Genomic DNA, 46546 nt, shown 5'->3' with positions numbered 1-46546 from the left:
CGTCGCCGAAGCCCGGGAGGTCCGGAGCCCAGACGGGGCCCAGCTCTTGCAAGGCCGGCGCCTGGAGGGTCCACATCCGATGGTCGACCCCCATCCCATGGACGAGAACGATTGCCGCCGAGGATGCCTTGAAACCATTGTGGATTGCCGCTGTGCTGCTCGCCATGGGCCTCGCGTCCGCCGCCCCCGCCGCCGGCACGGGTGCGCCAACTCCCGCAACGGGCGCGGTCCGGGTGGGAGATATGGCTCCCGACTTCGCCCTCGAGTTTCTCGACGGCCGCACCCTGCGTCTGTCGGAGCACCTGGGGAGCAAGCCGGTTCTGCTCGTCTTCTGGAGCTACTTCTGCTTCCCGTGCCAGAGGGAGCTTCCCGAGCTCGCCGAGCTCGAACGCGAGCTGGGACCCCTGGAGTTGACGGTCCTGGGGATCTCGCTGGACGGCCCCCAGTTCGACGAGAAGATCCGGCCCTTCCTCGCGGCGAAGGCTATCACATTCCCCAACGCCTACGACAGGGAGACCGAGACCTACTTCGAGGTGGCCGAACGCTACGGCGTGGTGGGGACGCCCACCACCTTCGTCCTCGACCCCCAGGGGCGGATCCGCTTCATCCACCTGGGGCGCCTGGAGGCGTCGGTCGCCGCGGGGATCGTGCGGGGCGTGCGGGATCCGAGCTTCTGCGCCGAAATCCTCAAGCCCGAGCGGGCTCCCTGAGGCGCCAAAGGTCTCTCCCGATCCCACTGCCCCAGGAGGCCGCCCGCCCGCGTTTCACGCCCGGGACCCGGGCTGCGGGGCGTCTTGACACCTCCCGGGCTGCTGCATTACGGTCCCGCCGATGGCCCGCATCGACACCCTCCTTCAAGCGCTGGTGGAACTGGGCGGTTCCGACCTCCACGTGAGCGCCGGGGCCCCGCCGATGTTCCGGGTCAACGGCACCCTCCAGCGCGCCCGGCACCCGGACCTCTCCGCCGATGAAGCCGAGGACCTGATTCTGGAAATCCTGCCGGAGGAGGACCTGGAGCGCCTCGAATCCCACCGGGATCTCGACTTCGGTTACGGGGTGGAGGGTCTGGCGCGGTTCCGGGGCAACGCCTACCGCCACCGCAAGGGCCTGGGGGCCACCTTTCGATGGATCCCCGCCTCCCCGCCGTCCTTGGACTCCCTGGGCCTCCCGGCCGTGGTGGGAAGGCTCGCCCTGGACAAGAGAGGGCTCGTGGTGGTCACCGGGCCCACGGGCAGCGGCAAGACCACGACGCTGGCGGCCATGCTCCACGCCCGCAACCTCCAGCGCGCGGACCACGTCATCACCCTGGAGGACCCCCTGGAGTTCCTCCACGAGGACGTGAAGTGCCTGATCCACCAGCGGGAGATGGGCCGCCACGCCCAGTCCTTCTCCAGCGGGCTCAAGGCGGCCCTGCGGGAGGACCCGGACGTGCTCCTGGTGGGCGAGATGCGCGACCTGGCCACCATCGGCCTGGCGCTCACGGCCGCGGAAACCGGCCTCCTGGTGCTCGCGACCCTCCACACCCAGAGCGCCGCCAAGACGGTGGACCGGATCGTGGACGCCTTTCCCGCGGACCAGCAACCCCAGGCCCGGGCCATGCTCGCCGAGAGCCTGCGCGGCGTCATCGCCCAGGTGCTCCTGCGGCGGGCCGACGGTCGCGGGCGGGTGGCCGGGATCGAGATCCTGCTGAACAACACCGCGGTCTCCCACCTCATCCGCGAGGCCAAGACCTTCCAGATCCCGTCCCTCATCCAGACCGGGCGCAAGGAGGGGATGCAACTCCTGGATCAGCACCTCCTGGAGCTGGTAAACACCCAGGCGGTGGCCCCGGAGGAGGCCCTGCGGTACGCCCACAACAAGCAGGTCTTCGAGCGGCTGTGCAAACCCGCGTGAAACCCTTGCGCAGACCCCGGGAGCGCCTGAGCGAGATCCTGCTGCGCTCGGGGGCGGTGGACGCGACGGCCCTGGACCGGGCACTGGACCGGCAGAGGGTCCAGCCGGGCCGCCTGGGCACCCAGCTCCTGAGCCTCGGGCTCGTCACGGAAGACACTCTGGCCCAGGCCCTGGGGCTCCTGCACCGGGTACCCCCTTTTCTGCCGTCCCGCATGCCGGTGGAGCCCCGGGCACTGGCCCGTGTCCCCCTGGAGCTCGCCCGCCGCCTGCGCGTGCTCCCGATCGGCTGGGACCCGGAGCGAGGCGTTCTGGATCTCGCCGCCGCCGACCCCGACAACGTGTCGGCCGTGGACGAGGCGCGGTTTGCCTCGGGGGCCCGCAAGGTCAACGTGCTGGCTGCTCCGGAGGCGGCCATCGCCCGCCTCATCGCCCGCCACTACGAAGGGGTCTTGGAGGAGCCTGCCTTTGCTCCGGAGATCGCCGCCCTCTCTTCCAAGGACGAGCAGGGGCCGCCCGGCCCACCCCGGGAGCGCGGGAGCGACCCGGGCCGGCACGGCGGCAAGGCAAGGGTGCTGGTGGCCGACCCGGAGCCCCGCCGGCGGCGCGCCATGGCGGCGCTCTTCGAGGCGGCGGGGTACGACGTGCGCAGGGCCGGCTCCGCCGCGGAGGCCCGGGATCTGCTCCGGTCCGGCGAGTGGGCGGCGGCCTGGGTGCAGGAGGAGTGGGCCCCCCACGTAACCCACCCCCGCGTGCGCAGCTTCGACGATCCTGCGGCGGCCCTGGAGGAGCACGCAGCCGCTGCGGGGCTCGCGGCCGAGGCCCAGGCCCTGGCCGAGGAGGCCTCTCGATTGGCGCTCGGGGACGGATTCCCCCGGGCCCGCCAGGCGGCGGCCCTGGTGCGGTTCCTGGCCGGCCGCCGGGGACTGGGGGCGGGGGCCCTGGACCGCCTGGAGCTCGCCGCCTGGCGCGCGGCGCTCGCCGGCTGGTCGCTCCCCTCCCGAAGCCGCCCCCTTTCGGGGGAAGAGGTGCTCCGGGCGGTGGCGTGTTACGAAGGGGCGCTCGGCACCGGTGCCACGCCCGCCGGGGCGGCCGACGCGGTGCGGGCCGACCCATGCCTGGACCCCGACGCCGTGACCGGACTTCTGCGGTGGGCCGACGGCGCCCACCTGCTGGAACAGGCGGGATCGTTCTCGGTGCTCGCCCTGTTTCCCGAGGCGGCCTTCCCCGAGGCCCTGCTCAGCCGCCTCGGCCAGGGGGGTTGGAAGGTGGAGCGCGCCGAGGCACCCCCCCCAGAGGGGCGATGGGATGCGGTGCTGGCGGCGGTGGGTCCGGGACTCTCCCTCCTGGAGGCCCTGGGAAGAGCGTCGCCCGAGGGGCGGCCCCCCGTGTTCCTCCTCTCTCCCACCGACTCGGGACCCGACACCATGTACGCCCTGCGCCTGGGCGCGGAAGACGTGTTCACCGCCGACACCCACCCCGAGGTGGTGGCGGCCAAGCTGGAGCGGGCTGCGGGTCGGGGGCGGCCGGACCGGGGCGTGGTGAGCGGCAACCTGCGCGACATGGGATTCGCCGACATCGTCCAGATCCTGGCCAACGGGCTCAAGACCGCAGTGCTGCGCCTGGAGGGCCCGGAGGGCGCCGCCGAGGTGGCGCTGCGCGACGGCGCCATCGTGGACGCACGCACCGGGCCCCTGGAGGGGGAAGACGCCCTCTATGCCATCATGGGCTGGGCCGACGGGGCGTTCCGGATCGAGCCCGACGCCCGAGCCCGCGCCCAGACGATCCAGGGCAACACCGAGGGGCTCCTCATGGAGGGCTTTCGGCGCCTGGACGAGCGCCACCGCAGAGGATCAGGCACCGTCCCAGAGCTCTGAGAAGGCGACCGCGCCTTCCGCCGCAGCCGCGGCAAGCTGGGTCCGCAGGGCGGCCTGCGCGCCCTCCCACAGGCGTTCGGCGGCGTCTTCGCCCCCCCCTTGGGCGCACAGGGCTTCCCGCTCCGCGGCCCCCACGGGCAGGACCTCGAAGAAGGCGCGACTCCCCGTCGTCCCCCTCCCACCGCACCCCTCGCAGCCGCTCCCCTCCTCCCAGACCTGCTCCGGAAGGGGCCTCTCCCCGACCAACCGCTCCCACTCGCCGCGGTCGGGCCGGCAGGCCACCCGGCACCGGGGACACAGGCGCGGGACGAGACGCTGGTGCACCAGGAGCCGAAGGGCGGAAAGCGGGGCGTCGGGCGCCCGCGCCGCGAGCTCGCGCAGACCCCCGCCCGGGACGACCCCCGGGGTTGCCGCCAGCACCCACCGCTTGCGCAGGGCCAGGGACAGGAGGGGGGGCAGCAGCGACGGGACCGCCCGGTCCACCACCACGCGGTCGAAGTCCAGGTGCTTGAGCTCCCGCAGCACCTCGGCCGTGCCGTCTGCCCCCAGGTGTGCGGCGTCGAGCTGGAGGAACTCGGCAGAGAGGTAGCCCACCTCCTCTTCCAGGGTCACGGTCCTCCCCGTGCCCGGAATCTCCCGCAGGAGCGCAAACAGCGTGCTCGCGAGCCCCTCCTCCCCCGCCGAGGTCACCCACAGGAGACCGGGCCTCCCGATCGCCTCCCGCACGGCCCCCACCTGCGCTTCGGTGAACCCCAGCTCGACCAGGGATCGCCGCCGGCTCTCGGGCCGCAAGAGCTTCACCTGGGCCTCGGCCCCCTCCAGCCCGGAGAGGATCGAGAGCCGAAAGAGGGATGGCGGTCCGGCCCCGGGAGCGAAGGACACCCGTCCGCGCTCCAGGAGCCCTCGGGCGGGCGCGGGGTCCAGCCCCGCGAGCCGGCGCAGGCGGTCGAGGAGGATGCCGTGCCACGCGTCCCCGCCGACAAAGAGGGGTCGCCCCACCAGATCCTCCACCCGGGTCTCCCCGGCCCGGGCCCTCAGGTGGAACCCCCCCTCCCCCCGGGCCGCGACCGGTTCCAGGAGGCCGCGCAGGAGAGCGTTCCCCGTGGGGTCCTCCAGGATCTCCGGCAGGCTCTCGGCCGGAAGCGCCGACGAGCGCAGGCCCACGTCCTCCCGGGGCGCCGGGCCGTGGATCGCGTCCAGAGCCGCTTCGACCTCCTCCCGCAGCGCGGCCACCACCCGTAGGCCTCGCCCCGTGCGGGCCGCCACGTCGTCCAGGGCGAGACGGTTGGCCGGGTCGGCCGCCGCCAGGGTGAGGAGTTTCGGGCCCCCCGGCTGCTCCTCGGAGAGGTAGAGGGGGAGCACGCCATAGCGCCGGCACACGGGTGCCGGGAGCAGGGCCAGGGCCTCCGGATCGAGGGCCGCCGGGTCGGGGTGTACCAGGGCGATGTCCATCTGCTCCGCCAGGGCCCACCGCAGGGCTTCCTCCCCGAGCAGACCCATCTCCACCAGGACCTCGCCCAGCCTGCGTCCGGAGCCGGCCTGCCGCGCCAGGGCCGCGCCCAGCGCCTCGGGGGATAGCAGCCCTCGCTCCACCAGGAGGGAGCCCAGGAGTCTTCCGCCGCTCATTTCGTCCTCGCCGGAGAAAATTCACTCCTTTGGGTGAAGAACCACACCGGGGGACATGCTAGCATTTCCCCTGTCGTCCCCGGATTCCATGGAGGGTGTCACATGCAACCGGCCTCCCGCCCCACCGTGCTCCTGATCGACGAGGACCCCGACATCCTCAAGCTCCTGGAATACGCCTTCGCCGACGAGGATCTGGACCTGATCTGCTGCCGAACCCCCGAGGCCGGGCTGGGCCATCTGGCCGGCCGGGAAGTGCGGTGCATCCTTCTCGACATGCACTTCGCCCGCACCCCCGAGTGTCTGGGTTTTCTCGGCGCCCTGCGCCGCCTATACGGCCAGGCAGCCCCGCCCACCCTCGTCACCTCTGCGACCACCGGCCACGAGATCGTGCGCCAGGTGCTCGACCTGGGCGCCCGGAAGTTCATCCCCAAACCCTTCTACCCCAGGGAAATCCTCGAAGAAATCCGAACCCTGGTGGCGTAGGGGGCAAGAGGCCCCGGGGGGTTGTTGGGGGGGTGGGCGTCGTGGACCCGGTGGACGGGGTGGACCCGTCACCCGTCACCCGTCGGGCCTCACCCTTCACGTCTCCCCCCGCCACCCGGAAACAGCGGCTCCCCGACCGGTTGCGCCTCCCCCAGCTCGGCGGCCTTCGCCAGCAGGGTCTCTACCGCGCGCTCGCCGCGCGGCCCCAGGTCTTCCGAGAACCCGTTCACGTACAGGCGGATGTGCTCTCGCATCACCGTTTCTTCGAGCTCCTGGGCATGCCGCCGCACGGTCTCCATGGGCTCCTCGGGGTGGGCCAGGGCATAGGCGACGCTGCGCCGCAGGGCCCGCTGCACGGCTTCCGGGTCCACGCCCGCCTCGCCGCGCCGGAGCAGGATTCCCCCCAGGGGAATCGGGAGCCCCGTTTCCCCCTCCCACCACGCCCCCAGGTCCTCCACCGCGGTAAGCCCGTGGCTCGCGTAGGTGAAGCGCCCCTCGTGGATGATGACACCCGCCTGCGCCTCGCCCCGGGCGACCGCGGGCAGGATCTCGTGGAAGACCCGGGGCACCCGCTCCACCCCGGGGCCGGCCCGAAGGCTCAGGAGCAGGCTCGCCGTCGTGTGGAGGCCCGGCACCAGGACCGGCGTGCCCACGAGCTCTTCCAGCGGCCGGGCGTCGCGAGCCACCACCAGGGGGCCGCAGCCCCACCCCAGGGCGCCGCCGGAGCGCAGGCACCAGTAGCGCCGACGAACCCTGCCCACGACCCCGTAGCTCGCCTTGGTCATGGGGAGCCGCCCTTCCAGCGCCCAGCGGTTCAAGGTCTCCACGTCCTCGAGCACCGGCTCGAAGCGGTACCCCTCCGTGTCCACGAGCCCGTGAATCAGCGCGTAGAAGAGAAAGGTGTCGTTGGGGCAGGGGGAGTAGCCCACCTGTAGGGTTGGCATGGTGTTGTCCGGTGTCCGTTGTCCGTTGCCCGTTGCGTGTTGAAGGTCCCGTCGGCGCCGGCTCACGTTCTCCGTGCCGGCCAGGAATGCAGGAAGCGCAGGGCCACTTCCTGCGCGGCGGCGGCGGCCTCCTGGATCTTCCAGGAGGCGCGGTCCCGGGGGCCGACGGGGTTGGACACCCCGCGGACCTCTCCGAAGGCGGCCCCGTAGGCGGCCGCCGCGTGGGCGAAGGCAGCGCCCTCCATGGTCTCGCACAGCGCTGCGTACCGGCGCCCGAGCTCCACAGCCCGCTCCCGGGTGCCGGTAACCGTGGAGAGAGTGACGAAGGGCCCGGTCCCGAGCCGGGCTGCTCCGACGCCGCAGCCGGCGAGGACGGCGCTCACGCCGGGGTCGGCCGGGAAGCGGTTGAAATACCGCGCCCGGCCGTCTTCCCAAAGGGAAAGGGACGTCTCCTCCATCCCCCGGAACCCATGGGGGGTTTCCACACCCTCGTCCCCGTAGATCTCCTCGGTCGCCACCGCCGCCTCGCCCACGGCGAGGCCCGACCCCGGGTAGGCGCCGGCCACGCCCACGGCGAGCACGAGGCGCGGGCGCGTCGACTCCAACACCGGGCCCAGTGCCAGGGTGGCGTTGGCCTTGCCCGCCCCGCACGCGAGCACGCCGACCCGCAGCTCCCCGACCCGGCCCCACCGCCAGGAGCGCACCCCGCCCCGCCCCGCCCGGGCCTTCCCCAGGCTCGCGTCCAGAAGCTGGAGCTCCCCAGGGGTGGCGGCCGCGCAGAGCACGTCGAGGGGTATCACCCTTGCGCTCCGGCGTTTCGTGGATGATAGGGACAGCGCGCCCTCTGCGCGGGCGACGGCGGGCACAGGGGCGCGATCAGGGGGTCCCGGCAGCCGTAGCGGTAGGGCTCCGGGCTCGCGAAGGCCGAGCGTACCACGTGGCGCACCTCTTCGTCGGCCAGGGGGGTGGGGTTGTTCCCGTTCCAGGCCCCGAGGCGCTCCCCCACGGCCTCCTCGTCCCACCCCGCTTCCCGCAGCCACGAGGCCAGCCGGATGGCCGTGTTGTTGCGTTGCCCCGGCGGGGCCGGGGCCGACAGGAGGGCTTGCCGCGCGGGGCACTCCAGGACCTCCCGGGTACCCCCGGCCGCCGTTGCCGAACTCGGGGGCCGCCCCCGGGGGACGGCGTCCCCCGACGGGGCGGCAACCTCTTCCAGGATGGCCCGCGCCCGGGGCACGAGGTCGAGGCAGGCTTCGAGGAGCAGTCCGGAGGGGTCCACTCCCGCCAGGGGGCGCGGGGCGCGGGCCGCCTCCCGGATGGCCTCGGGCCCCAGGGAGCCCAGCTCTTCCGCCGAGAGGGGAACCTTGAAGAGGCCGCTCTCCTCGTGGCGGGTGTTGGGCAGGCGCAAGAGCCGCACCCGGTCCCGCAGGGAGAGATCCAGCGGCCCCGACGGCGGGAAACCGAGCTCCCGGGCGAGGCGCCGGGTGAGCCGATGCAGGAGCTCCGGCGCGAGCCGCGAGGGAACCGGGGCAAGGAAGACCCGCGTGTCCACGGTCACGTGGAACCCCTTCTTCCCGCTGAAGTAGCGGCGCACCGCTTCCCGGGGCACCCCCCAGACGCGGCCCAGGCGCTCCACCACGGCCCGCGCGGCCGCCAGGGCCTCCCCCAGGTCGGGGGCGTCGATGTCCAGCGGCCACACCGGCGCGTACACCGGTCCGTCGTACCCCGCCACGGAAGGCTTGCCCGGCGCGCCAGCCCCCTGCGCGTGGACCCGAATGGCCTCGTCGTACAGGTAGAAGGTGGCGTAGCACCCATGGGCCCCGTAGCGCCGGACCAGCCCCGCCACCTCTTCCACGGGCACCAGCCGATTGCGAAACCCCGGCTGCCGGCGCGCCGCAAAGTCCACCAGCCGAAACGTGCGCAGGAGCTCGGCCCTCGCGGGCGGGTACGCAACGGGAATCGCCATGACCTCCGGCTCGCTGCGGCCCTGGGCCCTGGGGGGGTCCGTGGCCTCGTCCGGGTATATAGCACGCCCCGCCTCACCGTTCCAACGGGGGCGGCTCGCCGGCCCCCAAATCCACCACCTCTCTTCGGGGCGGGGTCCGGGAGCCCCGGAGCGCAGTCCCGTACCGCATCGACTGATCCGCCGCAGTCCCTGGAAACCCGTGAGGCCAGGCGCACCGGTTCCGCAAGGGACCCCTCCTCCAACTGCCGCGGATTGCGGGGCGGAGCGCAGGGGCTCCCGGACCCCGCTTACCACCCAGGCGGTGGATCGAGGGGGCCCAGGGCGCGTTGACCCGCCCGCCGGGCGGTTGCTATCATCCCGCCTCCCGAAACCCAAGGAGCGAGCCATGGCAGAGCACGTCCTCGATACCCTCCGAGAGCGCGGCTTCGTGGAGCAGTCCACCGACGAGGCGGCGCTGCGCGAAGCGCTGGGCCGTCCCGAGACGGCCCCCGTGACCTGTTACGTGGGCTTCGACCCCACGGCCTCAAGCCTCCACGTGGGGCATCTCCTGCCCGTCATGGGCCTCGCCCACATGCAGCGGGCCGGGCACCGCCCCATCGCGCTCCTGGGCGGGGGCACCGCCCTCATCGGCGACCCTTCGGGCAAGACCGAGCTGCGCAAGATGCTCAGCCGCGAGGACATCGAGGTCAACGCGGTGGGCATCCGCGCCCAGCTCGCCCGGCTCCTGGACTTCGAAACCGGCGCCATGCTCCTGAACAACGCCGAGTGGCTCGAGCGTCTCCACTACATCGCGTTCCTGCGGGACATCGGCATCCACTTCTCGGTCAACCGCATGCTGGCCGCCGAGTCCTACCGGCAGCGCCTCGAAACCGGGCTGAACTTCATCGAGTTCAACTACATGCTCCTCCAGGCCTACGATTTTCTGGTCCTCCGCCAGGGCCACGGGTGCTCGCTCCAGATGGGGGGCAACGACCAGTGGGGAAACATCCTGGCCGGGGTCGACCTGATCCGGCGGGTGGAGGGCACGGCGGCCCACGCCCTCACCTTCCCCCTCATCACGACCTCCTCGGGCGCCAAGATGGGCAAGACCGCCCAGGGCGCCGTGTGGCTCGCGGCGGACCGCACCACCCCCTACGACTTCTACCAGTACTGGATCAACACCGAGGACCCCGACGTGGGGCGGTTCCTGGGGCTCTTCACGTTCCTGCCCATGGACGAGGTGCGGCGCCTGGGGGCCCTGGAGGGCGCCGAGATCCGGGCCGCCAAGGAGGTGCTGGCCCACGAGGTCACGAAGATCATCCACGGGGAGGAGGAGGCCGACAAGGCCCGCGGCGCGAGCCAAGCGCTCTTTGCCGGGGCCGGAGACCTGGCCGAGGTGCCCTCCTTCGAGGTGCCTCGCACCGCCCTGGAGGCCGGCATCGAGGCTTTCGCCCTCTTCGCGGACGCGGGCCTCGCCAAGAGCCGCGGCGAGGCCCGCCGGCTCATCCAGCAGGGCGGCGCCTACGTGAACGGCGAAGCCGTGACCGCCTTCGACCGGCCCGTCACCGCCGCCGATCTCCGGGACGGCGCCGTGCTCCTGCGGGCCGGCAAGAAGAAGTACTGCGCGGTGCGACCGGTCTGAGGAGAAATCCGCTCCGGTTCCGCGCCCAGCGGACATCCCCCGGTGTCGCTCTTCGCCGCCCCCTCACCGGGGCTTACGCAGCCCCGGACCTCCCCCGGCCTCCCGCTCGCAGATCTTGCGGAAGTGGTGGCCGTAGATCGCCAGCGTGACGGCCAGGGGCAGCGAGCGGGGCCGCGTGCACAGCGTCCAGAGCAGCGTGCTCCAGTACTGGAACCGCTCCCTGCCCACGATGCCCAGGTGGTAGGCGGCCCGAAAGAAGGCCATCCGGTGCTGGAAGGGCAGCTTGGGGCGCAGGGGCGGCAGCCGGTGCTCCCGTAGAAACGTCCGCAGGCGCCGGTAGTACTGCCTGGGCGCGTAGAGGCTGCGCAGCACCTCCCGATACCCCGCCACCAGCCGTTCCAGCCCCATGGCCGGCACGATGTTGGTGGTGGCGGCCACGTTGTCGCCCCCGCTGTCCCCCGCCAGGCGCCCTTCCCGTCCCAGGCGCTCGTACAGGCGCGTGCCGGGAGGGGCCTGCAAGAGCCCCACCATGGCCGTCACGATCCCGCTTCGCTGGATGAAGTCGATCTGGCGCTGGAAGATCCCGGGCGGGTCGCTGTCGAAGCCCACGATGAAGCCCCCCTGGACCTCCAACCCGGCCCGCTGGAGGCGCTTCACGTCGGCCAGCAGATCGCGCCCCCGGTTCTGCTGTTTGCAGGTCTCCTCGAGGCTTCCCTCGTGGGGGGTCTCGATGCCCACGAAGACCGACTCGAACCCCGCTTCCACCATCATCGAGACGAGCTCCGGGTCGTCGGCCAGGTTGATGGAGGCCTCGGTGAAGAAGGGCAGGCGCCGCCTGCGCTGCCAGGCGATGAGCCGGGGGAGGAGCTCGGCCTTGAGGTGGCGCGCGTTGCCGATGAAGTTGTCGTCCACGAAAAACACGCTCGCCCGCCAGCCCCGGGCGTACAGGGCGTCGAGCTCCGCCAGGATCTGCTCCGGGCTCTTGACCCGGGGCCGATGGCCGAGCAGCGCGGTGACGTTGCAGAACTCGCAGTGGTACGGGCACCCTCGGGAGTACTGCACCGACATGGCCGCATACCGGTCGAGCTCCGCGAGCCCCCACAGGGGCACCGGCGTCGCGCGAATGTCGGCGAAGTCCTTGCTCGCATACACCCGCTTGGGGCTGCCCTGCGCCAGGTCCTCCAGGAACGGGGGCAGGGTCAGCTCCGCCTCGTTCAAGACCAGGTGGGCGACTTCGGGAAACGCTTCGGGCTCCGCGGTAAAGAGCGGCCCCCCCGCCACCACGGGCACCCCCGCCTCGCGGCAGCGGTCGACGACCCGGCGCGCCGAGGGCCGCTGCACGCCCATGGCGCTGACAAACGCCAGATCCGCCCACCCGAGATCCTCGTCGGCGAGGCGCCGCACGTTGAGGTCCACCAGGCGCTTTTCCCAGGCCGGGGGCAGGAGGGCGGCCACCGTGAGGAGCCCCAGGGGGGGATAGGCGGCACTCCTGCGCACGAACTTCAGCGCGTGCCGAAAACTCCAGAAGGTGTCCGGGAACTCGGGAAAGATCAGGAGGATGTTCATGGCGTCGGCCTCCGCACCCCAGGCAGCGTACCGCCGCCTTCCCGGCCCGCAACACCGCTGCCCGCCTGCCCGCGCGAGACCGTCGGCGCCGCCCGCTTGCGGGCCCGGAGAGCTCGACCCGCGACGCGACAGCACAACAGGGGGCCGCACCGGCGCACGCACCGTTGCGGTGCGGCCTCACGGGGCCGGGACGAGCCAGGCCACCGCGTAGGGGTCGAGAACCATGGAGAGCCCCTGCACGGTCGCCTGCCAGGTCGCGTCCCCGAGGAGGTCGCGCCAGGCCCTGGTCGCGTCGGGCAGGTGGCCGCGGGGGATCTGGGCCTCCACCCGCTCGCCCGTGACGTTGATCAGAGCAATCAGGTGCTCTGCTCCTTCGGGCGAGGAACGGCGTACGGCGAAGACCCGGGGGGTGATCGGGAGCACCTCCTGCGGGCCCCGGGGATGGAAGACGCGCAGCTCGGCGCGAATGCGCGCCATGCGCCCGCCCCACCGGTGGAGCAGGGAGAGCTTGGAAGCAGGGTCTTCCAGCTCCCGCAGCGCCTCGCCTCCGTCGATGGTGCCCCGGTTCACGTCGCGGCCCACACCGGTGCGGCCCACCCGCTCGTGGTCGTTGGGCGTTCCCAGGGCGCCGTGCACGTAGATCCCGGGAACCCCCGGGAGGACCAGGGCGATGGCTCGGGAGGCCAGGTAGCGCCGGACCCGGCGCTCCAGGGGTTCGGCGGCGTCCTCCGGGTTCAGTGCGCTCCACCAGGTGCTGTTGATCTCGTAGGGCTCCTCCCCGCCGCCGATGGACTTGTAGGACACGTAGGCCCCCCGCTGCCGGGCAGTCTCGACCAGGAACCGCGCCTCATCCGGGGGCAGGAACCCCTTGGCACCCACCAGGCCGATGCCGTCGTGGGTGTCGAGAATATTGAGGAAGGTGGCCCGGTCGGAAGGGGGGCGCACCTGGGCCGCCCACCGGGAGAGCAGCGTCGCGTCCCCGCGGTAGAAGGCGTGCAGGACCAGGGGGGGAAGCGGGAACTGGTAGACCATGTGGGCTTCGTCGCACCCGTCCCCGAAGTACGACACGTTGTCCTCGTGGGGCACGTTCGTCTCGGTGACCAGGGCGACCCCCAGGGCCACGGCGTCCACCACGTCGCGCAGGAGCTTGACGATCTCGTGGGTCTCGGGCAGGTGCACGGACTCGGTGCCTGGCTCGGCCCAGAGGTAGGTGACGGCGTCGAGCCGGAGCAGATCCGCCCCCCGGCGGATGTACAGGAGGATGCTGTCGATCACCTGCATGAGGACGGCGGGGTTGCGGAAGTTGAGGTCGATCTGGTCCGGCGAAAACGTCGTCCAGACCCACCTGGGGCCTGCGATGGTCTCGAAGCGGGTGAGGATGTCGCTCGTGCGCGGGCGGAAGATCTTGCGGCGCTGCTCCGGGGTCAGCGCGTCGGGGGAGTCGAAGGCGATGAAGAAATCGCGGTAGGCGGGGTGGCCGTTTCGGTACTCCAGGAACATCTCGCTCAGGGACGAGCAGTGGTTGAAGACCGCGTCGAACATGAGATCGTAGCGGCCCTTCTTCCGGCGGATGTCTTCCCACGATCCGAGCTTTGGGTCGACCCGGCGGAAGTCCACCACCGCGAAACCCCGGTCCGAGGAGTAGGGGAAGAACGGCAGGAGGTGCAGGGTGTTGATGGACTCCGGGTAGAGGGCCCGCACGAAGTCGTGGAGCACCGAGAGCGGGGTCTCCCCCTCCCCCTTCACCATGTCCCCATAGGTGATCAGGATCTCGTGCCCCTGGTGGAACCGCTCGGCGGGGTCGTAGTGCTGCTCCTTTTCGAGCATCTCGGGGGGCTTGTGGGCCGCATGCACGGTCAGGATACGCTCCAGCTCCGGCAGCCACTGCCGCGCCTGGGACTCCCCGTACAGGAGCGCCAGGCGCCGGCGCATCCGCTCGCGCCGCTCGGCCGGGAGCTGCAGGCGGGGGCGCCCGTAGTCGGGCAGCTCGTCGTAGAAGGTGCGCGTGCGCTGGGCTTCCATGCGCTGCCCCTGTCAGTCTGCGGGTCGGAGCACGGCTTCGAAGGGGACGGGGAGCACTCCGAGCACTTGGGCCCAGATCTCGGCAGGCCCCTCCCGGGACCGCTTCTCGAGCTGCACCGGGAGCCGGCGGCGGCGGCCCGCTCCCGGTGGCCCTCCCAGGCCCGCCGCAGGTCCTCTCCGTCGGGCCGCCGCCGCCGGTTGGCAGCACGCCCCGAGGGCGAGGAGAACCGCGGCGACCCACCGGATGCGGCGCGCTCCCAGGGCTCCCGGATTCCGCACCGGCCCCCTCACTCCCCGATGCGGTCCGCCAGGGTGCCCACGGCGATGCCGAAGAACTGGGAGCGGTTCCAGCGCAGGATCGTGCGGAAGTTGTCGTAGACCAGGTAGGCGGGGGTGCCGGGGCCGTCGGGCTGGATGAGGGAGGCGGTGAGGCCCGAGACCTCGGGGAGGTCGGCCCCGTTGGTGCGGCGCACCCCCAGGGCCTGCCACTCCTCCAGGGGCTTTCGCACGTCGAGGCTCACAAGCGACCGATCGAGCCCGGGGGGCACCTGCACGGCGCGTCCCCAGGTTCGCGCCCCGTCCCAGCCCATGCGCGAGAGGTAGTTGGCGGCCGAGGCGAAGGCGTCTTCCCGGCTCCCCCACAGGTCGATCTTCCCGTCCCCGTTCCCGTCCACCGCGTAACTGGTAAAGGTGGAGGGCATGAACTGCATCTGGCCCATGGCCCCGGCCCAGGACCCCATCATACCCTCCGGGGTCACGTGGCCCTGATCCACGATGCGAAGCGCCAGGAGGAGCTCCTTGCGGAAAAAGTCGCTGCGGCGCCCTTCGTGGGCCAGGGTGGCGAGCGCCGGAATGACTTGAAAGCCGCCGGAGGCCTGGCCGTAGTTGGTCTCGATGCCCCACAGGGCGGTGAGCAAGCGGGCGGGCACGCCGTACTGCTTCCCCACCTGCTCCAGGAGCGCCCCGTGCTCCCGCAGCTTCTCCCGGCCCCGGGCCACCCGCTCCTCGGAGACGATCCGCGTCATGTACTGGTCCAGCGTCCAGGTGAGCTCGGGCTGGCGGCGGTCGAGCTCGATGACCCGGGGGATGGGTTCGATTCCGGTGAGGGCGGCGTCCAGGGTGGCCGCCGAGATGCCCGCCCGCAGAGCCTCGGCACGCAGCTCGGCGAGCCACAGGGAGAAGTCGGGAGTCTCGGCACGAAGCGGAGCCCCGGCCAGGACGGTGCAGAGCAGTGCGACGCCGAAGAAGCGGCGGGACGACATGGGGAATCCTCCAGAAAGGAGCGCAGGCCGGCGGCCGGGAGCAGAGCACGATCCGTAGGAGCGGCCTTGGCCGCGAACCCTCCGAGAAACCAACGGCCGCCAGGCCCCCGCTCGCGGGCGAGCCCGGTCCTACACAGCGGGTGCTCCTTCGGCCTCAGAAGAGCTGGCGACGCCCCGACGACGGCAGAATGCCCAGGCTCTCCCGGTACTTGCTCACGGTACGGCGGGCGATCTTCAAGCCGAACTCCTTCGAGAGCAGCTCGGCGATCTGGAGGTCGCTCAGGGGATTGCGCGCGTCCTCCTTCGCGATGAGCTCCCGCATCCGCACCTTCACGCTGCGGCTGGCCAGGTCTTCGCCGTTCCGGCTCTGGATGGCGCTGGAGAAGAAGAACTTGAGCTCCACCGTGCCGTGGGGCGAGTGCATGTACTTGTTGGTGGTGACCCTGCTCACGGTGGATTCGTGCATGCCGATGTCGTCGGCCACGTCCTTCAAGATGAGGGGCCGCAGGTGGGCCACGCCCCTGTCGAGAAACTCCCGCTGGAACCGCACGATGGACGTCGCCACCTTGAAGAGCGTCTGCTGGCGCTGGTGGATGCTCTTGATGAGCCACAGGGCGGCCTGCATCCGCTCCTGGATGTATCCCTTGGCTTCCTTGCCCTGGGCGCTCTGGTCCTGGAGCAGGTTCTGGTAGTAGCGCGAGACCCGGAGCTTCGGAACCCCGTCCTCGTTGAGACGCACCACGTACTCGCCCCCTTCCTTTGTCACGAAGACGTCGGGGACGACGTAATCCACCCGGGTGCTGGCGAAGGTGCGGCCGGGCCGGGGTTCGAGCCGGGAGATCTCGCTTGCGGCGTCGAGCACCTCGTCGTAGGAGAGGTCGAGCTCCTTCGCGAGCCGCTTGTAGTTCTTGGTCTCCAGGTGCTTGAGGCCGTGGGCGATCACCCGAAGCACGTTCTCCCCCAGGTCGTGCTCCCGGGCCTGGCGAAGGAGGCACTCCTGGAGGGTTCGGGAGGCGATTCCCAGGGGATCGAAGTCCTGCACCACGGCGAGCACCGCCTCGACCCCCTCCACCGGGGCCTGGGCCGCCGCGGCAATCTCCTCCACCGAGGCGCGCAGGTAGCCGTCCTCGTCCACGTTGCCCACGATGTGGGCCCCGATCGTCTTCTCCTCGCGATCCAGGTGGGCGAGGCGAAGCTGCCAAAGGAGATGATCTTGGAGGGTGGTCTCGGGGGAGAGGAAGTTCTCGAAGGAGGGGCGCTCCTCGGTGGCGTCGTAGGGTCCGTCGGAGGGACTGCCCGAGTCGTAGTAGTCCAGGTACTGCTCCCAGTCGATCTCGGCCGCCGCGGGCTTTTCTTCGGGGGAAAACTCTGGGGGGGGCGGTTCGGTGGGAGCGGGCTGCGCCTCCCCGGTTCCGACCGCGTCCAGGGAAAAAGCCTCCTCGGGAGCGGCGGTGTCCGGAGCGTCGTCCTCCCGGAGCTCTTCGAGGAGGGGATTTTCTTCGATCTCCTGCTGCACCCGGTCCACGAGCTCCAGGCGGGAGAGCTGCAACAGCTTGATCGCCTGCTGGAGCTGGGGAGTCATCACCAGTTCCTGGGTCAGGCGCAGCTGCTGGCTTACGTTCTGCCGGATCTCAAGGGCCATGGCGTCTCAATCCAGGCGAAATCCCTCTCCCAGGTATACGGACCGCGCCTTGGGGCTTCGGACGATGGCGGCTGGCGGCCCCTCCTCCAGGATCGCTCCCTGGCTCACGATGTAGGCGCGATCGCAAACGCCCAAGGTTTCCCGGACGTTATGATCGCTGAGTATGACACCGATGCCGAGGGCTTTCAAATGCAAAATCTGGTCCCGGAGCTCCGCGATGGCGATGGGATCGATGCCGGCGAAGGGCTCGTCGAGCAGGACGAAGGCCGGATCGGTGGCCAGGGCCCGGGCGATCTCGACCCGGCGGCGCTCCCCCCCCGAAAGGAGATGGGCCCTGCGATCCTCCAGGTGTCGGATCGAGAGGGACTCGAGCACGGCCTCGGTGCGGGCCTCGGCCTCGTCCCGAGCCATGCCCCGTGCCTCGAGGACCCCGAACACGTTGTCGCGCACCGTGAGTCGCCGGAAGACGCTCGCCTCCTGGGGAAGGTATCCCAGACCCCGACGCGCCCGCTGCACCATGGGGAGCCGGGTGATGTTCGCTCCTCCCAGCCGGATGCTCCCCCCGTCGGGCCGCACCAGGCCCACGATCATGTAGAAGGTGGTGGTCTTGCCCGCCCCGTTGGGACCCAGGAGCCCCACCACCTCGCCCCGCTCCACCCGCAGGCCCACCCCTGCCACGACGGCCTTCCCCCCGTACCGCTTCACCAGGCCCTCGGCCTCCAGGAGCCGCGGCCCTTCCATCACCGCTCCTCTCCCGGCGGCCTGCCGGGAAAGAGCACCGCCTTGGCGCCCTCGACCACGCTGCGGTTCTCGGCCAGGTACAGGGTGATCCGGTCCCCCGCCACCACGTCCCGGTCCCGCCAGACCTTGGGGTCCCCCGTAAGGACGATGATCCCCGCGGCCGCGTCGTAGGTGGCCTCGGCCGCCGTGGCCAGGAGTTCGCCCCGGCGGATGCGCACCGTGCCCCGTGCCACGGCCGACCGGAGCTCCCGGGTCTCCCCGTCGATGCCCACCTCCAGGCGGTCCGACTGGAGGGTGAGGTCTCCCTGCCGGGCCACCACCTCGCCCTCGAAGACCACGATCCCCTCCGCCCCCCGGGCCTCCAGGCTCCGGGAGTCCACCTGGAGGGGCTCGGAGCCCACGTCCCACCGGGGAATGCCCCCCGGGGCAATACCCGGGGGCGGAGCCTGGGCCCGGGCCGTGTCCGGCGCCCCGACTCCCGAAAGGAACGCAAGGCTCGCCGCCGCGACGACCGCCGCAAGGTTCTTCACGGCGTTCCTCCCCCCACCGACGCCTCCACCCCTTCCCGAACCCGCGCCGTTCGCTTCTCCACGTCCACCTCCAGCCCCCGGCCCCGCACCCGCAGCCCGGCCCCCTCGAGGGACACCGCGTCATCCGAGGTCACCCGGCCCTGGCCCGGGCGGTACTCGGCCCGGTCCAGGTGCGCCCGGTACGCGTCCCACGCCACCTCCACGCCCCCGGACAGCCGCACCACGTCCCTCCCGTCGATATCCGCCCCTCCCGCCTCCAACCGCAGGGCGTGCCCTCCGCGGCGAATCTCCCCCCGGACCTCCCGCAGGGACCCGGTGCCTTCCCCTTCCCACCCCGCGCCCTCGGCGGCGGTCAGCCGCCACCAGTCTCCCCCTTCCTCCTGGTGCACCAGCTCGACCCCCTCGAAAACCGAAGTGGGCCGCGGCAACTCCGAGCCTGCTTCGCGCCCCTCGTCTCCCCGGCAGCCCAGGCCGCTCCACCCCAAGAGGACCGCGACGGTCAAGATCCCCGGGGCCCCGGCCCATGGCCGTCGGCGGCGAGAGACGCGTTGCGTTGCGCTCGCAACCGCTGTCAGTATCGGTATCGCTTTCCCCTTCGTCAGTGCTCGAATACCGATCCCGATAGCGATAGCGATACCGAGTCCGCCTTCGGGCGCGGGACTCCGGGGGTCCGATCCGGGGAAATCGTCCGGGGAGCTCGGGTTCACCACGCTGCCTTCACAGGAGCTCCGGCGAAAAGTACTTGGCCGTCACGGCCTCCCACGCCCCCCGGGCCCTCAGGACGGCCTCGCACACCTCCCGCACCGCGCCCCGGCCCCCGGGGCGCCCGGTCACCCAGTGGACGCGCTGGCGTACGTAGTCCGGCGCGTCGGGAACCGTCACGGCCAGGCCCGCCTGGAGGAGCACCGGAAGATCCACCACGTCGTCCCCCACGTACCCCATCCGTTCGGGCGCGAGGCCTCGGCGCGCCAGGATCGCCCGCACCACCGGGAGCTTCTCCTTCACCCCCTGGTGCACCTCGAGGATGCCTAGCTCCCGGGCCCGGTGCTCCACCACCCGGCTGCGGCGCCCCGTGACGAGCCCCACCGCGACCCCCGCCCGCTGGAGGAGCTTGAGGCCGTGGCCGTCGGTTACGTCGAAGGCCTTGGTCTCGACCCCCCGGTCGTCCAGGATCACCCGGCCGTCGGTGAGCACCCCGTCCACGTCCAGGAGCAGGAGCTCCACCCGCGCCAGCCGCTCGTCCAGGGTCATCGCAGCCCCGCCTTCACCAGGTCGTGGATGTGGACCACCCCCGCGACGCTGCGGGACCCCTCGCCGTCCACCACGAAGAGGCTCGTGATCGCGTGGGCCTCCATCAGGCGCAGGGCCTCCACCGCCAGGGTGCCCCGGGCGATGCGCTTGGGATCCGGCGTCATCACCTCGCCCGCGGTGAGCTCCAGGAGGTCGGCGCGCCGCTCCAGGCCCCGCCGCAGGTCGCCGTCGGTGATGACCCCCGCCAGGCGGCCCTCGGCGTCGAAGACCCCGGTGAGCCCCAGGCGCTTGGACGTCATCTCCAGGATGGCGGTGCGAAGGGGCGTCGCCGGCGCCACCCGGGGGATCTCGTCTCCGTCGTGGAGGAGGTCGTCCACCTGGAGGGTGAGCTGACGGCCCAGGGCCCCGGCCGGGTGGAACCGGGCGAAGTCCTGGGTAGAGAACCCCCTGCGCTCCATGAGGGCCGCCGCCAGGGCGTCCCCCAGGGCCAGCGTCGCGGTGGTGGACGCCATGGGGGCGAGGTTGAGCGGGCAGGCCTCCCGCTCCACGCCCAGGAACAGGACCACGTGGCTTCGCCGCGCCAGGGTGGATCGGGGATTTCCCGTCACGGCGATGAGCCCGAGCTCCAGGCGCCGGATCACCGGGAGGATCTCCACCAGCTCCTCGGTCTCCCCGGAGTTGGAGACCGCAATGACCAGGTCCCCCCGGGCCAGGATGCCCAGATCCCCGTGGACCCCCTCGGCCGGGTGGAGAAAGAAGGCGGGCGTGCCCGTGGAGGACAGGGTGGCGGCGATCTTGCGGCACACGATCCCGCTCTTCCCCATTCCCGTGAGCACCACTTTGCCCTGGCACGCCAGTACCAGGTCCAGCGCCCGCTCGAACTCGGCTCCCAGGTTTCGGGCCAGCCCCTCCAGGGCCTGCGCCTCGATGCGCAGCACCCGGCGGGCGGTCTCCAGCGCGCTCACCCGCCCGCCCTCCGGGCGCGGTCCAGGGCCAGGAGGCTGCGAAGCAGCGGCTCCACCTCCCCCAGGGGCACGGAGTTGGGGCCGTCGCACAGGGCGTGCTCCGGGTCCGGGTGTACCTCGAGGAAGACCGCGTCCACCCCCACGGCCACCGCGGCCCGGGCCAGGGGTGCCGCGAGCTCCCGATCCCCCCCGGAGACCCCGCAGGCCGCGCTCGGACGCTGCACCGAGTGGGTGGCGTCGAAGACCACCGGGCACCCCAGCCTCCCCATGCGCACCAGGCCCTGGAAGTCCACCACCAGGTAGTGGTAGCCGAAGGTCGTGCCCCGCTCGGTGAGGAGCACGCCGGCGCCTCCGCCCGCCCGCACCTTTTCCACCGCCTGAGACATGTCTTCCGGGGCCATGAACTGCCCCTTCTTCACGTTCACGGGCTTGCCCGTGCGCCCGGCCGCCACCAGGAGGTCGGTCTGACGGGCCAGGAAGGCGGGTACCTGCACGCAGTCCAGCACCTGCCCCGCCTGCTCGGCCTCCGCGGGAGAGTGGACGTCGGAGAGCACCGGCACCCCCACCTCGCGCCGCACCCGATCCAGGATCTCCAGGCCCCGCTCGAGCCCCGGCCCCCGGTAGGACCCCACGCTGGTGCGGTTGGCCTTGTCGTAGGAGCCCTTGAAGACGTAGCCCAAGCCCAGGCGCTCGGCGAGATCCCGCAGGAAGGCCGCGGTCCGAAGCGCCAGGTCCTCGCTTTCCAGGACACAGGGCCCCGCGATGAGCGCCAGGGGGTGCCCGCCCCCCATCGTCACCCGGCCAACCGCGACGGCGCTCCTCACCGGGCGTCCCGGGAGCGCTTGTGGGCCAGGCTGGCCGCCACGAAGGCCTGAAACAGCGGGTGGGGCGCCATGGGGCGCGACTTGAACTCGGGGTGGAACTGGCACCCTACGAACCAGGGGTGGCCGGGTAGCTCCACCATCTCCACGAGCTTCCCGTCGGGGGAGAGCCCCGGGAGGACCAGCCCCTTCTCCTGGAGGGCATCCCGGTAGGCGTTGTTCACCTCGTACCGGTGGCGGTGGCGCTCGCTGATTTCCTTAGACCCGTAAGCCTCCATGGCCCGAGTCCCCTCCTGGAGGCGGCAGGGGTAGGCCCCCAGGCGCATGGTACCGCCCTTCTTCGTAATCCCCACCTGGCCGGGCATGAGGTCCACCACGGGGTGGGGGGTCTTCTCGTGGAACTCCGAGGAGTTCGCGTCCTCGAGGCCGCACACGCTGCGGGCGTACTCCACCACGGCGAGCTGCATGCCCAGGCAGATTCCGAAGAACGGCACGCGGTTCTCCCGAGCGTGGCGGATGGCGGCGATCTTCCCCTCGGTGCCCCGCTGGCCGAAGCCCCCGGGCACCAGGATGCCGTCCACCTGGGAGAGCACCTCCGGCAGGCCCTCGGTCTCCACCGCCTCCGAGTCCACGTACTCGAGCTCCACCAGGCACTGGTTGCCGATGCCGCCGTGGACGAGGGCCTCGGAGAGGCTCTTGTAGCTTTCCTTCAGATCCACGTACTTGCCCACGATGCCGATCCGCACCGTGTCCTTGGGAAAGCGCAGCGCCTCGACGATGCGCTCCCACTCGTCGAGCTTGGGCCGCCCGGTCCAGATGTTCAGGAACTCCACGACCTTCTCGTCCAGGCCCTCCTGGTGAAAGTTGAGCGGCACCTCGTAGATGTTCTTCACGTCCTTCGCCGTGATGACCGCGTCGGCGTCCACGTTGCAGAAGAGCCCGATCTTGCGCTTGATGTCGGCGGAGAGGTTGCGGTCGGTGCGGCAGATGAGGATCTCGGGCTGGATGCCGATGCGCCGCAGTTCGTTGACGCTGTGCTGGGTGGGCTTGGTCTTGAGCTCCCCGGCCGCCGCGATGTAGGGCACGAGGGTGAGATGGATGCACACCACGTTTCGGGTGCCCGCCTCGACTCGAAACTGCCGGATGGCCTCCAGGAACGGCAGGCTCTCGATGTCGCCCACCGTGCCCCCCACCTCGATGATGGCGATGTCGACGCCTTGGGCGGCTTCCCGGATGCGCCGCTTGATCTCGTCGGTGATGTGGGGGATGACCTGGACGGTGCCCCCCAGGTAGTCCCCCCGGCGCTCCTTGGAGATGACCGTGTCGTACACCTGGCCGGTGGTGAAGTTGTTGCGCACGCTCAGCCGCGCCCGGGTGAAGCGCTCGTAGTGGCCCAGGTCCAGGTCGGTCTCGGCTCCGTCGTCGGTGACGAAGACCTCCCCGTGCTGGAAGGGATTCATGGTCCCCGGGTCGACGTTGATGTAGGGGTCCATCTTGAGGAGCGTGATGGTGAGCCCGCGGGCCTCCAGGAGGGCACCGAGGCTCGCGGACGCCAGCCCCTTTCCGAGACTGGAGAGCACCCCTCCCGTGACGAAGATGAACTTGGTGTGCATGGCAGCTCCCCGGGGCTCGCCCCCGCTCGGTTCACGTGGTCGGACCTGTCGGACCCGTCGGACCCGTCGGACTTTTCTGATTTCTCAGCACCCCAGCCGTCCGGGGTCGAACCGGGCCCGCAGGGCCTTTTCGGCCCGGACGAGATCTTCGGGCCGGTCCACCCCGAGGGAGTCCCCCCGGGCGGCAACCACCCGGATGCGCCACCCCGCCTCCAGGGCGCGCAGCTGCTCGAGCCGCTCGGCGTCCTCCAACCGGCCGGGGGGCAGCGCGGCAAACGCCAGGAGGGCTTCGCGCCGGAAGGCATAGATGCCCAGATGCCGCAAGGGTTCGACCTGGCCCGCCGGCGCCGGACCGGCAGCACCCGCTCCCCCCCAGGCGTCCCGATAGTAGGGGATGGGAGAGCGGGAAAAGTACAGCGCCGCCCCCGACGCGTCGCACACCACCTTGACCACGTTGGGGTCCGAGAGGTCGCCCTCCCGGTCCGCCGGTCGGGCCAGGGTGGCCATGCGCGTGGCGGGTTCGTCGGCGAACACGCCCACCAGGCGGTCCACGTCGGCGGGTTCCAGAAGGGGCTCGTCGCCCTGGAGGTTCACGTACACGTCGGCGACCACCGACCGGGCCGTCTCCGCCACCCGGTCGGTGCCGCTGGCGCACGCCGGCGAGGTCATGGCCACCCGCGCCCCGGCTTCCTCGGCCGCCCGGGCGATGGGCTCGCTGTCGGTTGCCACCCACACCTCGTCGAGCCGCTGCGCCAGCAGGGCCGCCTCCACCACCCAGGCGACCATGGGGCGGCCCAGCAGGGGGGCCAGGGGCTTGCCGGGGAAGCGGGACGAGGCATATCGGGCGGGGATCACCGCGACGGCGCGCAAACGGCCTCCTTGTGCGGCCCGAGAAGGGCGGTACCATACTCGGCGGCTTTCGAAGGTGTCAAGCCGCGCCCTTGGGGCATGAATTCCCGCCGGCATTCCGGCGGAAAACTGCTTGACCCGGGGGTCGAAATCCGGTACAAGCGCTCCCCTTTTCCTCCCGGCGCCGGGCACGCCCCGCCGGGCCCCGAGACACCCCGAGCCGGCCCCGTCCGGCAGGAAAGGAAGACACCATGAAGCCCAGCGACGTCACCCTCTTCAGTGGAGGCGCCCGGGGCGCCGAGGAAGCCTTCGGCGAGGCGGCCGCGACCCACGGCGTGGCGGAGGTCCACTACACCTTCGACGGCCACCACATCCAGCGCGCCCCCGGCCGCCGCCAGCTCCAGGCGGCTGACCTGGCCAAGGGCGACGTGAGCATGGCCGAGGTCTCCAAGCGCCTTCACCGCGACTACTCGACCCGCCCCTGGATGCGCCAGATCCTCCAGAGCATCTGGCACCAGGTCAACAGCGGCTACCAGGTCTTCGTGGTGGGTGAGATCCAGGGCGACGGCACCGTCAAGGGCGGCACCGGCTGGGCAGCCGAGCTCGCCAAGATGTGGAACCGGCCCCTGTACGTCTTCGATCAGGAAAAGGGCCACTGGTTCACCTGGCGCAGCGACACCTGGGTGGAAGAGGTGCCCACCATCGCCAAGAGCACGTTTTGCGGCACCGGCACCCGCAACCTGAACGCCGCCGGGAAGAAGGCCATCCAGGAGCTGTTCGTCCGGTCGTTCCCCAAGTAGCCCCGGCAAACTGCCACCGCAACCGACGGCCCGGGGACCCTCCCGGGCCGTCGGCGTTTTGCCCCGAATCCTTCCTACCCCTCGAACCCCGGCACGGCGAACCACCGGCCGTCCACGGTGCCCGGCGCTCCCCGGAAGACGTGCTGTTCGAGGAGGAGCCCGCAGAGGGCACCCAGGATCTCCATGACTCCCTCACCCCGATTCGCCACCGACTGGAACTCGGGCCGGCGCTCCGGGTTCAGCGCCGCCCGGAGCCGGGACACGGGCACCGCGTCCGGGAGGTCGCGCTTGTTGTAGAGGAAGGCCAGGGGAAGCTCGTCGAGATCCAGGCCCCACCCCCCCAGGACCTCCCGGAGGTTTCGCAGCGACTCCACGTTGGCCCCCTCCCGCGGCTCGGCGGAGTCGGCCACGAAGGCCACCGCGTCGGTGTTTCGCAGGAGCTGTCGGCGCGCCTCCACGTAGAAGACCTGGCCGGGCACCGTGTACACGTCCGCGGCTACCGCCGGCCCTCCCCCGTCCACCCGTCCCAGGTGCACCGACGCGAAATCGAAGAAGAGCGTGCGCTCGGTCTCGGTAGAGAGGCACACGAGCCTTCCCTTGCGCTCGGGGGGTACCGCGGCGTGGATCTGCCGCAGCGCGGTGGTCTTGCCCCCTTGCCCCGGCCCCCAGAAGACGACCTTGAAGCGCAGGATCTGCGTGCGTTCGTCCAGGCGAGGCATGGCGGCTCCGACTCCTTTCGGCGGCAACGGCAAACTCTTCGCGGGCAAGCCCGCTCCTACGGCACGGACACGCTAGAAATTCTTGAGGACCTGAAATCTGGAACAATGCGTCAAGTTTCGCTCCCGAGAAATGGTGGGTCGCTTCGCTTGACCCACCCTACGGCTCGCCCTGGCTTCAAGCTGAACGCTGACGGCTGACCGCTGACAGCCGAGGCCACGCCTCGACGGTCTGAGGCGTGGCCTCGTTAGCCTAGAGAACACGGTCCGTCTCGACAAGGAAGATCGCGCCGGGGACCGCCCCCACTTGCCCTTCCGGGATCCCGACTTATTGTTTGCGCCGGTCGTCCGTGATGGCACGCCTTGTGCAGAGTCCGCCGGGTTCGAAAGGAGCGTTCGATGGATCCCAACCGCTTGACCCAGAAATCTCAGGAAGCCCTCGCAGAGGCCCAGAAGCTGGCCCTTCGCAGGGGAAACGTGGAGGTGGACGGCGAGCACCTGCTCCTGGCCCTGGTGGACCAGGCCGAGGGGCTGGTGCCCCGGCTCCTGCAAAAGCTCGAGGTCCCCCTGCCGGACTTTCGCGCCCGCCTGGAGCAGGCCCTGGACAAGCGACCCTCCGTGAGCGGGCCCGGGGTGGAGGCCGGTAGGGTGTACGTGACCCAGCGCCTGAACCGCCTCCTGATCCAGGCCGAGGAAGAGGCCAAGCGCCTCAAGGACGAGTACGTCTCGGTGGAGCACCTCACCCTGGCCCTGGTGAAGGAGGGGGACCGCTCCGAGGCCGGCCGCGTCTTCCACCACTTCGGCGTGACCCCCGAGCGGTTCATGGAGGCCTTGGTGGGGGTGCGCGGCCACCAGCGGGTGACGAGCGCGAGCCCCGAGGGCACCTACGAGGCCCTCAAGCGCTACGGGCGCGACCTGGTGGAGGAAGCCCAGAAGGGCAAGCTCGATCCCGTGATCGGGCGGGACGCGGAGATCCGCCGGACCATCCGCATCCTGTCGCGCAAGACCAAGAACAACCCGGTCCTCATCGGTGAGCCGGGCGTGGGCAAGACCGCCATCGTGGAGGGGCTGGCCCAGCGTATCGTGCGGGGCGACGTGCCCGAGGGCCTCAAGGACAAGACCGTGTACTCCCTGGACCTGGGCGCCCTCATCGCCGGGGCCAAGTACCGGGGCGAGTTCGAGGAGCGGCTCAAGGCCGTGCTGGCCGAGATCAAGGAGAGCGAGGGGCGCATCCTGCTGTTCATCGACGAGCTCCACACCATCGTGGGCGCGGGCAAGGCCGAGGGGGCCATGGACGCCGGCAACATGCTCAAGCCCATGCTGGCCCGCGGCGAGCTCCACTGCATCGGCGCCACCACGCTCGACGAGTACCGCAAGCACGTCGAGAAGGACGCCGCTCTCGAGCGCCGCTTCCAGCCGGTCCTGGTGGACGAGCCCTCCGTGGAGGACACGGTCTCGATCCTGCGGGGCCTGCGGGAGCGCTACGAGGTGCACCACGGGGTACGCATCCAGGACAACGCGCTCGTGGCGGCGGCGGTCCTCTCCCACCGTTACATCTCGGACCGGTTCCTGCCGGACAAGGCCATCGACCTGGTAGACGAAGCCTGCGCCATGATCCGCACCGAGATCGACAGCCTCCCCGCCGAGCTCGACGAGGCGACCCGCCGCGTCATGCAGCTCGAGATCGAGGAGGCCGCCCTCAAGAAGGAAAAGGACAAGGCGAGTCGGGACCGCCTGGAGGAGCTGCGCAAGGAGCTCGCAGACCTGCGGGCCCGGGCCGACGCCATGCGGGCCCAATGGGAAAACGAGAAGGCGGCCATCCGGGACGTGCAGACCCTGGGCGAGGAGATCGACAAGGTCCAGCGGGAGATCGAGGCGGCGGAGCGCAGCTACGACCTCAACCGGGCGGCCGAGCTCAAGTACGGGAGGCTGCCGGAGCTCGAGAAGAAGCGCCGGGAGGCCCAGGCGGCTCTGGCCGAGAAGCAAGGCAGGGCGAAGCTCCTGCGGGAGGAGGTCACCGACGAGGAGATCGCCGAGATCATCTCGCGCTGGACCGGCATCCCCGTGACCCGCCTGATGGAGGGGGAGCGGGAGAAGCTCCTGCGCCTGGACCAGGTGCTCCACGGCCGGGTGGTGGGGCAGGACGAGGCCGTGGGGCTCGTGGCCGACGCGGTCATCCGGGCCCGGGCGGGCATCAAGGATCCCCGGCGCCCCATCGGGTCGTTCATCTTCCTGGGCCCCACGGGGGTGGGGAAGACCGAGCTCGCCAAGACCCTGGCCGAGGCCCTCTTCGACACCGAGGAGAACCTGGTGCGCATCGACATGAGCGAGTACATGGAGCGGCACACCGTGAGCCGGCTCATCGGGGCGCCTCCCGGGTACGTGGGGTACGAGGAAGGGGGCCAGCTCACGGAGGCGGTGCGGCGCAAGCCCTACTCGGTGATCCTCTTCGACGAGATCGAAAAGGCCCACCACGACGTCTTCAACGCGCTCCTCCAGATCCTCGACGACGGCCGCCTCACCGACGCCCAGGGGCGCACGGTGGACTTCAAGAACACCGTCGTCATCATGACGTCCAACATCGGCTCGCCCCACCTGCTCGACGGGGTAACGCCGGACGGCGAGATCCGCGAGTCGGCGCGCGACTCCGTGATGCGGGAGATGCGCGTCCACTTCCGGCCGGAGTTCCTCAATCGGGTGGACGACATCGTCCTCTTCAAGCCCCTGACCCGGGCCGAGATCGAGCAGATCGTGGGGCTTCTGACCCAGGATCTGGTCAAGCGCCTCCAGGACCGGCGCATCGGGTTCGAGCTCACCCCCGAGGCTCGCCGGTTCGTCGCCGAAGCGGGCTACGACCCGGTGTACGGCGCTCGGCCCCTCAAGCGCTACCTCCAGCGCAACCTGGAGACCCGGGTGGGCCGGGCCCTGGTGGCCGGCGAGATCCTCGACGGCGCCACGATCGTGGTGGACGTGGAAGGGGGCGAGCTGGCGATTCGCCACCGCAACCCCGCTCCCGGGGAAGGCGAGCCCTCCCCGACCGAGTCGGAGGTCGTGGAGGGGGAAATCGTCACCTGAGCCCGGGCCCCGATCTCCGGCCGCCATCGGTGCTTGACCCGGTGATGGGGAATCCAGTTCGCCCTCGGAATCGGTATCGCTATCGGGATCGGGATCGCTATCGGTCTCGATCCCAACCGACGAGCGGGCCGGGGGATCCTCTCCCCCGGGCCGCCCCCCCCCCCCCCCGCCCCCACTCCCCATGGACCCCTGTGCAGCCTATGGTCTGGAGTGCTCCAGGAACTCCAGCCAGTCGGCCATCTCTCGGAGGTTCTCGGCCAGGTAGAACCGGCCGTTGGCGAAGACGCCGTAGTCCGCGCCGCCCATGGACGATGCAAAGCGGATCGAGTTGGCATAGAAGAGCCACTGGCGCACCCACTTGCGCTCGATGGCCTCGTCGAAGGGGCTCGCGCCCTGGGCGGGGCCCCCGGCCAGGCCCTTCTCCCACGCCGAGAGGAGGAGCTGGGTGGCCGACAGCGTCATGGCGTTGGTGGTCTCCACCGCCCGCTCCAGCCGCGCGAAGTGCCCCTCGGCCCACTGGCGGCTGTGGCACGCCCCGCACACCGCCATCATGGCCTCCCGGCGGGCCTTCTGCTCCTCGGCCCCGATGAGGAACTCTTCCACGGGCTCCCCCGTGAGCTCGGTGGGCAGGGGAAGCCCTGCCCGGTTGCGGATGCCGGTGGTGTCCGCTGAGATCGGGTGGGGGTGGGCGTAAACGAGACCGAAGAGGCGCCAGGAAAGCCGGTCGTTCATCCGGTGGGTGCGCTTGGCGATCACCTCGGCGCCACGGGTCACGAGGCTCACGTGGCAGGTGGCGCAAGTGGGGGCGGTGAAGTGCTTTCCCGCGTCCCAGGGAACGGCTTCGAAATCCCACTTGGCTTCCAGGGAATCATAGATGTTCCCGTGCTTGCTCACCATGTAGACCGGGTAGGCGGGAACGTCGGGCCCCTTGTGACACTGGGAGCAAGTGTAGGGCTTGCGGGCCACCTCGATGGAGAACTGGTGCCGCGTGTGGCAGGCGGTGCACGCGCCGGCGCTCCCGTCGGGGTTGATCCGCCCCACCCCCTGGTTGGGCCACCCGGAGAGGACGGGGAAGTCCATCTCCCCCATGGCGGTATCCCGGGCAGCCGTGCCCCGGACCTCCACCCGGGTGCCGTGGCACGCCAGGCACGAGTCGGCGTTGGTCAGGTCGTCCGGGGCGTGGGCGACGAGCTTGCCCCCCTCGAAGGTCTGCACCCCGTTGACCGACTCGACCAGCTGGCGATAGAGGGCGTTCTCCACCAGGTTCCCGTAAGCGTTGCCCATGAGGTTCTGGGCGAACTCGTCGCGCTCCTGGGGGTGGCACCCCGCGCAGTCCGCGGGGCTCACGACGATGTGCACCCGGTAGCCGTTGTGCTCGAAGCTGTCGGGGTGGGCGTCCGGGTTTCGCGTGTGGCACTCGGCGCACCCCACGGCGGTGGCGGCGGTGCCGGCCGGGGGCTCGGCCGCCGAAAAGCGCCGGGCCAGGGGCGCCTGTTCCAGGGCCTGGGCGGGCGTGACCCGGGCGTGGCGGCTCGCCCGCCAGTCGGCCACGATCCCCGGGGTCACCTCCTGGTGACACCCGATGCAGGCCTCGGTGTCGCCGCTCAGGGGCGCGGCCGATGCAGCGGACGCCGCCAGCAGCGCTCCCGCGAAAAACAGGACGCGGCTCCTCATTGCGTTCCTCCTCCTCTGGCGCACGGCGCCGGCGTCAATACCCCCTGCCTCCGGACTCGATGCCCACGATGCGGCCGTCCTCCATGCGCACCACGTAGTAGAACCGGTGGGGGCCGAAGTTGTAGGTCCACTCCTCCACCTCCACGGTCACCCGAACCTCCCGCAGGACCCGGCGCACCGGATCCCACACCTGGACGGCCCGCTCCCGGGTGCGGCTCTGCGTGAGGGCCGGCTCGCCGCAGCGCTGGAGGAGGTCGAACTTGCGGTCCCCCACCGCCACCAGGTCGGAGCCGCAGCGAAGGTAGCGCGCCTGGGCGCCGGGGGCCGCCCCCAGGAGGAGAGCAATCAGCACAAGGCTCTGGGCCGGTTTCGGAAAGCGCATCCATCGTCCCTGCGGGTCGGGAGAGGCCATGGTGGCCCAGCATACCGGCGCGCGCGGTGCGCGCCAGTGGGCGGGGTCGCTATCCGGCGGCCGAGCAGCGATCCAGCACCGCGTCGCACAGCGCCGGGAGCACGCGCCCCGCCGGCCCCCGCAGGAAGATATCGGTGACCGTGCCCGTGAGGGAAGACGGCTCCAGGTTCACCTCCACCAACGCCGCCCCTGCCCGGCGCGCGACCCGCGGCATCTCGTTGGCCGGTGCCACCTCCGCCGAGGTCCCCACCACGAGCATGGCGCCGCAGGTGCCCGCGAGCCGGTAGCTCTCCGCCAGGGCCGATCCGGGGATGTCCTCTCCGAAGAAGATCACATCGGGCTTGAGCAGGTTGGCGCAGTCGCACCCGGGGGGCATCCCCCGGGCCCGCGCGTCGGCCCGGGTGAAGCGGCTGCCGCACGACAGGCAGGTGAGCGTACGGTGGGAGCCGTGGAACTCCACCACCCGCCGGCTCCCCCCCTCCTGGTGGAGGCCGTCGATGTTCTGGGTGATCACCCCCTCCACGATTCCCGCCTCTTCGAGACGGGCCAGGGCTCGGTGCCCCGGGTTGGGACGGGCCGCGTCGAGCACCGCCTCCATCGCCTCGAGCATGCGCCACACCCGTGCAGGATCTCGCCGAAACGCCTGAAGCGTTGCATACTCCTCGGGCGGAAACCGGGTCCAGAGGCCCTGCGCGCTGCGAAAGTCCGGGATTCCGCTCTCCACGCTGATGCCCGCTCCCGTGAGCACCACGACCCGGCGCCGCGACGCCAGGAGCTCCGCCGCCTGGGCCACCACCTCTCTCAAGGCGCCCCCTCCCGAAACGCCTCGACCCGAGCCCGGATCTCCTTGATGCGGGCCTTGAAGCGGGGACCCGAGGGAAGGATCCGGTCCACGAAGTGGTGGCGCATGCTGGCCTCGCTCCACCGGGGCTCCGCGCCGGGCTCCGGGCGAAAGGCCCGCTGGCCGCCGCCCGTGTCCTCCCACGCCCCGGGCAGGTCGCACAGGGTGCAGCGGGCCGAACCGTCCGGCTTCCCCGTCACCAGGTCCAGGTGGCACACGGGGCACGTGCCGGGCTCGCCCCGGTAGGCGGTTCGCCCACGGGCCAGGGCCCGCCCGGCCTCCCCGGCCCGCCGGCAGGCCCGCTCGTCGTCGAGCACCTCCCCAGGCCCCTGGCCGTACCCCACCCATTGATCCACTACGGGCATCCCCAGGAAGAGAAAGGTGAGCGACAGCTGGGCCAGCGCAAAGGGCTCCCACCCCGGAACCCCCGCCGCGGCCACGGCGACGCCGGGCTTCCCGACGAACTCCCGGGCGACCCCGAAGCGGATGAAGCGGTCCTGGAGGTTCTTCACCGCCCCCGTGGCCCCCAGGACGTAGGTCGGCGACCCCAGAACCACCCCGTCGGCCCACCGCCAGGCCTCCAGGAGCTCCGGGAGCCGGTCTGGCTGCACGCAGTCGACACCCTTGAACACGCAGGCCATGCACCCCTTGCAGGGCCCCAGGTCGAGGTCGGTGAGGCGCAGGAACCGGCCCTGGGCCCCCTCGGCCTCGGCCCCCCGGAGGGCGTGGTGCACCAGGAGATCGGTATTGCCCCAGGCACGGGCGCTGGCGCTGATGCCGAGAATGTTCACGGCTCACCTCCGCGGGTGGCAGGTTCGTTCTGCGGCCGGAGTATACGGGGGCCCCTTGAGCCGGGTCAAAAGGGCGCGGCATCTGCGCCACCCCCGAGACCCGGCCCGAGCCCCCGTACGGCCCTTATACGGGTCGGTGCCGGGCCGCATGCCCCCCGATGTCGATGGCGGCAGGCTGCCCGGGGCGCTACCGTAGGGCTGCACACCCGCGGCGCAGCCCCTTCGCGGCCCGCCGCTGACCCGGAAAGGAGGACGCCATGAGAACGAAGAGCCTCTCGGTTGCCGCCCTTGCCCTTGTCGCGTCCTGGACCCTGGGCCCCGGGCTCGCCGAAGCCGGGGACCGGTACCGGAAGCCGCACGGAAGCAAGTCCTCGCCCACCTGGGTGCGCCGCGCCCCGGTCCGCCCTGGTCCGCCCCCCTGGACGCCGGTCCACCTCCACGGTCCCTACCGGGAGCACGGCCTGCGCCACCCCTACCCCTCCACCACGGTGGTCTACCAGTCGTACACGGCCTACGCGGGACCCGCCTACCCGGGCGGCGCGTGGGGGAACCGGGAACTCCTGGGCAACCTGATCGGCGGCACCGTGGGGGGCGTGCTCGGGGCCCAGGTGGGGAAGGGATCGGGCCGCACGGCCGCCATCGTCGGGGGAACGGTGGTGGGCGTGCTGGTGGGCGGCAGCGTGGGCCGCTCCATGGACGCGGTGGACCGGCTCTACGTGAACCAGGTGTTGGAGACCGCCCCCACCCGCACGGCCGTGGCCTGGCACAACCCCGACACCCGCACGCGCTACGAGGTCACCCCCATCGCCACCTACCAGGAGGCCGGCCGCTACTGCCGCGAGTACACCGCCACGGCCCTGATCGGCGGCCGGTCGCAGCAGATCTACGGCACCGCGTGCCGCCAGCCCGACGGTTCCTGGGAGGTGGTCCGCTAGCCCCGATTTCCACCGGGGGACGCCGGTGCTCCGGGCGCTCAACTGCCCCCGGCGCCCCTGCCCCGGCGCTCCCCCGGTGTTTTCGTTTTCCGAGCCGACCCCACTCGTCCCCCCATTCGTCCCATAGGTCCCATAGGTCCCATCGCCCTTCCCTGTGGGCCCCCGCCGTCTCCTCCTTTCCCTTGACGCCCCCTTCCCCCCGTGCACACTGGAGTCCGTGCGAGTCGGGGGGAGGGAGGCGAAGCCGTGGTGACCCGACGCATCCGCAAGGTGTTTCGCAGCAAGCCCACCATCGAAGGGGCGGGCGTCCACCTGAAGAGGGCCTTCGGCTTCAGCCAGGTGCCCCTCTTCGATCCGTTCCTGCTGCTCGACGACTTCCGATCCCGGGAGCCCGAGCACTACCTCCCCGGCTTCCCCTGGCACCCCCACCGAGGCATCGAGACCATCACCTACGTGCTCGGGGGCGACGTGGAGCACGGCGACAGCCTGGGCAACCGGGGGGTGATCACCGCCGGGGACGTGCAGTGGATGACCGCCGGCAGCGGCATCATCCACCAGGAGATGCCCAAGGGCGACCCCGGGGGCGCCATGCTCGGTTTCCAGCTCTGGGCCAACCTGCCCGCAGCCCACAAGATGATGGAGCCCCGCTACCGGGACGTGAAGAGCGCCCAGATCCCCACCGCCGCCCTGCCCGGGGGCGTCGAGGCCAAGGTGATCTGCGGCGAGGCAGGGGGCGTGCAGGGTCCGGTGCGCGACGTGGTCATCGAACCGGAGTACCTCGACGTGCGCATCCCCGCCGGGGGTTCCTGGACCCACCCCACCCCGGCGGGGCACACGGCCTTCGCCTACGTCATCGAAGGACGCGGCTGCTTTTGCGAGGAAAGGAAACCCTTCTCCTACGAAGCCGAGGGCGCCAACTACTTCGACCTGGAGCGCGAACCGCTCCTGCCGGACGGGACCCTCGTCCTCTTCGGCGACGGAGACCGGGTCACGGTCTCGGCCGAGGAGCACCCGGTGCGCTTCCTCTACGTCTCGGGCAAGCCCCTGGGCGAGCCCGTGGCCTGGTACGGCCCCATCGTGATGAACACCCAGGAGGAGCTGCGGGTCGCCTTCGAGGAGTACCGCGCCGGCACCTTCCTCAAGCACCAGGCCCGCTGACGGGAAGGGGCGGTCCGCGATTGACCGTTTCAGGCGTTCGGCCTATACATTGACCTTATACATCGCGTCGGGAGGCGGCTGTGGTTCGGACCCAGATCTACCTGACCGAGGACGAGCAGAAAGCGCTGGACGCGCTGGCGCGGGAGACCGGGCAGACGAAGAGCGAGCTGATCCGGCGGGCCATCGACCGATTTCTGGAGCGCCGGGCGGAGGCGGGGCGTCTCGACCAGCTCTGCCGGGGGCGGGGGATCTGGGCGGGAAGGGATGATCTGCCGGACCTCCGGGCGATGCGCCGAGAGTGGGAGCGATTTCCCGTCGAGGGCGAGTAGCGGTGGCCACCCGGTACCTCGTGGACACAGACGTGTGTGTCGACTACCTGCCGGGGCTACCCCAGGCCGCCGAGTGGCTGGAAGCGGTCAGTGGCCCCGCGCTCCTCTCTGCCGTCACCGTCGCCGAGCTTTTCGCGGGGGTGCGTGAGGGACCGGAGCGGTCCCGCCTGGGAGACTTCCTCGGGGCTTTTTCCATCGTCCCCGTGGACGAGCACATCGCCGAACGGGGCGGGCTGTATCGCCGCGACTATCGAAAGAGCCACGCTACCGGCCTCGCCGACGCCCTCATCGCGGCCACGGCGGAAGCTGCCCAGGCAACCCTCGCCACCCTGAACGAGACCCACTTCCCCATGCTTGCCCGGGTCGTGGTGCCGTACCGAAAGAACTGATCCGCCCCGGTCGAGAATCGCCGCTCTCCGCGGCGATTTCTGCCCCTCCCGCCCGGTGAGGGGTGGGGCGCCTTCTGCCCTCCCCCTCACCCCTCCCAGAACCGCCGCAGCGCCCAGTCCAGGCCGAAGAGGAGCACCGACAGGGCGAGGAGCGGGCCGGCGGCCCAGGGCTCCTCCACCCGGCGGCCCACCACCTCCACCTGGCTGCGGCCCCGCTCGGCCAGGTGCTGGATGAGGCCCCGGTCCCCGAGGGGGAAGGCGCGGCCGCCGGAGGCCTCGGCCAGGGCTTCCAGGTAGGCCCGGTCCACGCCGAGCCGGAGCCCCTCGGGGCTCTCCCCCTCCACGGGAAACTCCACGGCGTCTCGCCCCAGGAACGCCCCCCCGGCCTGGGCCTGTGCCTCGACCCGCCACAGGCCCTCCCGAGGCAGGACCACCGGCGCGCTCGCATACTCGCCAGGCGCCTGCTCGGACCACTCCAGGGGGATCGGCAGGCCGTCCTCCGCGGCGAGGCTTCCGCCGAGGGCGGCACCCGACGCCGGCTCGTAGGAGCGGTCGAGCACCCGCACCCGCAGGCGCAGCTCCTGGCCCGCCCGCACCGGACTAGGGGGCATCCCCAGGCGCACCAGCTCCATCTCGGGGTCGTGGACGAGCCAGCGCAGGGCCCGGGTCCAGAAGTCCCGGTAGGCGGCGTCCTCGCCGCCGGCCCCCGCGTGGGGCAGGGCCCAGTGCCACAGGCTGTCGCTGGCCACGGCCAGGGTGCGCCCCGCCCCCACCTCGGCCAGGGCCACCAGGGGTTGGGGACCGTACTCGGTGCGGGCCTCCGGGTTCTCGGCCAGCACCACGGCCCCGGGTCGGGGGCGCAGCACCCAGTTCATGCCGTCGAGCTCGGGCAGGGCGTTCCAGAGGGCCCGGTTTTCCTCGGAGGTGGGGTGCCACTGGAAGAGCGGGTGGCGCAGCCCCGCGTCGGTCAGGCGCGGGCGAAACCGCCCCCGCAGGTAGGCCCGCCCGGGGGCGGCACCCGAGAAGTCCAGGGGAAGGATCTCCTCCAGGGGGGTCCCCTCGTAGCCCCCCAGGGCAAAGGAGCGGTCGCCCCCGAGCATGGCGAAGCCGCCGCCGTCGTCCCGCACGAACCGCACCAGGTTGTCCAGGAAGTGGCGCGGCACGTAAGGGGCGTAGTCGAAGTTGGCGAAGAACACCGCGTCGAAGGAGGGCAGCTCCTGGCCGAAGAGCTCCTGGGTGGGAAACGGGATGAGGGAGAGCTCGTCCTGGGGCACCAGCGCCAGATCCTGGGGGGTGCGCAGGATGAGGAAGGTGATGAGGTCGATGCCCGGGTCCTGCCGCAGCCGCCGGGAGAGGAACCGCACGTCCCAGGTGGGGGTGCCGGCCACCAGCAGCACCCGCGTCTTGTCGCGGATCACGTTCAGGCTGAACTGGGCCCGGTTGTTCTCGGCCGTCGCCTCGCCGGGCCGAGGCGTCACCTCCACCCGATACGCCCGGCGCCCGGTGCGGGTGGGCGTGAAGGACAACGACACCGTTGCGCCTTCGGGCCCGAGCTCCGCCACCTCCGAGCGCAGGGGCCGGCCCCCCTCGAGCAGGGTCACGGCGGCCGGCCCGGGGGCAAGCCCCGAGAGCCCCAGGCGCACCCGCACCTCCACCGGGGTGCGGATGAAGGCCACCGGCGGCGTCTCCACCGCCTCGATCCAGAGATCCTGCACCGGCCCGGACCCGGCGACCACGGGGTACACCGGAAAGGGGAGCCCCCCGGGGGGCACGCCCGGCCGCTCGGTGTCGCGCCCGTCGGAGAGGAGCACCACGGCCGCCGTGTCGGGGCGCACCCGGGCCAGGCTCTCCAGGGTGCGGCCGAGCGGGGTGTGGGGCCCGGCAAACGTCCCCCCCTCGGCGGGCTCGGCGGGGTCGCGGACCGGGGGCGGATCCCCCAGCCCCAGCAGCTCCACGCGGTAGAAGGCCCCCAGATCCCGGCCCAGGTCCGCCTCGGCGAGCCAGCGCTGGAGCGCGGGCCCGGGCGCCTGGGGCCCCAGGGCCATGCTCCGCGAGGTGTCCAGGACCACCGCAAGGGGCGAGCGCTTGGCCCGGGTGAGGTCCACCTCCCGGGCCGGGCGCAGCACCGCGGCGGCCACGGCCACCACCGCCGCGAGGCGTACCCCCAGCAGCAGCGCCCGGCGCGCCGGGGGGAGCCCCCGGCTGGAGTGGAGGCCCGAGACCACCGCCAGCGCCCCCAGGACGGCCAGGGCCGCGATCCACCCGGGGTGACCGTTCAGGAGCACCCACGCCCCTTCCCCGGTCACCGCTGCCTCCGCTTCAGGATGAAGGGGATGTGCACCTGATCCTTCTTGTAGTTGCCGGTCAGGGCGTACATTGCCAGGTTGACCCCCAGCCGGAAGGTCATCTCCCGCTGGCGCTCCCCCCCGGGGGTGCAGGGGTGGGTGTAGCCGCCCAGGGGGTCCCCGTCGAAAGCTCCCCCCAGGTCGTTGGGGCACAGGACGGCCGGGGTCAGGTCTTCAAGGTCGATTCCGTATAGAAACGGCCGCACGAGCTTTCGCCCGGGCACGTCTCGCAGCAGATAGAAGCTCTGGAAGGCCGTGTGGTCGGCCGGCAGCGGCTCGAGGCCCCGGCCCGGGAGCACCCGGCCCAGGGTCTCGGCCACCCCCTGGGCAAACCCCGAGTCCGCCACCCCGGTCGCATCGTCGAAGAGCACGAATCCTCCGTGCTCCAGGTAGCGGCGAAGCCACCCCTCGGCCTCCGCGCCCAGGCTGGGGAAGCTCCCCCTGCCCCCCACGTACAGGAAGGGGAGCGCGAAGAGCTCGGGGCTCCCCACGTCCACGACCCGCCGCCGGGGCTCGGGCTCCACGCTGGTGCGCCGGCGCAGGGCCTCGAGAAAGCGCTCGGCCGCCCGGGGGCTGGGGTCCCAAGACCCCGGGTAGCGCAGCTGGGCCCAGGTGAAGTAGTCCCTGCGGCCGTAGGCCTCCCCCCGCCCGGGCCACCCCGCCCCGGCCAGGAGCCCGGCACCGCCCCCCGCCAGCGCCAGCAGCACCTCCCGGCGCGACCATCCGGTCTTCTTCATCCTTCCCCCTTCATCCTTCCCCCTTCCAAACCCAGCTCCCCCACGCCCCGCACCCGTCGCCACCGACCGGAGAGCACGGCTTCGAGCACCAGCGCGCCCAGGAGGGCGGCGGCGAGCCACGCCGAGACGTCCCTGCGGCCCGAAAACGGCCCGGCCCCAGCCGCTGCCCCCGCCGTGCCCGCCCCGGGGCCGAGGCGGGCCTCGACCTCCTCCGGCGCAAGGCGGGTCAGATCCGACTCGGCGGGGTCGATCCGGGCCGCAAAGGCATCCAGGAAGGTCTCCCCCGCACGGATCCGGTACACCCCGGGAACCGGGGGAACGAAGCGCTCCCCGGGCGCCCAGAAGAGGCGGCCGCCGGGCCCGTCCACGGCGACCGGGACATCGTAGGGGAGCTCCAGGGGGTACCCGGCCGTGGCCCAGGGGGCGAGAGGCGGCCGCAGGCGCCCTGCCGCGTGCAGGAGCACCCGCTCGAGCCAGGGGAGGAAGGCGGGCTGGAGGCAGAGGTCCGCCCCGTCCCGGTCTGCCGTCGTGCCCAGCAGCAGGGTGCGCCCCCGGCCCACCCGGCGCTCCACCAGGAGGGGGGCGCCGTTTTCCAGACGCATCCACACGTCCACCCCCTCCCCCACCCGGGCTTCGGGGAGCCAGTACCGTTCCACCCGCACCCCCGAGAGATCTCCCGCCGCCCGGTCCCGAAAGAGGGCCGCCGGGCCCGCCAGCCCGGCTAGATCCAGGACCTCGAAGGGGCGCCGCGAGGCGTCGTCGGGGCGAAGCGTCACCACGTCGCGCACCGGCGCCGCCAGGATCGGCTCCAGCCCCTGGGCCGACTCGTAGGTGGACCACCGGTCGCCCGCCGTCACCACAACGCCCGCGCCCTCCTCCAGGCGCCGGCGCACGGCGTCCACCAGTTCGGGGCCCAGGGGGCCCGGATTGGCGAAGAGCACCGCGTCCACCTCCGCCAGATCGGCCGGCACCAGATCCCCCAGGCGCACCTCCCGCACCTGGAACGCCCCCGCGAGCCGGGTGCCCGGGGCAAAGGCCCGCCGCACGAAGAAGAGCTCGTCGCGGATCTCGAACCCCCAGGGATCGCCGTTGACCAGGAGCACCCGGGTCGCGGCCCGCCCCCGCCCCACGAAGGCCACCCGGTCGTCCAGGGCCAGATCGCCCCCGGGCTCCAGGCGCACCTCCCCTTCGTACACGCCGGGCGGGGGCTCGAAGCGAAACGAGGTCTCCGTTCCTTCGAGAAAAGCCGTGAGACGCCGCTCGTCGCCCAGGGCGAGGTGCACGGTGCGCCGCGGCACCTCCCCCGCAGGCCACCCCGAGGCGCCCACCTGCACCCGCACCGCCGCTTCCCCTTCGTCGATCGCGGCGACCCACGCGTTTCGCGGGGCAGCCAGGCCGGCGTCGATCGCCTGCACGGGGGCGCCGGCGCCGCGCGCGCTCCCTGCGCCCCGCTCGGACCAGGCCGAAGCCTGGAGGTCGGTGGCCAGCGCCACCCGCCCCCCGGGGAGGCCCTCCAGGAGCGCCCGGGCCGTCTCCACCGCCGCACCGATCCGGTGGGGCCCGAAGGCGATGGCGGCCTCGTCCAGGCGCCGGCGCACCGGGGCCGGGTCCGCCGAAAAACCCTGGTGCCAACCCGGGTCCCCATCCCGAGTGGTGGCGAAGAGAAACCGGTCGCCGGGGATCGCGGCCCCCAGGATGGCCCGGAGGGCGGCGCGGCCGTCCTCCAGGGGCACGCGGCCGTCCCGGCTCGCCGCCATGCTGGGGGAGGTATCCAGGAGCAGCACCCAGGTGGCGGGCCCCTCGGGCCCTGCGCCCTGCCGGCACCCCGGCCCGGCATAGAGGAGGGCCAGGCACCCCAGGGCGGCCGCCCGGGCGAGCAAGAGCAGCAGGCGCCGGAGCTTCAGGTGGGCCGAGGCCCGGGCTCGGGCCCGCTCCAGGAACCGGAGCGTGGCAATGGGCACGGTGCGCACCCGGCGCCGCCCCAGGAGGTGGATGAGGATGGGGACGGCGATCCCCAGGAGACCCCACAAGAGGGCCGGACGAAGAAAGTCCACGGCCGGTCAGCGCCTCGCTGCCCGATGGGGCCGCTGGGCCCGGCGCAGGAGCCGGCCCAGCGCCGGAGCCGGGTCGTCGGCCCCGCTGAGGAAGGCGTGGGGCACCCCCAGGGCCTCGGCCTGCCGGGCCAGGCCCCGGACGAAGGCGGAGATCTCCTCCCGGTAGGCCCGGCGCAGGGGTAGGGGATCGAGCACGAGGTTCGCCGGGCCCTCCAGGTCCAGGAAGCGGGTGGTGTTCTCGAAGGGGAGGTCCACCTCTTCGGCGTGGAGCAGGTGCACCACCCGGGGGGCCAGGCCCCGGGCCCGCAAGAGCCGCGCTCCTTCGAGGCGCTCCTCCCCTTCGTCGAGGAAGTCGGAGAAGACGAAGACCGCCGCGTCGCGCTTGAGCCGCTCCCCCACACCCCGGCAGGCCGTGCCCAGGGCGGCCTCGCCGGCCGGGCGGGCTCCCCCGAGCACCTCGAGCACCGCGCCGAGCTGCGCCGAGCCGCTTCGGGGCGGGAGCCACACCCCTTCTTCCCCGCCGGCCAGGTGCACCCCCACCGCGTCGCCCTGGCGCAGGAGGCACGCGGCCAGGGCCGCCGCCAGGCGGGCGGCCAGGTGGTACTTGGAGGAGCGAAGCCCCCCGTTCTCCGCCCCGTAGACCATGGAGCGGCTCGCGTCCACCAGGAGCACGGCGCGCTGGAGGCGCTCGTCTTCGTAGCGCTTCACCAGGAACCGGTCGGTCTTGGCGAGGAACTTCCAGTCCAGGTGCCGCAGGTCGTCCCCCCGGGCATACAGGGTGTGCTCCGAGAACTCCAGGCTCGCCCCCCGCCGGGCGCTGCGGTGCAGCCCCCGATGGGGATAGGGGGAAGGCGGACCGGGGATCTCCCGGCGGCTCAAGCGGGCCACCAGGACCGGGTCGAAGAGGTCCGCGCGGGTGAGCATGGGCGCAAGGGGGCTCACGCGGCCGACACCGACTCCACCACCTGGGCGAGGATCTCCGCCACGCTTACCCCCTGGGCCTCGGCCCGGAAGCTCGGCACTACCCGGTGCTTGAGGGCCGGCACCACGAGCGCCCGCACGTCCTCGGGCCCGGCGGCGTAGCGGCCCGCAAGGAGCGCCCGGGCCTTGGCCCCCAGCACCAGGTGCTGGGCAGCCCGGGGACCGGCGCCCCAGGAGACGAGCTCCTGGACGGCCTTGGGGGCCTCGGGCCCCGGGCGGGTGGCCCGCACCAGCCGCACCGCGTAGGCCAGCGCCGCGTCGGCCACGGGCACCCGGGGCACGGCCTCGCGGAAGAGGCGGATGCGCTCGGGGTCGAGCACCTTGCGAAGCGCCGGGGGCGGGCCCGCGGTGGTCTTGCGCACGATCTCCAGCTCCTCGGAGGCGTCGGGGTAGTCCATCTCGATGGCGAACATGAACCGGTCGAGCTGGGCCTCGGGCAGGGGGTAGGTGCCCTCCTGCTCGATGGGGTTCTGGGTGGCGAAGACGAGGAAGGGCGGCTCCAGGGGATGGTCCACTCCCGCCGCGCTCACCTTGTACTCCTGCATGGCCTGGAGCAGCGCCGCCTGGGTCTTGGGGGAGGTGCGGTTGATCTCGTCGGCCAGGAGGATGTTGGTGAAGATCGGGCCCCGGACGAAGCGGAAGGCCCGGCGGCCGGTGGCGTGGTCCTCCTCCAGGACCTCGGTGCCGGTGATATCGCTGGGCATGAGGTCCGGCGTGAACTGGATGCGCTTGAAGTCCAGCGCCAGGGCATCGGCCAGGGTGCGGATGAGGAGCGTCTTCGCCAGCCCCGGCACCCCGATGAAGAGGCCGTGCCCCCCCGCGAAGAGCGCCACCAGCAGGAGATCCACCACCCCCCGCTGGCCCACGATCACCTTGCCGATCTCCGCCGCCACCTCCGCGTGGGCCCGGGCGGCCTCCACCACCAGCTCCCGGTCCGCCGGGGTCTCACTTCCAGTCTGGTTCATTGGGGTACCTTTGGGTTGCTGGTTGTCCGTTGTCCTTGGTCCGTGGTCCGTGGTGGGTTGAGGATCGTGGGGGGGGTATGGGACCGATGAGACCTATGGGACCTATGGAAACCCTCGGCTCCCCTTCACCCTGCACCCTTCACCCTGCATGTTTCACGCCTCACGTCTCACGCTTCACGCCCGCCTCACTCTTCCAACAGCCCCAGCGCCCACTCCTCCCGGGCAACCAGGCGGGAGTCGCCCAGGGCGCGGGCGGCGTGGAGGAGCGCCCCCCTCGCGGGGACGTGGAAGGGGTTGATCTCCAGCACCTCTTCCAGGGCCTCTGCGGCCTCGCCGAACCGCCCCAGGCCCAGCAGGGCCTCCCCCTTGCGGTGCCACAGGCCCGGCAGGTCCGGATAGAGGCGAAGCGCCTCGGCCGCCACCTGCGCCGCCGCTTCGTAGCGCTCGGTGGCAAGCAGCCCCAGTGCGTGGCGCGAGGCGATGCCCGGGGCCGCCGGGGCCGCAGCATAGGCCTTGCGGTACTCCGCCGCGGCCGCCACCATCCGGCCCCGGGCCCGCAGCATGTCGCCCAGGCGGGAGAAGTCCCGGGCCTGGGGGTCGGCGATGGCGCCGGGCTCCCCGTCCAGGGGCTGGCCGTGGTCGGCGAGCTCCAGGCCGATCACCTGCACGGCCTCCCGCTCCAGGGGCAGCCGTGCCGCCCACTCCCTCCAGGCCCCCTCGAAGGAGCCAAAGGTGTCTCCCCAGGCCGTCTCCAGTGCCTCCCGGTCCCCCGCTCCGCCACCGAGCTCCTCCACCAGGCCCCGCAGCGCCCCGGGCCCCCGCCGCTCCTCCAGGAAGGACATCATGGTCCCCACCTGGGCAAAGGCCAGGGCCGTATCTTCGGCCGAGGGAAGCTTGGCCACCGAGGGACTCATGGCCTCCAGGGGAATGAGGGTGCCGGCTTCCAGGCGCCGGAAGAGCAGCGCCTGCCCGGAGGGCTCCAGCTCCCCCAGCACCCCCCGCCAGCTCGCCTCCAGGTACTTGGCGATGCCCTCGTGTACCCAGATGGGCGCGGCCCCGTGGGTCAGGCGGTAGAGCGCCAGGTGCACGTACTCGTGGCACAGGGTGTCGCGCCACCGGTAGCCCCAGGCGGTCACCCGGGGCGTGGTGATCATGAGGCGGTCGAACTTGCACAGGCCGATGGTGCCCGACGTCTCCACCTCCTGGCGGGTGAGGGTGGAGACCGCAGTGAAAGACGCCGTGGTGGGGTAGATCTCGAGCCGCACCCGGCCCTGGGGCTCGAACCCGAGCTCCCGCACCAGGGCTTCCCGGGCCGCCTCCAGGGCTTCCAGGGCCGCGTCGGCCAGCACCTCGTCTTTGGGATGGCCCCAGGAGACCTCGAAGTGGGCGCTCGTCCGGGACCGGAAGTCCCGGGTGGCCTCCGCCGTGGCCGCCACCAGGTTCCGGAAGGGTCCCGTCACTCCCAGGCTCTCCAGTCGCCCCAGGGCATCTGCGTAGCGCCCCTCGAAGAACAAGACGTGGGCCTCCAGGGCCCGGGCGTTGGGGTCGCCGGGGTCTTCCGCGAGAAGGCCGTCCACCACCCGGCGGGCTTCGGGAACCCTCCAAGCTCCAAGCAGGGTATTGCCCAGGTAGAGCCCCAGGTCCGCCGCCGAGAGCCCGTAGACTTCCCGAGTGGGGGGCTCCTGGGGGGGGGTCTCCTGGGAACGGGCCGGGCCGCCGAGGGCCAGGGCGACCAGGAGGGCCCCCAGGCCCCGGGCGAGGAGCCCGCGGCACCCCAAGCCCCCCGGGTAAGCTGGATTTGCGCGGCTCACCGGATCAGCCTTTCGTAGTAGCGCTCCACTTCTTCCTCGTAGTCCCGGGGGTAGCGGCCCTGCATGGCCCGCAGCACCTCTTCGCGGAAGGCGCGCAGCTCCCGGGCCTCCATCTCCCGGGGGATCTCCACGGGGCTGCGGTCCACGTCCTGCCCCTGGCCGGGGCGCTGGCCCGGGCGCCGCATCACCTGGAGGCCCTGGCCGGGCTGGCCCTCTCCCGTCTGGCGCCGGGCGCCCTCGAGCCGGCGCCCGAGCTCGGCGAGCTCCTCCAGGGCCCGGGTCTCGGGGGGCACCGCCCCGAAGGGGTCGCCCTGCCCCAGCCTCTCCCCGGCCTCGCCCATGGCCTGCTGGGCGGCGCGGGCCCGGCCGGGCAGCCCCGGATCCACGAAGGGGCTCCGCCTCGCCAGGCCCTCCAGGCGATCGCCCACGGCGCCGGTGCGCTCCCCGAGCTCCCCTTCCCGCTCGCCGAGCTCCCCCAGGGCCTGGGCGTCCTGGGGCCGGAGGCCCTCCAGGCGGCGGCCCGCCAGGGCATCGAGATCCTGGAGCAGCCCCTCCACCTCCCGCCGCGCCGCGCCCGCGTTCTCCTCCACCTGCCGGGCCCGGGGGTCCTGGGCGTCCAGGCTTCCCAGGGCACCGGCGCGCAGGTCCTCCATCGCCTCTCCCAGGGCCCGGGCGCCCTCCCGGGTTCGGCCCAGGTCCTCCCGCAGGGCTTCGCGCACCTCGGCGACCGCCGCGCCCACCCGCTGACGGCTCTCCAGGAGCCGCAGGGCCCCATTGGGTCTGTCGGCGCCGGGCGGCCGGTCCTCCGTTCCCGGGGGCGCCGGCATGCCGTGAAACCCCGCCCGGGGGGCGCCCATCTCGATGCGCCGGGCGGCCTCCTCCACCACCCGGAGGCGGCGCTCGCTGCGCTCCAGCAAGCTCTCCACCTCCTCGCGCAGGCCCTCCAGGGCCCGACGGGACGCCTCGCGGCCGATCTCCTGGGTCTCCTGGAGGATCTTCTCCTGGCGGGCGGCGATGTCTTGCACGTCGGCCTCCAGCTCCGAGAGCTCATGGAGCAGGGGGTCCATCTCCCCCTGGGAGGCGCCCCCGGCGGCCTTCTCCAGGGCGGCGAGCCACTGGGTCAGGGTCTCCAGGAGCTTCTCCGCCAGGGCCTGGGCCTTCTCCCGATCCCCCGCCTCCAGGGCCTCCCGGAGCTCTCGCAGGGTGTCTTCCAGCTCGCTCGCCGGCATGTCGCGCACGGCGTCGGCGTTGGCGAAGGCATCGGGCATCTCGGCGGCGCCCTGGCTGAGCTTCTGGGCCATCTGGGCCAGGAGCTGCTGGAGCTGGTCCACCCGGGCCAGGAGGTCCTCGGGGGCGGCGCCCCGCTGGAGGTCGTCGAAGAGGCTGCGCTGGAGGGCCGCGAGCTCGTCCCCCAGGCTCAGGGCCTCCTCCATCCGCAGGCTGCGCAGGAGCCGGTCCAGGAAGAGGATGTCTCGCTCCAGCTCGGCGATCAGGGGCTCCCGCTCCGCTCCCCCGGCGAGGAAGGGCTCCAGGGCGCCCCGGAGCCCGCCCTCCATCTTGAGCACCGCCACCGCCCCCAGGGCCCCCTCCGCTGCGGCCCGCTCCACCCGGTCCACGAGCTGGTCGAAGAGCCGGAGCAGGTCGTGACCCTTGGCGCGCAGCCGCTCCAGGTCCGCGGGTGCGGCAGGCTCCGGAAGCTCCAGGTGGTCCGCGAGCTGGCCCAGGAGGGCCTCCAGGAGCCGCTCTTCCAGGCCCGCGATTTCGGCCACCAGACGGCGCTTGTCCAGGAACGAGACGTAGACCGACCGGCTGCTCCCCGCCTTGGGGCCCGAGACGGTGTCCCCGTCCCAGGCCTCCACCCGCAGGTGCGCGCCCTCCCCCAGCTGCGGGTGGGCCAGGGGGAGGAAGCGGGTGCGGCCCTCCACGCGCCGGACAGCCCCGGGGACGGCTCCGGAGGCAGCGCCGGGGTCGACCCCCGCGGGCACGAGCGACAGGGGCAGCCGCACCTCGGCCTCTCCCTGGAGGACGAGCTCGGCCCGCTCCACGCCGAAGTCGTCGGACGCCGCGAAGGCCACCTCCACCTCCTGGTCGGAGGTCACCTCCCGGTCGCCTTCGGGGGCCGTCAGCTCCACCGCCGGCCGGGTGTCTTCCACCAGGGCCACGGCCCGGGGCAGGAAATCCGAGGGCACCTCCCGGCCCCCCTGGAAGAACGCCAAAGAGTAGGTGCCGGGCCGGTCCAGGAGCCAGGAGACCGAGAAGCGGCGGCCCTCCAGGGCCAGGGGAACCACCTCCCCCCCGGGGCCCACCCAGCGACCGCCCTCCAGGGCCCGCGAGACCTCGCCCTCCAGGGTGACCCGGGTGCCCCGGTAGCCCCGCGCGGCGCCATCGGTCCCCTCCACCCGGCGCTCCGGCAGCCCGGTATAGGCCGGCGGCGCGTAGGTCAGGTGCAGGTTGCCCAGGGTCACGGGCGCGGGGGCGCCTCCGGCGAAGAGGGCCCCGAAGGGCCCGCGGGCGCCGGGGTCGAGCGCACCCCACAGGGCCACCAGCGCCGCCGCCGTCACCGCCTGGAGGGCCCGCAGGGCTGCCGGTCTGCCCGGCACGGCGCGTGCCGGGTCGAGCTCCCGGGCCGTCCGCTCGGCTTCCTCTACGTGGGCCCGGGCAAGTTCGGGGCTCGCCCCCCGAGCCTCGGCTCCCCCCTCCCCCCAGGCGGCCAGGTCCGCGCCGGTGAGGAGGAGCTCTCGCAACCCGGGGCTCGCGCCCGCCAGGAGCTCGGCAGCCCGGGCCGGGCCGATGCGGGGCCGCGCCCGCCTCCCCTCCCCCAGGGCCGCGAAGATCGCCGACGCCGCCGACGCCGCCAGGGCAAGCCC

40 protein-coding genes are annotated in these 46546 nt (G+C 72.2%); 11 read left to right on the top strand and 29 right to left on the bottom strand.

Annotated features, from left to right (window positions below):
• Positions 1–76, bottom strand: a 76-nt coding sequence (locus tag AB1578_01570) for a hypothetical protein (protein ID MEW6486588.1), incomplete at its 3' end; no start/stop codon positions are given.
• A 52-nt stretch (positions 77–128) separates the two neighbouring features.
• On the opposite strand from AB1578_01570, the gene AB1578_01565 reads away from it, so the two are divergent.
• The 3 genes from AB1578_01565 (at position 129) to AB1578_01555 (ending at position 3767) form a co-directional block, all read left to right on the top strand.
• Positions 129–710, top strand: coding sequence for a TlpA disulfide reductase family protein (locus tag AB1578_01565; GenBank protein MEW6486587.1), 582 nt, complete (start codon positions 129–131; stop codon positions 708–710).
• A gap of 121 nt (positions 711–831) precedes the next feature.
• The gene (locus AB1578_01560; GenBank protein MEW6486586.1) at positions 832–1893 is read left to right on the top strand and encodes a type IV pilus twitching motility protein PilT; all 1062 of its coding nucleotides are present in this window, start codon (positions 832–834) and stop codon (positions 1891–1893) included.
• Entirely contained in the window at positions 1890–3767 is a 1878-nt protein-coding gene (locus tag AB1578_01555; protein MEW6486585.1) for a DUF4388 domain-containing protein, read from the top strand. The genes AB1578_01560 and AB1578_01555 overlap by 4 nt, the downstream gene beginning before the upstream one ends.
• Here the strand turns inward: AB1578_01555 and AB1578_01550 are convergent.
• Entirely contained in the window at positions 3744–5393 is a 1650-nt protein-coding gene (locus AB1578_01550) for a hypothetical protein (GenBank protein ID MEW6486584.1), read from the bottom strand. The two genes, AB1578_01555 and AB1578_01550, sit on opposite strands and share 24 nt — an antisense overlap.
• A gap of 102 nt (positions 5394–5495) precedes the next feature.
• Between AB1578_01550 and AB1578_01545 the strand changes: the two genes are divergently transcribed.
• The gene (locus tag AB1578_01545) at positions 5496–5876 is read left to right on the top strand and encodes a response regulator (protein ID MEW6486583.1); all 381 of its coding nucleotides are present in this window, start codon (positions 5496–5498) and stop codon (positions 5874–5876) included.
• Between the two features lie 89 nt (positions 5877–5965).
• On the opposite strand, the gene AB1578_01540 is transcribed toward AB1578_01545, so the two are convergent.
• The 3 genes from AB1578_01540 to AB1578_01530 form a co-directional block, all read right to left on the bottom strand.
• The gene (locus AB1578_01540; protein ID MEW6486582.1) at positions 5966–6820 is read right to left on the bottom strand and encodes a 1,4-dihydroxy-6-naphthoate synthase; all 855 of its coding nucleotides are present in this window, start codon (positions 6818–6820) and stop codon (positions 5966–5968) included.
• A gap of 62 nt (positions 6821–6882) precedes the next feature.
• On the bottom strand, positions 6883–7620 hold the full coding sequence (gene mqnB / locus AB1578_01535) for a futalosine hydrolase (protein ID MEW6486581.1): 738 nt from the start codon (positions 7618–7620) through the stop codon (positions 6883–6885).
• Complete coding sequence (locus AB1578_01530) at positions 7617–8783, bottom strand: primase C-terminal domain-containing protein (GenBank protein MEW6486580.1); 1167 nt, start codon at positions 8781–8783, stop codon at positions 7617–7619. The genes mqnB and AB1578_01530 overlap by 4 nt, the downstream gene beginning before the upstream one ends.
• A gap of 385 nt (positions 8784–9168) precedes the next feature.
• On the opposite strand from AB1578_01530, the gene tyrS reads away from it, so the two are divergent.
• Positions 9169–10404 carry a tyrosine--tRNA ligase gene (gene tyrS, locus AB1578_01525; protein ID MEW6486579.1) on the top strand — a complete coding sequence of 412 codons (1236 nt, stop codon included), beginning with the start codon at positions 9169–9171 and terminating at the stop codon, positions 10402–10404.
• A 63-nt stretch (positions 10405–10467) separates the two neighbouring features.
• Here the strand turns inward: tyrS and AB1578_01520 are convergent, their stop codons facing one another.
• The 12 genes from AB1578_01520 to kdsB form a co-directional block, all read right to left on the bottom strand.
• Positions 10468–11970 carry a B12-binding domain-containing radical SAM protein gene (locus tag AB1578_01520; protein MEW6486578.1) on the bottom strand — a complete coding sequence of 501 codons (1503 nt, stop codon included), beginning with the start codon at positions 11968–11970 and terminating at the stop codon, positions 10468–10470.
• 177 nt (positions 11971–12147) lie between these two features.
• Entirely contained in the window at positions 12148–13992 is a 1845-nt protein-coding gene (locus AB1578_01515; GenBank protein ID MEW6486577.1) for an alpha-amylase family glycosyl hydrolase, read from the bottom strand.
• A 287-nt stretch (positions 13993–14279) separates the two neighbouring features.
• A complete protein-coding gene (locus tag AB1578_01510) occupies positions 14280–15254 on the bottom strand; it encodes a lytic murein transglycosylase (GenBank protein ID MEW6486576.1) in 975 nt (324 codons plus the stop codon).
• Positions 15255–15408: 154 nt separating this feature from the next.
• The gene (gene rpoN, locus AB1578_01505; protein ID MEW6486575.1) at positions 15409–16896 is read right to left on the bottom strand and encodes an RNA polymerase factor sigma-54; all 1488 of its coding nucleotides are present in this window, start codon (positions 16894–16896) and stop codon (positions 15409–15411) included.
• Between the two features lie 6 nt (positions 16897–16902).
• Positions 16903–17637 carry an LPS export ABC transporter ATP-binding protein gene (gene lptB, locus AB1578_01500; GenBank protein ID MEW6486574.1) on the bottom strand — a complete coding sequence of 245 codons (735 nt, stop codon included), beginning with the start codon at positions 17635–17637 and terminating at the stop codon, positions 16903–16905.
• The gene (gene lptA / locus AB1578_01495) at positions 17637–18167 is read right to left on the bottom strand and encodes a lipopolysaccharide transport periplasmic protein LptA (protein MEW6486573.1); all 531 of its coding nucleotides are present in this window, start codon (positions 18165–18167) and stop codon (positions 17637–17639) included. Before lptA ends, lptB begins: the two co-directional genes overlap by 1 nt.
• The gene (lptC, locus tag AB1578_01490; GenBank protein MEW6486572.1) at positions 18164–18670 is read right to left on the bottom strand and encodes an LPS export ABC transporter periplasmic protein LptC; all 507 of its coding nucleotides are present in this window, start codon (positions 18668–18670) and stop codon (positions 18164–18166) included. Before lptC ends, lptA begins: the two co-directional genes overlap by 4 nt.
• Before the next feature lie 214 nt (positions 18671–18884).
• Entirely contained in the window at positions 18885–19418 is a 534-nt protein-coding gene (locus AB1578_01485; protein MEW6486571.1) for an HAD family hydrolase, read from the bottom strand.
• On the bottom strand, positions 19415–20383 hold the full coding sequence (locus AB1578_01480; GenBank protein ID MEW6486570.1) for a KpsF/GutQ family sugar-phosphate isomerase: 969 nt from the start codon (positions 20381–20383) through the stop codon (positions 19415–19417). The genes AB1578_01485 and AB1578_01480 overlap by 4 nt, the downstream gene beginning before the upstream one ends.
• Positions 20380–21207 carry a 3-deoxy-8-phosphooctulonate synthase gene (gene kdsA / locus AB1578_01475; protein MEW6486569.1) on the bottom strand — a complete coding sequence of 276 codons (828 nt, stop codon included), beginning with the start codon at positions 21205–21207 and terminating at the stop codon, positions 20380–20382. Before kdsA ends, AB1578_01480 begins: the two co-directional genes overlap by 4 nt.
• Positions 21204–22817 carry a CTP synthase gene (locus AB1578_01470; GenBank protein MEW6486568.1) on the bottom strand — a complete coding sequence of 538 codons (1614 nt, stop codon included), beginning with the start codon at positions 22815–22817 and terminating at the stop codon, positions 21204–21206. The genes kdsA and AB1578_01470 overlap by 4 nt, the downstream gene beginning before the upstream one ends.
• A gap of 84 nt (positions 22818–22901) precedes the next feature.
• Complete coding sequence (gene kdsB, locus AB1578_01465; protein MEW6486567.1) at positions 22902–23687, bottom strand: 3-deoxy-manno-octulosonate cytidylyltransferase; 786 nt, start codon at positions 23685–23687, stop codon at positions 22902–22904.
• A 230-nt stretch (positions 23688–23917) separates the two neighbouring features.
• On the opposite strand from kdsB, the gene AB1578_01460 reads away from it, so the two are divergent.
• Positions 23918–24466: a hypothetical protein gene (locus tag AB1578_01460; protein MEW6486566.1), complete on the top strand. Its 549-nt coding sequence runs from the start codon at positions 23918–23920 to the stop codon at positions 24464–24466.
• Positions 24467–24540: 74 nt separating this feature from the next.
• On the opposite strand, the gene AB1578_01455 is transcribed toward AB1578_01460, so the two are convergent.
• Positions 24541–25185, bottom strand: coding sequence for a gliding-motility protein MglA (locus AB1578_01455; protein ID MEW6486565.1), 645 nt, complete (start codon positions 25183–25185; stop codon positions 24541–24543).
• Positions 25186–25581: 396 nt separating this feature from the next.
• Between AB1578_01455 and clpB the strand changes: the two genes are divergently transcribed.
• Positions 25582–28257, top strand: a complete 2676-nt coding sequence (gene clpB, locus AB1578_01450) for an ATP-dependent chaperone ClpB (GenBank protein MEW6486564.1) — start codon at positions 25582–25584, stop codon at positions 28255–28257.
• Between the two features lie 198 nt (positions 28258–28455).
• Here clpB and AB1578_01445 read toward each other — a convergent pair whose 3' ends face one another.
• The 4 genes from AB1578_01445 to AB1578_01430 all read right to left on the bottom strand — a co-directional run bounded on the left by AB1578_01445 (position 28456) and on the right by AB1578_01430 (position 31975).
• Positions 28456–29931 carry a multiheme c-type cytochrome gene (locus AB1578_01445; protein MEW6486563.1) on the bottom strand — a complete coding sequence of 492 codons (1476 nt, stop codon included), beginning with the start codon at positions 29929–29931 and terminating at the stop codon, positions 28456–28458.
• 34 nt (positions 29932–29965) lie between these two features.
• Positions 29966–30313, bottom strand: a complete 348-nt coding sequence (locus tag AB1578_01440) for a DUF2845 domain-containing protein (GenBank protein MEW6486562.1) — start codon at positions 30311–30313, stop codon at positions 29966–29968.
• A gap of 79 nt (positions 30314–30392) precedes the next feature.
• Entirely contained in the window at positions 30393–31139 is a 747-nt protein-coding gene (locus AB1578_01435; GenBank protein ID MEW6486561.1) for an NAD-dependent deacylase, read from the bottom strand.
• 5 nt (positions 31140–31144) lie between these two features.
• The gene (locus AB1578_01430; protein MEW6486560.1) at positions 31145–31975 is read right to left on the bottom strand and encodes a flavodoxin family protein; all 831 of its coding nucleotides are present in this window, start codon (positions 31973–31975) and stop codon (positions 31145–31147) included.
• 257 nt (positions 31976–32232) lie between these two features.
• Here AB1578_01430 and AB1578_01425 point away from each other — a divergent pair, with 257 nt between their 5' ends.
• From AB1578_01425 to AB1578_01410, 4 genes are all read left to right on the top strand, one after another.
• Positions 32233–32910, top strand: a complete 678-nt coding sequence (locus tag AB1578_01425) for an RT0821/Lpp0805 family surface protein (GenBank protein MEW6486559.1) — start codon at positions 32233–32235, stop codon at positions 32908–32910.
• Between the two features lie 246 nt (positions 32911–33156).
• A complete protein-coding gene (locus AB1578_01420) occupies positions 33157–34068 on the top strand; it encodes a pirin family protein (protein MEW6486558.1) in 912 nt (303 codons plus the stop codon).
• An 80-nt stretch (positions 34069–34148) separates the two neighbouring features.
• Entirely contained in the window at positions 34149–34397 is a 249-nt protein-coding gene (locus tag AB1578_01415) for a CopG family transcriptional regulator (GenBank protein ID MEW6486557.1), read from the top strand.
• A gap of 2 nt (positions 34398–34399) precedes the next feature.
• Positions 34400–34786 carry a type II toxin-antitoxin system VapC family toxin gene (locus AB1578_01410; protein ID MEW6486556.1) on the top strand — a complete coding sequence of 129 codons (387 nt, stop codon included), beginning with the start codon at positions 34400–34402 and terminating at the stop codon, positions 34784–34786.
• Between the two features lie 86 nt (positions 34787–34872).
• Here the strand turns inward: AB1578_01410 and AB1578_01405 are convergent, their stop codons facing one another.
• The 7 genes from AB1578_01405 to AB1578_01375 form a co-directional block, all read right to left on the bottom strand.
• Positions 34873–37092 (bottom strand): glutamine amidotransferase, encoded by a 2220-nt coding sequence (locus tag AB1578_01405; protein ID MEW6486555.1) that lies wholly within the window; start codon positions 37090–37092, stop codon positions 34873–34875.
• A complete protein-coding gene (locus AB1578_01400) occupies positions 37089–37868 on the bottom strand; it encodes a DUF4159 domain-containing protein (GenBank protein ID MEW6486554.1) in 780 nt (259 codons plus the stop codon). The genes AB1578_01405 and AB1578_01400 overlap by 4 nt, the downstream gene beginning before the upstream one ends.
• A complete protein-coding gene (locus AB1578_01395) occupies positions 37865–39922 on the bottom strand; it encodes a BatA and WFA domain-containing protein (protein ID MEW6486553.1) in 2058 nt (685 codons plus the stop codon). The genes AB1578_01400 and AB1578_01395 overlap by 4 nt, the downstream gene beginning before the upstream one ends.
• A 6-nt stretch (positions 39923–39928) precedes the next feature.
• Complete coding sequence (locus AB1578_01390) at positions 39929–40864, bottom strand: DUF58 domain-containing protein (protein MEW6486552.1); 936 nt, start codon at positions 40862–40864, stop codon at positions 39929–39931.
• A complete protein-coding gene (locus AB1578_01385) occupies positions 40861–41868 on the bottom strand; it encodes a MoxR family ATPase (GenBank protein MEW6486551.1) in 1008 nt (335 codons plus the stop codon). The genes AB1578_01390 and AB1578_01385 overlap by 4 nt, the downstream gene beginning before the upstream one ends.
• 185 nt (positions 41869–42053) lie before the next feature.
• Positions 42054–43679, bottom strand: coding sequence for a tetratricopeptide repeat protein (locus AB1578_01380; protein ID MEW6486550.1), 1626 nt, complete (start codon positions 43677–43679; stop codon positions 42054–42056).
• Positions 43676–46546: DUF4175 family protein (locus AB1578_01375; GenBank protein ID MEW6486549.1), on the bottom strand; the 2871-nt coding region annotated here is incomplete at its 5' end. The genes AB1578_01375 and AB1578_01380, both read right to left, overlap by 4 nt.

Source organism: Thermodesulfobacteriota bacterium (assembly GCA_040756475.1).
Taxonomy (GTDB): domain Bacteria; phylum Desulfobacterota; class Deferrisomatia; order Deferrisomatales; family JACRMM01; genus JBFLZB01.
Note: the sequence above shows the minus strand (reverse complement) of the source record. Positions and strands in the feature narration are given on the sequence as shown.

Bases quoted from the DNA above. Each gene is read 5' to 3' on its own strand.
- tyrS (MEW6486579.1), top strand. From the start codon at position 9,169: ATGGCAGAGCACGTCCTCGATACCCTCCGAGAGCGCGGCTTCGTGGAG.
- AB1578_01455 (MEW6486565.1), bottom strand. From the start codon at position 25,185: ATGCCTCGCCTGGACGAACGCACGCAGATCCTGCGCTTCAAGGTCGTC.
- clpB (MEW6486564.1), top strand. From the start codon at position 25,582: ATGGATCCCAACCGCTTGACCCAGAAATCTCAGGAAGCCCTCGCAGAG.
- AB1578_01560 (MEW6486586.1), top strand. From the start codon at position 832: ATGGCCCGCATCGACACCCTCCTTCAAGCGCTGGTGGAACTGGGCGGT.
- AB1578_01440 (MEW6486562.1), bottom strand. From the start codon at position 30,313: ATGCGCTTTCCGAAACCGGCCCAGAGCCTTGTGCTGATTGCTCTCCTC.
- AB1578_01425 (MEW6486559.1), top strand. From the start codon at position 32,233: ATGAGAACGAAGAGCCTCTCGGTTGCCGCCCTTGCCCTTGTCGCGTCC.
- lptB (MEW6486574.1), bottom strand. From the start codon at position 17,637: ATGGAAGGGCCGCGGCTCCTGGAGGCCGAGGGCCTGGTGAAGCGGTAC.
- AB1578_01485 (MEW6486571.1), bottom strand. From the start codon at position 19,418: ATGACCCTGGACGAGCGGCTGGCGCGGGTGGAGCTCCTGCTCCTGGAC.
- AB1578_01385 (MEW6486551.1), bottom strand. From the start codon at position 41,868: ATGAACCAGACTGGAAGTGAGACCCCGGCGGACCGGGAGCTGGTGGTG.
- AB1578_01540 (MEW6486582.1), bottom strand. From the start codon at position 6,820: ATGCCAACCCTACAGGTGGGCTACTCCCCCTGCCCCAACGACACCTTT.
- AB1578_01550 (MEW6486584.1), bottom strand. From the start codon at position 5,393: ATGAGCGGCGGAAGACTCCTGGGCTCCCTCCTGGTGGAGCGAGGGCTG.
- AB1578_01445 (MEW6486563.1), bottom strand. From the start codon at position 29,931: ATGAGGAGCCGCGTCCTGTTTTTCGCGGGAGCGCTGCTGGCGGCGTCC.
- rpoN (MEW6486575.1), bottom strand. From the start codon at position 16,896: ATGGCCCTTGAGATCCGGCAGAACGTAAGCCAGCAGCTGCGCCTGACC.
- AB1578_01530 (MEW6486580.1), bottom strand. From the start codon at position 8,783: ATGGCGATTCCCGTTGCGTACCCGCCCGCGAGGGCCGAGCTCCTGCGC.
- AB1578_01400 (MEW6486554.1), bottom strand. From the start codon at position 37,868: ATGAAGAAGACCGGATGGTCGCGCCGGGAGGTGCTGCTGGCGCTGGCG.
- AB1578_01515 (MEW6486577.1), bottom strand. From the start codon at position 13,992: ATGGAAGCCCAGCGCACGCGCACCTTCTACGACGAGCTGCCCGACTAC.
- AB1578_01510 (MEW6486576.1), bottom strand. From the start codon at position 15,254: ATGTCGTCCCGCCGCTTCTTCGGCGTCGCACTGCTCTGCACCGTCCTG.
- AB1578_01470 (MEW6486568.1), bottom strand. From the start codon at position 22,817: ATGCACACCAAGTTCATCTTCGTCACGGGAGGGGTGCTCTCCAGTCTC.
- AB1578_01545 (MEW6486583.1), top strand. From the start codon at position 5,496: ATGCAACCGGCCTCCCGCCCCACCGTGCTCCTGATCGACGAGGACCCC.
- AB1578_01520 (MEW6486578.1), bottom strand. From the start codon at position 11,970: ATGAACATCCTCCTGATCTTTCCCGAGTTCCCGGACACCTTCTGGAGT.
- AB1578_01460 (MEW6486566.1), top strand. From the start codon at position 23,918: ATGAAGCCCAGCGACGTCACCCTCTTCAGTGGAGGCGCCCGGGGCGCC.